41 protein-coding genes and 9 pseudogenes are annotated in these 50,490 nt (G+C 55.1%); 19 read left to right on the forward strand and 31 right to left on the reverse strand.

Annotation, left to right across the window (positions count from 1 at the left end):
* From AC1ECN_RS25565 to AC1ECN_RS25575, 3 genes and pseudogenes are all read right to left on the reverse strand, one after another.
* Positions 1 to 437, reverse strand: a pseudogene (locus AC1ECN_RS25565) (transcriptional regulator); the annotation flags it as partial.
* Positions 438 to 940: 503 nt separating this feature from the next.
* Complete coding sequence (locus AC1ECN_RS25570; protein ID WP_477954493.1) at positions 941 to 1,705, reverse strand: response regulator; 765 nt, start codon at positions 1,703 to 1,705, stop codon at positions 941 to 943.
* 265 nt (positions 1,706 to 1,970) lie between these two features.
* Entirely contained in the window at positions 1,971 to 2,555 is a 585-nt protein-coding gene (locus AC1ECN_RS25575) for an invasion associated locus B family protein (protein WP_245277069.1), read from the reverse strand.
* A 1,659-nt stretch (positions 2,556 to 4,214) separates the two neighbouring features.
* On the opposite strand from AC1ECN_RS25575, the gene AC1ECN_RS25580 reads away from it, so the two are divergent.
* The 6 genes and pseudogenes from AC1ECN_RS25580 to AC1ECN_RS25605 form a co-directional block, all read left to right on the forward strand.
* Entirely contained in the window at positions 4,215 to 5,501 is a 1,287-nt protein-coding gene (locus AC1ECN_RS25580; protein WP_477954461.1) for a DegT/DnrJ/EryC1/StrS family aminotransferase, read from the forward strand.
* A gap of 140 nt (positions 5,502 to 5,641) precedes the next feature.
* The gene (locus AC1ECN_RS25585) at positions 5,642 to 6,310 is read left to right on the forward strand and encodes an HAD-IA family hydrolase (RefSeq protein WP_131716258.1); all 669 of its coding nucleotides are present in this window, start codon (positions 5,642 to 5,644) and stop codon (positions 6,308 to 6,310) included.
* Positions 6,311 to 6,464: 154 nt separating this feature from the next.
* Positions 6,465 to 6,992 carry a GNAT family N-acetyltransferase gene (locus tag AC1ECN_RS25590; RefSeq protein WP_245278475.1) on the forward strand — a complete coding sequence of 176 codons (528 nt, stop codon included), beginning with the start codon at positions 6,465 to 6,467 and terminating at the stop codon, positions 6,990 to 6,992.
* A 262-nt stretch (positions 6,993 to 7,254) separates the two neighbouring features.
* Positions 7,255 to 8,463, forward strand: coding sequence for a glycerophosphodiester phosphodiesterase family protein (locus tag AC1ECN_RS25595; RefSeq protein WP_477954464.1), 1,209 nt, complete (start codon positions 7,255 to 7,257; stop codon positions 8,461 to 8,463).
* Positions 8,464 to 8,499: 36 nt separating this feature from the next.
* The gene (locus AC1ECN_RS25600) at positions 8,500 to 9,582 is read left to right on the forward strand and encodes a hypothetical protein (RefSeq protein WP_020397287.1); all 1,083 of its coding nucleotides are present in this window, start codon (positions 8,500 to 8,502) and stop codon (positions 9,580 to 9,582) included.
* A 34-nt stretch (positions 9,583 to 9,616) separates the two neighbouring features.
* A pseudogene (locus AC1ECN_RS25605) lies at positions 9,617 to 9,763 on the forward strand (IS6 family transposase); the annotation flags it as partial.
* Here the strand turns inward: AC1ECN_RS25605 and AC1ECN_RS25610 are convergent.
* The 6 genes and pseudogenes from AC1ECN_RS25610 to AC1ECN_RS25635 form a co-directional block, all read right to left on the reverse strand.
* A pseudogene (locus AC1ECN_RS25610) lies at positions 9,744 to 10,135 on the reverse strand (IS6 family transposase); the annotation flags it as partial. The pseudogenes AC1ECN_RS25605 and AC1ECN_RS25610 sit on opposite strands and share 20 nt — an antisense overlap.
* Before the next feature lie 104 nt (positions 10,136 to 10,239).
* Positions 10,240 to 10,953 carry a GntR family transcriptional regulator gene (locus tag AC1ECN_RS25615; RefSeq protein WP_131707215.1) on the reverse strand — a complete coding sequence of 238 codons (714 nt, stop codon included), beginning with the start codon at positions 10,951 to 10,953 and terminating at the stop codon, positions 10,240 to 10,242.
* Between the two features lie 180 nt (positions 10,954 to 11,133).
* A complete protein-coding gene (locus tag AC1ECN_RS25620) occupies positions 11,134 to 11,862 on the reverse strand; it encodes a hypothetical protein (RefSeq protein WP_477954466.1) in 729 nt (242 codons plus the stop codon).
* Between the two features lie 1,570 nt (positions 11,863 to 13,432).
* A complete protein-coding gene (locus tag AC1ECN_RS25625) occupies positions 13,433 to 14,419 on the reverse strand; it encodes a molybdopterin-dependent oxidoreductase (RefSeq protein WP_477954468.1) in 987 nt (328 codons plus the stop codon).
* A gap of 5 nt (positions 14,420 to 14,424) precedes the next feature.
* Positions 14,425 to 15,447, reverse strand: a complete 1,023-nt coding sequence (locus AC1ECN_RS25630; protein WP_477954469.1) for a carbon-nitrogen hydrolase family protein — start codon at positions 15,445 to 15,447, stop codon at positions 14,425 to 14,427.
* 63 nt (positions 15,448 to 15,510) lie between these two features.
* On the reverse strand, positions 15,511 to 15,894 hold the full coding sequence (locus AC1ECN_RS25635; RefSeq protein WP_018068054.1) for a RidA family protein: 384 nt from the start codon (positions 15,892 to 15,894) through the stop codon (positions 15,511 to 15,513).
* A gap of 180 nt (positions 15,895 to 16,074) precedes the next feature.
* On the opposite strand from AC1ECN_RS25635, the gene AC1ECN_RS25640 reads away from it, so the two are divergent.
* On the forward strand, positions 16,075 to 16,995 hold the full coding sequence (locus AC1ECN_RS25640) for a LysR family transcriptional regulator (protein ID WP_477954471.1): 921 nt from the start codon (positions 16,075 to 16,077) through the stop codon (positions 16,993 to 16,995).
* 163 nt (positions 16,996 to 17,158) lie between these two features.
* Entirely contained in the window at positions 17,159 to 18,364 is a 1,206-nt protein-coding gene (locus tag AC1ECN_RS25645) for an aminotransferase class V-fold PLP-dependent enzyme (RefSeq protein WP_477954473.1), read from the forward strand.
* 315 nt (positions 18,365 to 18,679) lie between these two features.
* Here the strand turns inward: AC1ECN_RS25645 and AC1ECN_RS25650 are convergent, their stop codons facing one another.
* The 3 genes from AC1ECN_RS25650 to AC1ECN_RS25660 all read right to left on the reverse strand — a co-directional run bounded on the left by AC1ECN_RS25650 (position 18,680) and on the right by AC1ECN_RS25660 (position 21,387).
* Positions 18,680 to 20,278, reverse strand: coding sequence for an asparagine synthase-related protein (locus tag AC1ECN_RS25650; RefSeq protein ID WP_477954475.1), 1,599 nt, complete (start codon positions 20,276 to 20,278; stop codon positions 18,680 to 18,682).
* Positions 20,279 to 20,351: 73 nt separating this feature from the next.
* The gene (locus AC1ECN_RS25655) at positions 20,352 to 20,510 is read right to left on the reverse strand and encodes a hypothetical protein (protein ID WP_017958612.1); all 159 of its coding nucleotides are present in this window, start codon (positions 20,508 to 20,510) and stop codon (positions 20,352 to 20,354) included.
* A 310-nt stretch (positions 20,511 to 20,820) separates the two neighbouring features.
* Positions 20,821 to 21,387 (reverse strand): acyl-homoserine-lactone synthase, encoded by a 567-nt coding sequence (locus tag AC1ECN_RS25660; RefSeq protein ID WP_477954477.1) that lies wholly within the window; start codon positions 21,385 to 21,387, stop codon positions 20,821 to 20,823.
* A gap of 568 nt (positions 21,388 to 21,955) precedes the next feature.
* On the opposite strand from AC1ECN_RS25660, the gene AC1ECN_RS25665 reads away from it, so the two are divergent.
* Together AC1ECN_RS25665 and AC1ECN_RS25670 are read left to right on the forward strand one after the other, a co-directional pair.
* Positions 21,956 to 22,651 (forward strand): hypothetical protein, encoded by a 696-nt coding sequence (locus AC1ECN_RS25665; RefSeq protein ID WP_018068336.1) that lies wholly within the window; start codon positions 21,956 to 21,958, stop codon positions 22,649 to 22,651.
* A gap of 122 nt (positions 22,652 to 22,773) precedes the next feature.
* Complete coding sequence (locus AC1ECN_RS25670) at positions 22,774 to 23,361, forward strand: tail fiber protein (protein ID WP_080647206.1); 588 nt, start codon at positions 22,774 to 22,776, stop codon at positions 23,359 to 23,361.
* Positions 23,362 to 24,116: 755 nt separating this feature from the next.
* On the opposite strand, the gene AC1ECN_RS25675 is transcribed toward AC1ECN_RS25670, so the two are convergent.
* Positions 24,117 to 24,860 (reverse strand): helix-turn-helix transcriptional regulator, encoded by a 744-nt coding sequence (locus AC1ECN_RS25675; RefSeq protein WP_477954480.1) that lies wholly within the window; start codon positions 24,858 to 24,860, stop codon positions 24,117 to 24,119.
* A 359-nt stretch (positions 24,861 to 25,219) separates the two neighbouring features.
* On the opposite strand from AC1ECN_RS25675, the pseudogene AC1ECN_RS25680 reads away from it, so the two are divergent.
* A pseudogene (locus AC1ECN_RS25680) lies at positions 25,220 to 25,330 on the forward strand (IS6 family transposase); the annotation flags it as partial.
* A 25-nt stretch (positions 25,331 to 25,355) separates the two neighbouring features.
* Here the strand turns inward: AC1ECN_RS25680 and AC1ECN_RS25685 are convergent.
* Positions 25,356 to 26,006 (reverse strand): outer membrane protein, encoded by a 651-nt coding sequence (locus tag AC1ECN_RS25685; protein WP_477954481.1) that lies wholly within the window; start codon positions 26,004 to 26,006, stop codon positions 25,356 to 25,358.
* Positions 26,007 to 26,924: 918 nt separating this feature from the next.
* Here AC1ECN_RS25685 and AC1ECN_RS25690 point away from each other — a divergent pair.
* Positions 26,925 to 27,118, forward strand: a pseudogene (locus AC1ECN_RS25690) (SfnB family sulfur acquisition oxidoreductase); the annotation flags it as partial.
* Positions 27,119 to 27,449: 331 nt separating this feature from the next.
* A complete protein-coding gene (locus AC1ECN_RS25695; RefSeq protein WP_477954483.1) occupies positions 27,450 to 28,283 on the forward strand; it encodes a calcium-binding protein in 834 nt (277 codons plus the stop codon).
* 740 nt (positions 28,284 to 29,023) lie between these two features.
* Here the strand turns inward: AC1ECN_RS25695 and AC1ECN_RS25700 are convergent.
* The 6 genes from AC1ECN_RS25700 to nodD1 all read right to left on the reverse strand — a co-directional run bounded on the left by AC1ECN_RS25700 (position 29,024) and on the right by nodD1 (position 36,049).
* Positions 29,024 to 29,509: a MaoC family dehydratase gene (locus AC1ECN_RS25700; RefSeq protein WP_018068343.1), complete on the reverse strand. Its 486-nt coding sequence runs from the start codon at positions 29,507 to 29,509 to the stop codon at positions 29,024 to 29,026.
* Positions 29,510 to 29,585: 76 nt separating this feature from the next.
* Positions 29,586 to 31,412: a glutamine--fructose-6-phosphate transaminase (isomerizing) gene (gene glmS / locus AC1ECN_RS25705; protein ID WP_477954485.1), complete on the reverse strand. Its 1,827-nt coding sequence runs from the start codon at positions 31,410 to 31,412 to the stop codon at positions 29,586 to 29,588.
* A 599-nt stretch (positions 31,413 to 32,011) separates the two neighbouring features.
* Positions 32,012 to 32,584, reverse strand: a complete 573-nt coding sequence (gene nodL, locus AC1ECN_RS25710; RefSeq protein WP_018068345.1) for a nodulation O-acetyltransferase NodL — start codon at positions 32,582 to 32,584, stop codon at positions 32,012 to 32,014.
* A gap of 382 nt (positions 32,585 to 32,966) precedes the next feature.
* Positions 32,967 to 34,178, reverse strand: a complete 1,212-nt coding sequence (locus AC1ECN_RS25715; RefSeq protein ID WP_018068346.1) for a beta-ketoacyl-[acyl-carrier-protein] synthase family protein — start codon at positions 34,176 to 34,178, stop codon at positions 32,967 to 32,969.
* Entirely contained in the window at positions 34,179 to 34,457 is a 279-nt protein-coding gene (locus AC1ECN_RS25720; protein ID WP_018068347.1) for an acyl carrier protein, read from the reverse strand.
* 659 nt (positions 34,458 to 35,116) lie between these two features.
* Entirely contained in the window at positions 35,117 to 36,049 is a 933-nt protein-coding gene (nodD1, locus tag AC1ECN_RS25725) for a transcriptional regulator NodD1 (protein ID WP_018068348.1), read from the reverse strand.
* A 257-nt stretch (positions 36,050 to 36,306) separates the two neighbouring features.
* Between nodD1 and AC1ECN_RS25730 the strand changes: the two genes are divergently transcribed.
* The 6 genes and pseudogenes from AC1ECN_RS25730 (at position 36,307) to AC1ECN_RS25755 (ending at position 40,983) form a co-directional block, all read left to right on the forward strand.
* A complete protein-coding gene (locus AC1ECN_RS25730; RefSeq protein ID WP_018068349.1) occupies positions 36,307 to 36,897 on the forward strand; it encodes a NodA family N-acyltransferase in 591 nt (196 codons plus the stop codon).
* Positions 36,894 to 37,544 (forward strand): chitooligosaccharide deacetylase NodB, encoded by a 651-nt coding sequence (nodB, locus tag AC1ECN_RS25735; protein WP_131599290.1) that lies wholly within the window; start codon positions 36,894 to 36,896, stop codon positions 37,542 to 37,544. The genes AC1ECN_RS25730 and nodB overlap by 4 nt, the downstream gene beginning before the upstream one ends.
* Before the next feature lie 22 nt (positions 37,545 to 37,566).
* Complete coding sequence (gene nodC, locus AC1ECN_RS25740; protein ID WP_075225990.1) at positions 37,567 to 38,844, forward strand: chitooligosaccharide synthase NodC; 1,278 nt, start codon at positions 37,567 to 37,569, stop codon at positions 38,842 to 38,844.
* Between the two features lie 37 nt (positions 38,845 to 38,881).
* Positions 38,882 to 39,916: a nodulation factor ABC transporter ATP-binding protein NodI gene (nodI, locus tag AC1ECN_RS25745; protein ID WP_168307540.1), complete on the forward strand. Its 1,035-nt coding sequence runs from the start codon at positions 38,882 to 38,884 to the stop codon at positions 39,914 to 39,916.
* A gap of 3 nt (positions 39,917 to 39,919) precedes the next feature.
* Positions 39,920 to 40,699: an ABC transporter permease gene (locus tag AC1ECN_RS25750; protein ID WP_477954488.1), complete on the forward strand. Its 780-nt coding sequence runs from the start codon at positions 39,920 to 39,922 to the stop codon at positions 40,697 to 40,699.
* Positions 40,700 to 40,748: 49 nt separating this feature from the next.
* A pseudogene (locus tag AC1ECN_RS25755) lies at positions 40,749 to 40,983 on the forward strand (DUF982 domain-containing protein).
* A gap of 123 nt (positions 40,984 to 41,106) precedes the next feature.
* On the opposite strand, the pseudogene AC1ECN_RS25760 reads toward AC1ECN_RS25755, so the two are convergent.
* The 11 genes and pseudogenes from AC1ECN_RS25760 to AC1ECN_RS25810 form a co-directional block, all read right to left on the reverse strand.
* Positions 41,107 to 41,235, reverse strand: a pseudogene (locus AC1ECN_RS25760) (SAM-dependent methyltransferase); the annotation flags it as partial.
* 133 nt (positions 41,236 to 41,368) lie between these two features.
* Complete coding sequence (gene nifT / locus AC1ECN_RS25765) at positions 41,369 to 41,575, reverse strand: putative nitrogen fixation protein NifT (RefSeq protein ID WP_075225989.1); 207 nt, start codon at positions 41,573 to 41,575, stop codon at positions 41,369 to 41,371.
* A 274-nt stretch (positions 41,576 to 41,849) separates the two neighbouring features.
* On the reverse strand, positions 41,850 to 42,044 hold the full coding sequence (locus tag AC1ECN_RS25770; RefSeq protein ID WP_003551816.1) for a 4Fe-4S binding protein: 195 nt from the start codon (positions 42,042 to 42,044) through the stop codon (positions 41,850 to 41,852).
* Positions 42,045 to 42,059: 15 nt separating this feature from the next.
* Entirely contained in the window at positions 42,060 to 43,550 is a 1,491-nt protein-coding gene (gene nifB / locus AC1ECN_RS25775; RefSeq protein ID WP_131718208.1) for a nitrogenase cofactor biosynthesis protein NifB, read from the reverse strand.
* A gap of 214 nt (positions 43,551 to 43,764) precedes the next feature.
* Positions 43,765 to 45,327: a nif-specific transcriptional activator NifA gene (nifA, locus tag AC1ECN_RS25780; protein ID WP_164569111.1), complete on the reverse strand. Its 1,563-nt coding sequence runs from the start codon at positions 45,325 to 45,327 to the stop codon at positions 43,765 to 43,767.
* 190 nt (positions 45,328 to 45,517) lie between these two features.
* Positions 45,518 to 45,814, reverse strand: coding sequence for a ferredoxin family protein (locus tag AC1ECN_RS25785; RefSeq protein WP_018068357.1), 297 nt, complete (start codon positions 45,812 to 45,814; stop codon positions 45,518 to 45,520).
* 11 nt (positions 45,815 to 45,825) lie between these two features.
* Positions 45,826 to 47,133 carry an FAD-dependent oxidoreductase gene (locus tag AC1ECN_RS25790; RefSeq protein WP_477954491.1) on the reverse strand — a complete coding sequence of 436 codons (1,308 nt, stop codon included), beginning with the start codon at positions 47,131 to 47,133 and terminating at the stop codon, positions 45,826 to 45,828.
* On the reverse strand, positions 47,120 to 48,256 hold the full coding sequence (locus AC1ECN_RS25795) for an electron transfer flavoprotein subunit alpha/FixB family protein (protein WP_018068359.1): 1,137 nt from the start codon (positions 48,254 to 48,256) through the stop codon (positions 47,120 to 47,122). Before AC1ECN_RS25795 ends, AC1ECN_RS25790 begins: the two co-directional genes overlap by 14 nt.
* A 17-nt stretch (positions 48,257 to 48,273) precedes the next feature.
* Entirely contained in the window at positions 48,274 to 49,125 is an 852-nt protein-coding gene (locus AC1ECN_RS25800; protein ID WP_018068360.1) for an electron transfer flavoprotein subunit beta/FixA family protein, read from the reverse strand.
* Between the two features lie 260 nt (positions 49,126 to 49,385).
* Positions 49,386 to 49,745 (reverse strand): annotated as a pseudogene (locus AC1ECN_RS25805) (IS30 family transposase); the annotation flags it as partial.
* 226 nt (positions 49,746 to 49,971) lie between these two features.
* Positions 49,972 to 50,490, reverse strand: a pseudogene (locus tag AC1ECN_RS25810) (ISNCY family transposase); the annotation flags it as partial.

Genomic DNA, 50,490 nt, shown 5'->3' on the forward strand with positions numbered 1-50,490 from the left:
TTCTTGGCGCGAGGTTTGCGCACCTTCTTCGGTACATTGGGCGTCGCGGCGGCTGGCGTGTCAGCATTGGTCGTCGTATTGTTTTCGTCGGCAGGTTTGCGCACCTTCTTCGGTACATTGGGCGTCGCGGCGGCTGGCGTGTCAGCATTGGTCGTCGTATTGTTTTCGTCGGCCATTATGGTCTCCTGTAAAGCCGGTGCATTTGTCTCCTGCTCGATCGGCAGTGTCAATAACGGCCCGGCCTGTTCTTCTCCGGATACAAGCATCTCGCTGCTTCTTGCCTGAGGAGTTAATGACATAAATGGCATTGCCTCGTCCTGCAGATCTCGAGCAACGGACTTGAGATCGGTGTCTCCCCAAATCGAATTCGGTTCAGAATTGAGTTTTCGCCGACCAGATCTGTACTCGACGGCAAAGCTGCGTTGTACTTTTTTCACTTTAAAAGAGCCTTGGGTGTCTGCGGTGATTTTTCAGCGACGTCTTCAGCATCGCAGCATGTGCTGCAAATAGCGACTATTGCGCCGGCGGTCCATCCCCCTGGCAATATCACCCGCGCGCGTTCGGCGCCGGGCAAACCTTGTTCCGCCGCCTATCGTCCTTGAGCGCAAAGCGGCCGCCGGCTGCGTCACCTATTGTCGATCGAGCTGTCGGTTAATGCGCAGGCCCCCGTATTTCGCCAAGAATGTAAGGTGTCTACGAAACTGCGGACTATTCAGTTTAAGCTGTAGCTGCCTCCGTTCTCGATAATGAATATCTTTCCGGATGCCGAAGCCAACGTCGAGCGCGTATGTAAGGTCAAGTAATCGATCCTGACCCGTCTGCCACCTAGCGGCAGCTGGACAACTGACCGGCGGTTAGCGCCTGCGATCTCAACGGTTGATAGACACCGCCGCCACCGGCAACTTCGTTGGCAAGCTGAAACGACAAAAGTCGCCAGCGCTCACAAGGAGCGAACGTTGCCGTTGCCGATGAGAGCCGCAATGCTAGCTGCCCCGTCAGGGATGCCTGCCTTGACCGGAACCGTGAACTGGTAACCGCCATTTCGGATCGTCCGGAAAAGGGGGCCACTTTGGGTTTCACCAAGCTTGCGTCGCAGCCTGCTCATCAAGACGTCTATTGATCGGTCCATAGGCTCGCTCTTGCGCCCCTGTGTCAAATCAAGCAGCCGGTCTCGTGACAACAGTCGGCCCGGTCTCTCAAGAAAGACCACCAAAAGGTCGAATTCGGCCCCGGTCAACTCGATTTCTGGGCCACGCAACTTGCAAACCCGCCGGGTGCTTGTGTCAGCGATGAATTCTGCGAAATTGAAGACCTTGACGTCGGTGTCGGCGTCCTCAGCGTCAGCGGCTCGTCGCAAGACTGCCCTGATCCTTGCTACGAGTTCTCGCGGATTGAACGGCTTACCAAGATAATCGTCCGCTCCGAATTCCAGGCCAATGATACGGTCCACCTCCTCCTTCAATGCGGTCAGCAGAATAACAGGAATTCGAGACCGGCGAGCGCGCAGGTTCCTGCAGATATCGAGGCCCGAACCATCCGGAAGCAGGACGTCGAGCACGATCAGGTCAGGCCCGCTGGTATCGATCCATCTCTCACAGTCCTGCCGACATGCAACAGCGGTGACACGAAAACCTTGATCGACAAGATAATGCGTCAGTAGCCGGCGGATTTCCGGATCGCCATCAACGACTAATATATGGTCCATATCGCCAACCTCGATGATTGATTTCTTCTTCCGTTGCCGGCTTCGAATTCTCGTTTTCGTCTGCGGGAAACCTCCAGAAACATCCCCACATCGAGCCGCTGCATTCGAGACTTTCACGAGCAGCGTTTGATTGCCGAATGATGGTGTGCCGTTGCCGCGGCCCCATGTCTCATGAGATCGGCGCTATCAGGGGCTATGGTTCGATGCGCGCAAGTCCGTCAGCTGTTGCGAGAGAGGAACGGCATCCGCCATGGGAGCGTCGCGATCATTGCAGTTCCTCCAGCCGCTCGAGGGAACGAGAAAACCCCTTCAGAGAGATCCGAAAGGTCAGCGTTCCACCTGAAGCAAACGAAGTGGCGCTGACGGTGAGCAGCTGCGCAGCTTTCATAATGTCTACGGTGCGGTCGGACATTATGAGAAGTACGACGCAACCTTCGGGCAGGCACGTCGCAACATCTGCATGTTGTTCCGAGGGTTGCGTATCGAGCGCGAGGCGCACGCCTTCCGACAACTTCAATCCGAGCGGCATCCTGATTAGGACTCTCGTACCCAGCTCTTCAGAAGGGTAGACCTGAATTGCGAACACAGCCACGCCGCTCTTCGGATCTTCATGAAACTGACCCGCGGCACATTGCTTTCCGACATCGACGATCGCGCACTCAACGCCCCAGTCGTCGTATTTCTCCTTTATGCCATCGGCGCCGACGAGGAGCTGTTCGATCGGCGCAGCAGCGCTCGGGGTCAACGATCCGGCGCGGTTGTATCCACTTTCCATTCTCCATGAGGCCTCATCGGAAATTTTTTGTTCGGCCGCTTCAGGCCCAACCAAACCCGACAGGAGCAGTGCCAAAACGCTCGCCAGTCTCAGCCGCAAACCCAAACCTCCCGAAGGCGTTCGCGCGCGACCTGCAACAATCCCATCCCCAGACCCTGGGTCCATCGTGTGTGATTTCGCCTCCGTTCTCGCAGCGCTGCAGGGCCGGAAGGACGGCGCCAGTAGATCGCCTCAAGGCCGGCTTGATCTTCGGCGGGACGGCAGGAGAAACAAAGGACGTCGCCGTCCAAGACCCGAGACCTCTGCCCGACAAACAGATTGCCGACAGAACCGGCATGACGGATATACGCGAACGAATAGTGTCCAGGCGCCGAATGAAGGGAACCGGCAGGGACCGACGTCGCGGGAAGGCAGTCGTTGCCGGCACCGGGAGAAGGTGCGACGCGATTTATGTCGCAAGACGCCGGCATCCTAGCCGACACCGTTGAGCCGAAGCGCTCAGAACCGAGCATGGCTGGGTTGCGGGGCGAGCAGATCATTGGTTGCAAGATATCGAGGGCTTATCTGCGCAATAGCATTTGTAGCTCAAGGTAGGACACGATCTGACCGCCAATGCGCCGTTCGAACAAGAGCATTCAATCCAATAGTCTTTGGAGCCGTGCTGCGGTCCACGAAACAGCGAGTATCCGGTTCCTGTCTCAGCGATGTTGGACCCGACCTGAAACAGCGACGTACTGGCGGTTGCGCTGTCGTCGGCAGATGTAGGCGTCGACAAACCGGAGGCGACCAGGCCCGCGATCAGGCAAAGCAACCGCGTCCTGAGCGGATGCTCTACCCCGCGGCACGGTAGGAGGGACTTTCGCGATTTACCGTCGATCAGTTCGATGTCCATGGACGGGTTCCTGGCTACGTCGCCAACCTAGGTAGCGGGTTCAATGTTAAGCAGCGTAAAGGATGCGTAAAATTGAGTAAAAACAGACGACCGTTCCGGGCTGCCACGACCGACCACAGATGGTGCCTGCTGGTGCGACCTCGGACGCCGGGCGCGCGAGCGAGATCAGTGGTTTGGAAAGGTGGCGAGCGTCAGCTTGATGCCGTCACGGCCGCTTCCAACAAGCAGTCCGCAACCCTTTTTGAGGTCAACCCGACAGTCAATCAAATGGATCAGGTAACACAGCAAAATGCAGCCATGGCCGAGGAATCCACGGCTGGGGCGAAAGACCACCTGATCCTTACACCAACATACAGCATCCTCGCGACGACGGTTTGTAATCCTTGTGACCTCAATCTCGTCCCGTCGATACGGGTAGTTCCCGCCGCCAGGAAAGGCGCAAACGCCTGGCGGACACACGAGGACAGTTCCGCTGAATTTCCAGCGGAGCCTGTTTATGGCAAAATGGAAGGACCATCCAAGGATGTCATGCATTCTCTGACTGTAAACCCGCAGCTTCTGAGGTCGGAACCCACGTAGCGGTCGGGGCATTTTGACCACTGCGGAGAGTTGATCATCAATGTTCTAAATGGCAGGCCCACTTTGCACGGCACTGGACGCCCAAGCGGCTGCCTGACCAACACAACAGAATCCAATATTATACTTACTTTATCTCGAGAATCTTAAATATACCTTAGAATATACTTTTTTATATACCTCATTTGAGCTATCATACCTGGGAAAGCGGTGCTAGCGTTCGTGTGAGCTGATCGGCATTTTAATGAGCATGATTGGAGAACGCGATGAACGGATTCGGTGCACTACGGCTCAAAACCCGCAACGCAACAGGTGCTTTCTCAGTCGAGAAGCTCGCCGTTTTCGGTGGGAGGCCTGTGGTCCCCCAGGGACGTGTTACACCTTGGCCCGCCGCGCAGAACAAGCACTTGGATGCCCTCCGTGGCGTTGTGGATGGTGGAAGGTATCACCGTGTTCACCATCCAATCGTGAGTGATTTGGAGCAAAATCTTGCGAGGTGGGCTGGGAAGTGGCAAGTGCGGGCTGTTGGCAGCGGAACGGCGGCCATTCACATCGAGCTCGACTACGTCAAAGAGCGAGGCGAGCAAGTTGTTACCGCGGCACTGAATTGGCCTGGAGCGGTAGGACCAATTACAATCAGTGGCCTCCAACCGGTCTTCGTTGATGTCGACATGGACCTAGCCGGGATTGATCAGTGGGCGGCCGCTGAAAGGTTCAACCCCAACGTCGCTGCAGTTTTAGTCACTCACCTTTTTGGGAACAATGTTCTCGTCCCCGACGGGAGGTCTGCAGCGCGTGCTCAAGGCATCAGTGTGATCGACGACATCTGCCAATCGATCGGAGCCGCGAAACCAATCGTCGGCGGTGCACATCTTGATGCAGACGCACTCGCTCTATCCGGAAGCGGCGCCAAGCACCTTGGGGCTGGCGAGTTAGGATTTGTCATTACGGAAGACGCCAACTTGATTGCACATGTTGATCGCGTATCGCTGTCCAGCTCGTCTCGGAGTGGAGCGCGAATATTCTCGCCCTATTCCCAAGGGTACAACTACAGGCCTAACGTATTCTCTTCATCTATAGCGAAGCTGCGGGTCACGGAGATGGATACGCAACTCCAAATCCGAAGAGACAATAGCAAGCTTTTATGGGAGATGATCAGCGAACTTGTGGGTATATTTCCTCTTTTCAACCCATCTGACTGCGACCATTCGATGCTCAACTTTCCCCTCCGGATCGAACCTGCGGCACTTGGCTTCGCGCCAGGCCCGGCTGCAAGGGATTTCGTGGTCAAATCGCTGCAGGCCGAAGGCGTGCCTATCTGTGTTTGGCTCACGAAGCCCGTATTCGAATATCTTCCGGACATTTGCGACAACTGGAAGGCCGCCGATTTTCCAAACACAATGAAACTCTTGGATACGATGTTTTGCGTCTCCGAGATTGCGCCGCCCAACGATGGCGAATTGATGGAGCTTTATGCAGAGGCGTTTCACAAGGTTTGGAATGCTCTTCATAAGCAAGGTCCGAAGGTCGCCGCAGGAGCAACTTCCGGCTGAGCACCGCGCGTCGCACCAATTTCCCAGTGCCGCAATGCTCAACATCCGATCGGTTTCACTCGTACTCTGCCCAATGCTCGGAAGATTGAAAGCTGCACCGGGACAAAACTCAGAGCGTTTCTACAACGAGGACTCCTTGTATGTCTTTTTCAAAAAGTCCGGAATTACTCATCTTCGCCTGCGACGGGGTTCTCGTTGATAGCGAGCTTGCAACCACGGTGCACACCGAAGCTTTGGCGAAATACGGCTATATCATATCCGCTGAAGATTATAACGATCGCTTCATAGGAATGACTGACCAGCAAAGTTATTCAGTCATAGAATCCGAGGGCGGCTTACGACTGCCGGAGGATCATCATGAACGTGTGATGGCCGAAGTTGCAAATCGATATACTCGTGATCTGCGTGCAACCAGCGGCGTTTGGCAAACCTTGGAAGCTATCGATTTAAGGAAGTGCGTGGCGTCGAACAGTGATGCTGCGCAGCTCTGCTTGGCACTTAAAATCACAGACCTACATGATTTCTTTTGGCCCCATGTCTTCAGCGCTTCGCAAGTTGCGCGTGGTAAGCCAGCGCCGGATCTCTTTCTGTTTGCAGCACAGAATATGAACACACCGGCTGGCAGTTGTCTCGTTATTGAAGAGAGTGTTGCTGGAACTCAGGCGGCGGTGGCAGCCGGCATGATGGTGATTGGCTTCGTAGGTGGCTCTCATTGCCTTGCTGGGCATGGAGACAGACTGATAGAGGCAGGTGCCACAAAGCTGTTTAGCCGCATGACGGCGTTGCCACAAATCTTAGCAGGTTTGTGATCACGCAGTTACGCGCTGGCGAACCGCCTTTAATCGCAGCGTCATTGTCCAGGATATGTCGTGGGATCCGATAGCATCAGTTGGTGCACGGGCCTCACCTCAAATTGACCGATCCTCGCTCGATTGCTCGGCCCGCCAGAAAAATGGAGATACTATGACCGCGAAACCAATGGTAGCTGGAACTCCGGTAACGATCGAGTACCTAGAAAGATTTCCGAATTTCACTTCCATTTGCGCAAGTTGGACTTTCGGACAATGGGGTTGTCAATCAAACGGCTCGTACGAACAAACGCGAGGCGAGTTTGAAGCAGCAACAAAAAATTCAATGCCGCTAACACTGATTGCCATTGAAAACGCATCGTCAGTTGGGATGGTCACGTCGGCTGATCGCGATTTCGACGGAAAACCTCATCTATCCCCTTGGCTTAAGTCACTTTTTGTCCATCCATTTTACCGCGAGAAAAGAATAGCCACGCTGTTGATCGAGCGGCTGGAGCATGAAGCATTGTGCCTTGGTTGCAAAAGCCTTTACTTGATAACAGAGGATGCGCGAGTTCTTTACGAAAAGAGCGGCTGGCAGGCAACTGACTACGTCCAAACACCGTATGGCGCAGCAGCTTTGATGGAGAAAGTCCTGCCAACACCTCCTCACCTGAGAACCGCTACTCCAGGACGAAAATAACTGAGTTGGAGCTCCAAGCTGCTTTCATCGAAATCCCCTTTATGGATCATATTGATGTCGGACAGCCTGTTATTGCAGCCGTAGCGCAAGGGGTGAACCAGGCGTCGGCTAACAAATCCCCTGGCGCTGCGAGGGCATATTCCCTGCTTTCGTTGCCACCCCGGGCCTTAGCCACTGCTGAGACGGTGTTGCAAAAAGCCGCAGGAACAAGCCGTACAACGTAGCGAGCTACCAAATTCTCATCGAAAGGTTCTGAATCCTTATGCACACCAGCAAAAACATAGCATCTGTGGTTCTAAATTTTTGCTCCTCGCGTTTCGGTTACCTCGGCGGCCGACGAGATCTGCGCGCATCGCTCACTTTAACTTCTCTTCTTGCTTTCGGTATTCCATCCTATGCCGCAGCAGAGGCGCTACTTCCGGTAAAGCCTTCACCATATCTTGTAAGTGCGATTACAAGAAACATGTTTAAACTGCCGAAACCCGACGATGACTTGGTCCTGCTATCTGCGCACCGCGGATCTTGGGAGATCTATCCCGAGAATTCAGCCTATGCCTTGCAAGACGCCTGGAATTCGCAGATTGAGAGCGTGGAGGTCGATGCCCGCTTCACCGCAGACAAAGAAGTCGTTCTATCTCACGACTACAGGATTGAGCGCGAGTCAACTGGAAGCGGCCTACTTTATAATCAGAGCTTTTCGCAACTACGGCAGGCCGATCTACGGGACCGACATGGCCGCGTTTTCACCGATTCGCAAGGACGAAAGGCGAAGTTCCTGACGTTCTCTGGCGCGCTCGATCTACTCGCCCAATATGTCTCCGATGATGGTCATGGCTACGTGATGATCGTCGATGTCAAGGCGGCGGTCGATGATCAGGACCCTGCTGATCCCATCGAGCTCATGCAACGTTGCCTTGACATTCTCGCAACCAAGGGAAATGCGAAGCTTAGCAAAGCCGTTGTATTCGAGCTCAAAGCAAAGGATGCGATGGATGTCGGCACGATCTTAAACCGGACAACCTATGACCCCAACCTCATTGGCGGGCTCATTATCGTCGAAAACCCGGATGACGAGAATGTGAGGGATTCCAGCTATGATCCCCACGAGGACTCAATCTACGATCAATGGAATGTGGCGCCGTTCTYCATTCAATTTGAGATGAACCAATTTTACAAAGGCGACGGTCTTCAGGCGTATTTCGACTATATCGACCAGACGCAGGGCTTCGCCACCTATCATGAAAGTAACTACTTTCCAGAGGGCGCTGCCAACAGCGCCGGAAAATGCTGCTTCGAGCACAATACGGATCCGAGATCGACCGCTCAACGAGGGATCGTGCCGGATTACCGAGGAGATCCGGAAATGGCGATCGTCAATCGCACCAATCTTATCACCACTGATTGGCCCGACGTAGTCGGCGATATGCTGCGCCAGACAGGGCGCCGGAACACCACCGAGCTCACTCGCTAGAGCAAGATCTACGCTTCCAAAAAAGGATTGTTTTCAATGAAAAATGGAATGAAAATCTTCCTATTGTTTTCCACGCTGGGCTGTCTTGTCGCTGGCGACGGCGAGGGGGCATCATGCACCAATGAAGCCAATTGTCTTGGAAGCGCGTCGGACAAAATGTCTCAGACGCTCACACCGAAGGTGGTGCCAATTTTCGGGGAATTTCCCAAGCTCTACATACACGACTCGGCGGCAGAAGCGGATTATCCGGTGCCCGAAGATACGAGGCAGGCATTCGACTTCTATACCAACAAGACCTCCTTCAACTTTCCGCCGCGCGCGTCAATCGAGACTAGTCAAGCGGCGTCGATCAGACCTGACACAGGGTTCACTGTCCTTTTGGTCGAAAAGACCCGTGATAATACCGTTCCTAATGGCGGTAGCGCCTTATCGCTTCTAAGTTCGAATTCGAACGATGCTTACCTATCATTCGCGCTGGGAGCCACGCCTAATCCGAATGGTCAAAAGTGGTCTTTTGCGAAAAGCCTGCTTCAAAGCGACATGGCGTATATTGCATGGTGGCAGAGGCCCTGGGATATGAACGTCGTGGGGCCAACAGGGGCATTCTCCGGCACAGAGTGGATTTATTATACCTTCACTCCAGACGGCAAAGTTCGCATCGACCGTTTTGCGCCATATACCTATTTTCTTGCGTTTACAGCTTATCAATGGGATGAGGCAGTACTCGACAGCGGGTTCCCGCATTCTCCTTTCAGCTCTGGTACRCCGACCGATCGTCCGAAATCCGTCATTTTCGGATCGGTTGGGCCATGGGTTATTGGTGCTGCAGCCGTGCCCGGTCAGACGTCGCCCATGATTGAGCCAATAGAGGCGTTGCCGGGATTTGAGGGAGCGACGATCTTCTCGACCCCGTTGTCGATAAAAGAAGTTGTAGCGTATCAGAACTCCCTGAAGAGGAGCGACTTTCTCGACGTCAACATGCTGCCCTGCAACAGCGGCCAGTTCCTTTCCGGCGAGATAAGGACTCCTTGCGGCACGGCTCGTCCTGGCAATCCTCCGTCGAATGTAAAATCGGTGGCTGGTGATAGGATCCGCACCAATATCGAACGTTATGACTAGCGATGCTGGACGACTCTCATTTGTTCCGACGGCCAAAATCCGTGGCTTCCAATCCTTCAACACACCGCGGCAAACCATCGCGGGTTTCGAGGCGATGCTGTGGTTGAGGAAAGGCTTCGGTTTTACCGGCGGCTGGACTGTCAACGACCGGAACAATCTACTTGCTTCTTCAACAGTCTGACCAGCAATCGCTTGGCAGCTTTGGTATCGCGGCGGGCTTGGACAAGCTCGTCGAGGACGTAACCGTCCTGGTCAACGGCAAGCCAAAGCCAATGTTTTCGGCCACCGATGGAAATCAAGACGCCAAATGCCAGATATCCTTTCGCGACGGCTTCCCTCTGCGCAACTGCTTGACATAAGCCGCCCCGAATTTGCGGTTCCATCGCCTTATCGTTTCGTAAGACATGACAATGCCGCGCTCCAATTTCCTCGACCACCCGCAGGCTCAAAGGGAACCGGAAATAAGCCAGATCGCACGGGTGATAATCTGGAGGGATGGCGGCAGCCTCTTTGATTTGGCAATATAATTAGATTGCTGGCAGGTGATCCCCATGTCGGCTTTTGGATTGCCCGCAGCAGCGGCAGATATGCGCGGTACTCGACAAAATTCCTCAGGTTCGTTGATCAGGATCATTCGTCGAGATGACGGTTGCGATGTCACAAACTTTTCGCGGGCCCCGGAAAACCTGTTAATCCACGTTCGTTCACCTCTTGGACAATCCTTGAGACGGCACCCTGTTCTAGATCAAGGTGGTTCATCAACGCGGACTCCACCAGGGTCGTTGCCGTGCCTAGTTCAGACATTGCGGCAATTAACTTCTCGAGGCTTTCGACAAACGCGAGCCGAAGTTCCGACGCAGTTATTTCCATTCGTAGAGGGTGAGTGCAAAAACAGAATCGGTGGACGATTTTGCAAGCCTCGCAATTCGATGCTTCTTGGGCGATTTTAGTGAATATCGCTTCTGCCCTTAAGGCAAGTTCGTCAGGGGACAATTTATCCGTCACGGTCCAGCTCTCTGGGACCTGCGGCAGCATTCGATTTAACGCCGAGATCAGGGTCTCACGTCCGACAACATAAAAATCTAACAGAGTTCTTTCCGACATCGGCCTCGTGAAAAAGCCTCTTTGAGGGATGTATTGGATCTTCCCTTCAGCTGCTAGCCGCTGAAGTGCTTCGCGAACTGGCGTTCGACCCAGATCGAGCTTGGACGCTAGATCCTGTTCCCTGAGATGTTGCCCCGGCACACGACCGTTACTGTGGAGAATTCGTCGAATAGCATCGTAGGCAATATCGGCCTTTGCAGGTTCTGGTTCAGGAGCAAAATTTGGGTCAACCCCACGACGTTGGGGCGCGTTCTTGCAACACCGCATTTGATAGTTTTCCTCTGTCGATATCCTTCAAGGACCCTACAGGAGCTTCTTGCATTGAGACCGGACGGTCGCTTCGAATTGAAGGTCGAATTAGTCGGCCCTTCCAATACCGGCACCGTGTTTCGGACCGAACCAGATTCGGCATCAACCACTTATTACAGCCGCGGCCGTAATTGGCAGCTATCGCATTCTGCCACTAATTTCAATGCCATAGGCGCAAGGCCGCGTCGGGATGGCGCGCTGGTCAATGTCTACCGCCTGTCGTATTTCGCGTAAGCGCCCGGCTTTAAGCGAACCGTGTCTCCAAGGCCTGCAAGTGCCATCAATGTAGTGGCAGTTTTCGAAATCAACATGTTCATGATAGCTCTTCGGTGGACGTGTGTCGGCCTCATCGTCAACGAGTAATTTTGCCGATCGGTTATTCCTATCAACCAGCCGATAATAGGCATCGGCGGTGTTGATGTATCCGCGGTTCGCGAGAGCCTCGACTTGTCCATCAGTAGCGATGGTTTCGCCGTTGTCAGAGTCACCTCCAGCGCAATCAAAGACACGTTCAGATATTGAAAGAGACCATGTGATCTGATCCATTCGTTCCGGTTCATGGTTGGCGGCGAGGAGTGCTTTGGTTGGGCCCAGGCCTATGCTTGCCTCGTGTTCGGCAGATGGTTGTTGCAATTTCGACATTTTTTCAAGGCTCGGCTCCATGCCGGTCACCACGGGACGGTTAACCCGATAATATCTTCCGCTATCTGCGACTTCGCAAAGCGCATCCAGATGCTCGTTCCGTGCGGCCGGCCAGCGTATAGCACGCCGTGGAGCAACCACACGTTCGCCATCGAGGAAGGCGAGCCCCATTTCCGGGCTATCCCACCTGGCTCTGTTTGGATGCATTTTGTCACGTCGGTTCATCTAAGCCTCCCGTCGCTGACCAGGGTAGTCCCCCTGCCGCGTGTTGAGCAGGTCTAGACGGCGCTCCGCCATAGATCAATATTTAACAATAATATATTTTTTGATATATTTGGCCAATCGCCATGGCGTACATTTATACTTTGGCCATCGAATACAGAACTCGAAACGATATAGTATTGAGCAAGCGCGCTGAAGGTTTGCTTGAGTCCGCGAATGTTCGAGTTGACAATCTCCGTTGGTGATGGCCAAAGCTCGAAGTGGTCATGTATGGCTGGGACTCCCTCTAGCAGCACGAAAAGTTCCCCTCTATCTGACAACTCCGAAATGTTGGTCGGATTGAGTATTTCGTCACCATCGGGACGATCGCCAGTGAGTTGAATTTATTGGCAGAATCGGAGTCTCGAAGGAGACACTTCCTTCGCTCTTGTATTGAAAGTCGAACACAGATCGCTGACAGGAGAACGCGTGGGAAGAACGCCGGTTACGCCGAAGTCGGTTTACTCGAGCCACCATTATATTCGGCCGGCACAAAAAGCGTTCTCGGCAGGTCGGAAAGAATGACATCTTGGCTCCCTTGCGGTGGATCCGACCAGCTTCGCTGGGCGAGCCACACACCTCAAAGCAAAAACGAACGGCATTCTTATCGCGCCAGTCACCGGCGCTCGCTCCCGGAATATTGATACTTTTATCCACGCGACACAGGCGGTCTCATAGCCACAACACGTGGCTGCCGTCGAAACAAGTTCGACGACAACCACGCTGCCTTGGGAGGCGAAAGGTTTTCCCGACAATCCGGTCTTCCGGATGAGGTAGCAGGGTCAGCTACTATTCGTGCACATTCGACGAACGATAATTGCCGCCGCGAGAATCGTTGGGCGCGCCACGCTAGACTATCGCGCCGCCGGTTACGCATTTACGGAGGTGAACAGCGCAGCAGATTCAGCAAAGCTCATACTCCCCTATGGTAGCCACGAGCCGACGCACATTCGCCGATGTCGAGAAAAATACCGGTCATCTTCTTAATTTCTTTGCGAGTGACAGAAATCGAGGCGTGTTCGTCGGGCCCGTATTGCCCACAATTGGCGTACGAATGAAGGTATTCAGATTGTAGGCAATCCGAGTACATCGGCGAGAGGTCGTGGCAGCGAGCCTCCCAGATTTGGCTGGAGTGAGGGCTCTTGYGCATGGTTTTCTCAATCGAGTCACAAACGAAATGCACCCAGTGATGACTAGGGGAAAGACGGGTGGCCATGATAACGATACCAGTCCGCATTTCAAAACAAGCGCCCTGGTGTCGCCAATGATCGGGTGACAAGCGCGGACAGGTGCTGCGACAACTGCCGATCTACAGCGCATGATCGCGATCATCGCCTCGGCCGTTCAATGGGCGGTGTTTGTCGTGCGTGGGCTGGTGTGAGGCCGGCTACCGCTTCGGTTCCACCCGATCGCACCTTTCGCAGGAAAGCCCTTGTCCTGTCGATGTGGCAGCCCGTACTGCCGCTGGCTCATCGAAAAATCTCGATTTTTTCGTGCGTCCGTGGATGCCCATCTCAGTGTCGCAGGCTCCGGTTCAAGGATTAACTTCAACTTGAACCGTGTGTACCGCGTTTCTCGCGTCAGTCAACGGCTGTCCCTCCCCAAGTTCGTCCGTGCACCGACATAGCAAGATATTCTGGCCTGATGAAGGGGTCCACGGCAACTCGAACCGCTGCCAACTTCTACCCTCGCGCGGCCCTACTGCGGCAGTCTGCCATGAGCCTCCCCCATCCACACTGACCTCGACGCTGGAGATCTGATGATCTCCCCAAGCCCAGCCCCATATTTTCGTTGGCATGTCCGCTGACAGCAGATCATCTGGGGACGGCGATACGATGACGGACTCCGGGGCCACGCCCCAAACCGGCTTCGTTCCCGACGCGGTGGGGTCATTATAGAAGCGCGTCGTATAGGCGCCGCTTGCGCGCCGATCCGCAGCCGTGATCGAACCAACCCATTTTACGGAGTTTGTGCCATACCAACCTGGCACGACCAATCGAACCGGTCCTCCGCGCTCTGGCGTGAGTGGCCGACCGTTGATCTCAAGCGCGAGGATAACTTCTTCTGCAAGTGCTTTGCCTATCGGCAGGTCTTTTTGATAGGCTTCTTCAACATCTGTGTATTCGCCCCACTCGAGGCCAGAAGTCCAGATGTAGGACGCATGGCTGCTGATCTTTGCGCGTTCCAGAACAAGCGACAGCGGCACACCTTTCCAAACCACATTTCCGATCCTGCGTTTAGCCACTGTCGGCGCAAGCGGACTTCCAGCGCATTCGTGAAACGACATGTACTCGCGCTGTGGCATTGCTTGGAGGTCAGACAGATGCAATCTCGTCGGGTTACCGACGAGGCCATCCACATCCAAATGCCAATGCTCGGGGTCGATCTCCAGGAACCCCATATGCGTCACCAGAAAAAGATCATCTTCAGGGGTGATCCACGATTTAAGGGCATGAACGCCGTCGGCAGGGCCCTGGAAGGAGAAACCCTTCTTGGTCATGTGCATACCCGTCCGCGCCATCACCTTTACTCCGGCATGGCCACGGCCTCGGGGCCCGTTAGAGCGTCCTCAGCGCGGCCTTCCAAAAATCTGATTGGGTTTCGACGCACCCGGTTCACGGTGACGTCGAAAATATCGAAGCGGTTGTAACCAGCAACGACGTCGTGAAATCGTTTCGGCTCAACACAGTCGTCGAGATCGATTTGGGCATAGCCGATACCTTCATCGATCATTTCGTCACCAGTTGCGGCGCCAGTCGGCCCTAGGAAAAAGCTAGTAGCCCGCGGACTGGCATCTATGATCGCTTCGATCGCAGGATCATCCAAAGCAATGGATTTGCGTGCGACTTCGTCCAGGTGCCCCGCCACGATGATCCCGAAGCACTTGGCCTCGAAGCAGTGCGCTGAGGCACGGATGCGGTTGGCTGCCCGGTTGTCGTAGTTGTCGCTTTCTGTGGGAACGCGAGTGGGCCAGATCGGCGGATAGCTACTTATATGAACTTGCTCGCCCTGCGTCATCAGGCTGTAGCGCGCGAGCGGATTTGTATTTTCCCCGCAAATTAGGCCGCCAATGCGACCGATTCTCGTGTTTGCGACGACCAATCCTGCGCCATCGCCCGGATCCCAAACTAGTTTTTCAAAGAAGGTTGCGACCAGTTTTCGATGGTGGACCAGGATTTGGCCGGTATCGGAAATCAGAACATTGCTATTCCACAAACCTCCGACACTTGCCGGGTTGCGCTCCGAAAAACCGATTGAAACGAAAACACCGTTATCGGAGGCGGCCTTTCGCACACGCTCAATTTCCGGGCCGTCAATGTACACCGAAGCTGTCAAGAAGCGTTTGAAATGTTCGTGCGATTGAATGGGCGGGTAAAGTGCTGCCCAGACAGGGAAACCGGGAAGAAAGCTCTCCGAAAATACCACGAGCGATGCGCCATTTCGGGCCGCCTCTGCTATCACCGAGCAAGCTTTTTCCGCGCTCGCCCCAGGATCGAGATAGACGGGGGCAATATGAGCAGCCGCGGCCCGGAATTTCATGTTTCCCATCTATATTCCCCTACTGATCAAGGCTCGCCATCAGCCATCTCGACTAGCTCGGCAAAGGCAGGCTCAAGATTGCCGTTTTGCTGTTAGACCGATTTCAATGCGTGCTCCAAGCGGCAGGCTGGCGCAGCCGATTGTGGTGCGGGCCGGGTAGGGCGATGAAAAACGCGTGGCGTAAATCTCATTCATCTGGCCAAAGTCACCCATGTCGGTGAGATAGACATTGACGGATACGACGTCATCCGACCCCAGGCCTGCTGCCTCAAGGACTTGAAACAGATTATCGAAACACTGGCGTGTCTGGTCGGCTACATTTCCGTCGACAAGTTTGCCAGTGCGGGGATCTAGCGGTGTCTGGCCGGAGCAGAACAGGAGGTCGCCGGCCCATGTCGCGTGCGAATACGGCCCCACTGCCGCAGCGTTCGAGGCACTCACAGTTCGTCTGGACATGCGTTCTCCCAAGGTAGGTTCAAGTAGTGCGGCCTGCTGGCGATCCGCGTTTCCGCAAGATATCTTGCTTCACTGCACACCACACATACAGCGGCATAGCACGTTTGAAACTATCAAAACGAATTTGCGAGCCAACCCGAATAGGATGCACTACCCTGTGCAAAAATAGACGGAGGTAGCATGGCGACTGCAATCGATCATCTTGATTGGGACGATCTCAAACTCTTCCTCATCGTCGTTCGGTGCAAGAGCGTGACCGGCGCCGCTCGCGAACTAAAAGTCAGCCACTCCACCGTATCTCGCCGACTTGCTCGTCTGGAATATACGGTTGGCGGTGCACTCGTCGAACGGACCAAGGACGGGCTTCTGCTGACACCGGCCGGCCTGGTTACAATGCGGCGAGCGGAGGAAATCGAGAACGGCGTGAATGCTCTTCGCAGCGACGTAAGCAATCGTGACGAAATACGCGGCACAGTCAGATTGGCCACCATGGAAGGCATCGCAACGCTTTATCTCTCCGAGCGCCTCGTTGAACTCAGTAGCCGGTACCCTGATCTAGACCTCGAGCTTGTAACATCGCCGCAAACCGTTCGGGTCGCGCGCCGGGAAGCTGATTTATTCCTAAGCTTCTTCAAGCCCCATGKAACTTCTCTCGACAGTCAGCTGATCGGACGTTTCAAGACTGGGTTGTTCGCTTCGCAGGCTTATCTTGAGCGAAATGGCGTTCCCTCTCAGGCGGCGGACCTTAGCGAGCACCGCTTTGTTGGCTATATCGAGGAGCTGATTCAGCTCGAAAGCGTGCTCTGGCTAGAGGAACTCGTACCCACCCCAAAAATTGCGTTCAGCTCAAATAGCATGATGTCGCAGATGTTCGCGGCGTCTGCGGGCGCAGGAATTGTAGCCCTTCCCGAATTCGCACTCAGTCTAAACCTGGGTCTCGTTCCAGTGCTCGACGAGCTGAGCGGCGAGCGCGAGATCTGGATGTCTGCACATCAAGACCTAGCCTATCTTCCAAGAGTGAGAGCCGTAAAGCAATTCGTGAAAGAGCTGGTTCGTCGAGACGAACAACGCCTTCTGAGAAACTCACCTTGGTCTTCGTGAAGTTTCGCAAATCGGACTGCGCGGAGCGCTCTGGCCGGCTGAATTGGCGGACGCTTACGCCCCGTCGCTCAATTCTGCACATCGGGTTGCGAAGTTGTCAGCTTCCGTGACAGCGCCGATTGCGTCAACAAGATTGACGCTCGATCAAAGGAAGGAATCCCTCATGTCGCAAATCAGCCGCGACGCTCGCAAGACTTTGGACCTTCTTCGCTTGCGTGCTGATACCCCCGGCACAAAAAACAGAAACCACCTTAACAATGCTGGTGCTGCGCTGATGCCGAGCCCTGTTATTGAAGCGGTGGTTGGGTACCTAAGCCGGGAAGGGGAGATCGGCGGATACGAAGCCGCAGCTGAGGCCAACTCTCTACTGGAGGGGACATACGACAGCTTGGCCACCTTCGTAAACTGCGCCCGTGACGAGATTGCGATAGCTGAAAATGCGACGATCGCTTGGCAACGCGCCTTCTATTCCCTCGCTTTCGGACCTGGAGACCGGATCCTGACGGCAAGTGCCGAATTTGCAGCCAACTACATCGCCTTTCTGCAGGTTGCCAGGCGCACCGGCGTATCGATCGAAGTCATTCCGAATGACGCTTCTGGGGTCCTTGATCCGGACGCACTGGCGAAAATGATCGATGATCGCGTTCGGTTGATAGCGGTTACCTGGATCCCGACCAACGGCGGGCTTATCAATCCAGCAGCAGCGATCGGCCGAATAGCGCGCGAAAATGGCATTCTCTATCTGCTCGACGCATGCCAAGCTGCGGGTCAAATCCCGATCGATGTCAACGCGCTCGGGTGCGACATCCTGACTGCTACCGGCAGGAAGTTTCTCCGGGCCCCACGGGGAACGGGATTCATGTACATGCGCAAATCACTCCTGGATAAGATCGAGCCAGCCATGATCGACCTATATGGCGCGCCCTGGACTGGTCCGGATCGATACGAATTGCGACCTGATGCCAGGCGTTTTGAAACATGGGAGAAGAACTATTCGGTTCGTCTCGGCCTGCGGGCAGCAGTGGACTACGCGCTCGACATTGGGCTCGAAAATATCGAAGAGCGCTGCAATCACCTTTCGTCAAAGCTTCGCGAAGGCCTGAGGGGGATGCGTGCCGTGTCCGTACATGATCTCGGGACGCCCCTTGCTTCCATCATCTCATTCACTGTCAACGACTGGGACTCGTCATCTGTCATGGCTTATCTGACTGGCAAGGGAATCAACGTCTCAGTTTCCCCTCCTTCCAGTACACCCGTCGACGCCTATACGCGACAACTCCCGCCCGTGGTGCGAGCGTCGCCACATTATTACAATACCGAGGAAGAGATCGATGCATTCCTGGAGGCGATTGCAGGTATTGCCTCATAGCTGATTTGCTCGCCTGACGAATGAGCGGATTTTTTCAAGAGGCAAAGCAGTTGATGCGACCTTACATCAAGTCGTGACTGCATGCTAAGACCAAGCCCTAACTGTCCGTACCTGTTAGGCAGATCATCGCAGGCGCATCTGCCAATCCCGCCCACGCAACGCCATTAAGCAATGGCAAATGTTCATATAAGTCTCGCTCCAGAAGCCCGACATTTTCAAAGTGCCGGCGAACCTATCGGCCTTGTTCCGTGGCGATGCACGGGTTACCAATTGCAGGCGTGTTGAAGTCCCCGCTGCGGTAGCGGGTGATCTCCTTCAAGTTCCATCAATTCGCCGAAGCATGTGTTCAACGTTAATCGCGTGGAAGATAAAGCCGAGCTCGCTAAGCGGAGAATCGTATCGGATGTCGTCTATTGTGGCGATCAGGCGGTCAGCATCGATCAGCCCCAGTTCATGCAGCAGGCAACGACGGGATAATTGACTAGTGATCTCGCTAGCACCGATAATCAGCGAGCCGGTCAGATAGTGTTCGAAATTTTCTCTTATAGAAACGCCGAAGAACCGTTTGGGATATCCAAGCCGTTCCAACATCCGGCGATGCAGCGCCTTTTCGTGCCTCCAGGCTAAAGGCAAACTCCGATAAAATCGTACGGCTTCTGGCTGGGCGAATGGGCTAATTGGCCATATGCCATGGCTCGCAAACAAAGGAGCACGCGCGGCGTGTGCCTCCAGTACCGAGATTGGCAGAATAGGGAAGGGTGCCCGATCGCAGCTTGCTGCATAGTCGGGCAATCGGTTTTTGAGCACCAGCGTCATGGCGGAGGGAAGGATTGCAGGAAGGAATGCATCGCTAATATTACGAGCGATTTGCTCGTGACTTTGCTCGAAAGCATGGGCCATTAGCAACTCATCACCGCCTGTACCAGTTGCGACCGCCCGCGGGGCTGAGGCAGTTGCGAGCGACTTCAATAGTTGATGGAGGGGCCGCTGCAGATCGGCATTGTAGGGAGCGGGGACGTAGTCGCTACTCACTTCGAACCCACACGGAACCATTGGTATCGTGTCAACGCGCAGCGTTTGGTCGTGGAAGCCAAAGTGCTCGATTGCTATGTCGCGCCGCGAAGTCTGTTGACTTCGAGCTGGCCCCTCGACCTCCAAGGCATAGGTTTGCAGGGCGTCAGGATGCTGCCCAGCCAAAATGGCGGCAACGACTGCCGAATCCAATCCTCCGCTGAATTCGCTAGCCGTGAGGGTGGGCGTGAGCGGCCAGCGACGCAGCAGGGTGTCGATCAAACGGCATGCTGCGGCTGCAACATCGGCCTCATCCACAAGCGGGGTCGGGATGAAATACGGTGCCGGAGGGGGATATTTCGTCTCGACGTCTCCTGTCCTGCTGATGCAAAGCGACGCGCGCTCCGTCAGCATGAAAACACCGCGAAACATCGTGGTTGTTGCATAGGGGAGCGTGCCGACAAGACGCAGGCCAGTTCGGTCCGTGTCGATGTCGGCGAGGGTCATGCCCGAATAAAAGTCCGCTATCGACCAGGAGAGATCAATGCGCTCGCCGCTGACCTTCAGATAAAGTGGCGCAACACCTCCATGTCCGGCGCTGAAGGTCACCGTGCCGGAATGGCGGTTGATCGAAATTGTCTGATAGTCCAATGGCCATTGCCCAAAGGCACAGAAATCCTGCGCTCGTTCTATCGGCCAATCCCTGAGTGCCACAAGCTGCCCATTCGCTTCGGCGGAACGCTCGCGGCAGATCAGGATGATTTGATCAGTGGTGTCCCACCGGAAGCTTTCGAGCAAAGGATGGTCTAGGATCTTGATCGAGATGTTGGGGTAGGGCGGCGGGTACATCGGGGGCTCAGCCACGCACTCGAGATGACCTCGGTCAATCGTTCCCTTGAACATGGGTGATCGCTTAGTTGATGAAAATCTAAAGGGGCAGTGACCGCCGCCTTGGCGACGGTCACACGGATGAAACTTAAACGTCCAGTTTGTCCATGTCGCCTGGCTTGCCCCCCTTGATCATGGCAGCAATTTCTGTGGTCGAAGGAGTCGGTCCGACGCGCGGCGCCTTGGCAAACACGCTCAACTCGCTACCGATGAGATTAACGGGCTTGCGGGTAGTTGTCGTTTCCATGTTATGACTCTCCGTTGGTTGCTTTCCTCGCCGTCCCCATAAAGGGATGCCAATGACGCGAGTGACTGAGGTACACTGACTGTCCCATGCCGTTCTAGGGTGGCATAGGCTGCGGAATCATTAGGCTGCAATCGATCCGGGCGGCTACGTGACTGGCTCTCTGACCTAAGCATTGATTGCGAAGTAGCACCGCTTGTGCAAAAGAATTCCAGGCGGGGACTTGTGTGCGCTTATGAGCCGGACTGGCGGCGAATTGGTGACCAAAACTTCCTGAGCCGTAAGGTTCAAACATCGAGCGGAATTTCCTATGCTAGCTAGTTGCCTTCAACGTCTGCGGGGCGGACGAGGGGATGACTTCGAGTGGCACGACTAATTCGTTTTCGAAAATGCTGGGCTCTGAGAGTATGTGTGTTTGCCACCCGTTGGCGCGCAAGGAGTTTATCAGCTTTGGGTGCGTCTCGCCGATAAGCGAGGTGATGCCGGCAACGCGGCAAAACTCCATCAACCCGATCATTAAAACCCGCGATACTCGAATCCCGTCAATCCTTTCGTCACCGCTTGCAACCGCCCACCGCGTCCATTCGAAAACGTCGTGCGACCTTGGCCACTTTTGGCCCCGCATGATTTGCGGGTAGACGCTTGAAAGAAGATGTGGCTGCACCGTAGGAAGGAGCCGAGAATACCCGATCACCGCATCGTTCTTGAGAACGCTAAAATGAATAGCGCAATCGTGATCAAACTGATCTATTTCCCGTCTGTCACTCTTGCGTAATGCCTGCCATCCACGTCGTTCCACAAATTGCTGGTGTCGAAATCGCCAGATTTTCTCCATGAGCACGGCGTTAGCCCGAGAGTCCCCAATGCAAATCTTCATCATCGCTCCCTGCCCCCGGAGATCACTATGCTCGATCTTTCTGTCCTTCAAAATGAGTAGAAATACTCATTTCTGAGTTAGGTCGCGGATGATTAACGTCGTTCGTCGCGCTACCATGGTTTGAAATCAAACAATCCGCGCGGCATGGGAAATGGCGGTAACGGAAAGATCGGCCAAAACGGGCTTAAGAATGCCATCATCCCGTACCGCTAGAGTAAATTTGCAGAGCATCCGGTGTGCGTCAAAGGCGCCTAAGGCTCGATCAAGCCGCCTCTCAGGCAGCTTTTCGTTGATGGGATCACGTTAGAAAACCATCTCGGCCGGTGCTTATCCGCTACCGACCAAATAGGCTTCGACCGCTCTTTCCGTCCCGGGTCTCGGGGGCATGCCTATGGGTTCGTGATGGTCTGTCAGGGAGTATATCTACTCATTTACGTCACCCAGAAATGATTATAGCTGAATTGGTGTCTCCAATAACACTCGCCTCAGTTGGAGCTGGGCCAAGGAGCAGTCCAAACGTTTGGATCGGTCCTGGCGTGAAGACAGAAAATCAGCGGAAAGGGAGAATCAAATGTCCTTGCATGTCAGCTACGTAGACAAGGAAATGACGGATCATGCCCGTGCATCACAGCCGGGAAGCGCGGCGCTTGCCCAAGGAACGCAATATTCGTTGCTGTTGAAGAATCAATCGGCGCAACCTTGGACCTTCTATGTCTATCAAAAGATGCCTCAACCTGTTGCCAATGTTTTCTCCTTGGCATGGTTCTGCTCTCCGTATCAAATTCGGGTTGGCAATCAAATCAAATTCACTTGGGAGCTCGCCTATAATTTCGTCTGGAGCGACACGGGACAACTGATTCCTGGCGTGGATTTTCTTGCCTCCGGGGTGCAGGACTGCAGCCCTAGCGGGAGAAACACCACTACTTTTTCATTAAATGATGGACCTGGCCTGACCGCGCCGATCAAGGGTGATCCTGCAGGATCACTGGTCATCAACGATGCTGGCAATGTGCCAAACAACCGGTTCTCCGTGGGCATCGGCATGTCCGGAACAGGAACTTATGTTGCACAAGCGGGCACCAATCTGCTCCACACGTTCACGCCGACTCCGAGCTATTGGATTGCCGCGGGAACGAATGTGACTATCGGCTCGGTGCTCAGTATCGACACGATCACCCAGACCAGGGAAGCCAAGTTTCCCTCTAACGTCTTCAATCTCGTAGGCGAGCTCAAAGAGGACAATACCTGGGACGTAAAATCGGCTTGATGGCAAGGTGAATTGGCTTCAGCTCCGCCCGTCAGGGCGGAACTGATGCACGGTGAGTGCCTACTGTTGCCGATAATTGGCACTCCTTCCCTCACACATCAATCTTGACCGAGGAACCAAAGATGTTTGCAGGGCCTCCAATCGGTGCGGTCTGTCCCTTTGCGGGGCAGGTTGCCCCTATCTCGAGCTCGGTCAATACAATCTGGAGCAACACACCCTGCGCAAGCTCTGGCGCGGCTGCGGGTACAAATGCGGAAGCTCCTATCAGCTACGTCGAAGCCCAGGGATGGATGCTTTGCGATGGACGCTATCTCAGGGCAGCCGCCTATCCAGAACTCTACGCCGTTCTCGGCGGACTCTATGGAGAGCGGAGTTCTACGGCCGATCTGGAATTTCGGATTCCAGACTACCGTGGGCTGTTCCTGCGCGGTTTCGATGCCGGTGCCGGTATGGACCCTGACGCGAAACGACGGCTAGATCCAACTGGCAATAATGTTGCGAATGTTGTTGGATCACTCCAATGCGATGCTCTGCAAGTTCACGCGCATCCCTATGAGATAACGACGCCGGCGGGAATTTCGCAACAAGGCAGTGCCGCCGGAACTTCCATTTCAAGCAAATCGACAGGTTCACCGGAAAATCCGGCACGCACAGCTCTTGAGACGCGTCCCAAGAACGTGGCCGTGAATTACCTGATCAAGTTTCGGTAACTTGAAAGGGGCGCAGGTCCTTTCATTCGATTCAGAGACATCGGTCCGGAAGCGACATCTTGCCGGCCGGCAAAAGAGGAGAAGCTTAATGACTGCTACTTTGAGAGCTTTCGGATGCCTAGCTGCTTTCGCTCTGACCTTCACCTTAACGCAGGGAGCCGCAGCTGAGGAGCACCAAAAAGGCAAGGTCGCAGCGAAGCCCGTAGAAACTGGCGTTGTGATCCGCGGCGTCACGCTTGCCGGCCCGGTTGGAAATCCGGGAACGTCAACCGGGAAGACATGCGACTTCAGCGGTGAGCCCGTGGATCCATCCGGACGTTTGGAGGGGGCAAGCGTCAACTGCAGGCCAAGTGGCAACCGGGCGAATACATTGCCAGGGCTCCCCGCACGCTTTAACGCGTATTGCGTGATAAATGCGCCGGTCAAAAGTGCGCGGCTAATCCAAGCTGCCCGACCAGACAATGCCAACCACTGCGATCTGTCGGGGATCACCCCGAAAGACGCGACTGGTCAATTCGGGGGGGCCGTCTGGCGGTAGGCGGCCATTGGACGACTTCTGAGGAAACAAATTCAAAGCACGTCCTCGCAGCCATCCAATGGATGCTCTCTGCTCGACCTACCGAAAACTGTGTTGCGCCTGTCTATCAATTCAGGCGCAGATTTAGCTCTGCATTTCAACGGGCTACCATCAGACCATGATGGCTGTCGTGATCCAACAGGCCCGATCCTTGAAGTGGCCGAAAACTCCATATATTTCAGCGAATGATTCTGAGACGAAAGCTTTCGGCAATCATCTGAGGTGTATTAACCACATTGAGTTTTCGCTGGATGTTCAAAATGACATTTTGAATGGTTCGATGGGATCGTCCGAGAATCGTTGCGATCTCTATTGCTGTTTTGCCTGCGGCACACCAATGGATGATTTCGCGCTCTCGCGTTGTGATCATGGGTAAGGCCTGAATCTTTCGACTGGCATCATTCCCAATTTGGGCGCGGAGCAGGCTGTGCGCGTAAGCCGCCATCAGATAGAGCGCGCTTCGGTCGCAGGTTGAGAGCTCTACCCTTTCCGCTCCAAAACTGACAATCGATTGAAACCCGGCGGCAGTGTGTAAAGGAACGCTAAAGCCGTCAATCAACTTGAATTCGCGTGCCTCATTCATGACCCGACAGCTCTGCCGAGCGAGTTTTTGATCTCGCAGAGCTTCCGACCAAACAAATGCGTGATCACATGTCTTGCTAAACTGCACTATGGGGTCGGCGTGGACATAGTTGTTTTCACGATAGCGATCAAACCACCCGGCTGACCAATTGCCCAAAACGAAATAGGGATCAATTCGCTCCGGAGGCGAGGGGATGCCGGATATCGCGAAATAACTAAACCCGAAATATTGTGAAATTTTTCCAAGTAAGAGTAACACATCGTCTTTGCTCTTTGCACTGGCTGACTCTGACAGGAAATCGAACACCAGATTCGAGACCGCTGAGGATTCTTCCTTCACGACAACCTCCCGGTTCGGCGCAAGATTAACTTCGTCACATCTAAGCAGTAAGTGCCCATTTCGGTGGGCGGCTAACTCTGAAAACCATATTAGATACCCTTGATATATACAACCCAAAAGCGCATCTTCCAGGCGGGATCGTCGTCGGCAACCGTTTGGCGCCGCTCGTCTGAAAAACAATTCGAGCCGTCAATTTTATCCGAGTGCGCCAGCCCGATCGCTATAGCTTGGCATTCACTCGGAACCGTACGGCAGACGACTGACAACTTCGAAGCAGGGCCTGTCGCAAATTTTGGCGCTTAACGGTATGTGGACCATGGGAAGAGAGATTGCCCCTCCGAAAGTTGTGGAGCGAGCCGATGATTCTGAATGCTATTACCGAAAAGCTGAAGCGGCAATCGATGGCTGATTTCAAGGGCCGGCATTTCGAGGCATGGCCGATCGTGCGGGCGGTTGCCTGGTATTTGCGTTTGCTCAAGGCTTCAGACGAGTTCGTCAGAAGCGAAAGTTAAGGCCCGCCTTAATTACATTATCGTTGAGGTTGGACTTCGAGCTGATGCCTGCGCTCGGGGTCGGGACGGCGTTGTTAATGACGTAGTTGTACTCGATCTTTGCCGACACGCCGCCCGAAAACGCGTGCTCGACGCCGCCACCGAAGAGGTAGCCCTGTTTCCAGCTATCCGGTCCGGATTTCCATTTGTCCGATCCGGATACGAGGCGGCGGCCCTCGAACTCGGTCGTTGTGACGCCCGCGGTGCCGTAGACGAAAGTGCGATCAAAGCCCAGGCCAGCCTTCGCTTTCGCGGCACCGCGGAAGCGGCTTTCCACGTTGCCGCCGGGCACACGCACTTCGTTATTCAAGTACGAGCCTTCCAGTTCTGCGCCGAAAACGCCCGATCCGGCCTGGAAATTGTAACCTACCTGAGCGCCCACCGCTGGGGCGCGACCATTGTTGAACGGGTTGAATTTGGAGGCCGCGACACCTCCGTGAAGACCGGCGTAAGCCCCGACCCACGAGAAGGTTCCCGGTGCGTCATAAGAGGGGACGCTCGGAACGCTGTGGTCAGCTAGATCGGCCGCCGACGCGCCGCATGCCATTAGGGTCGAGACGCCTAGGGCGAAGATTTTTCTTTTAATTAGCGACATATTAACTCCATAACGAGCGAACCTAACATCCGGTGCTGGGCTGGACGCCCAAAGGTCTGCAAACTCCGCCTGACCCGCGGAGAGGGCATCATGAGCTTCCATGAGAAAAGCCAGATCGCTCGACCGGATCAAGTTTCGCATCGCGTCCGTTGGGTCTTGTGTCGACCCGACGCTCTTTGGGACATAGGAGGCGTTGTCCCTGCCGTGCCGGAGCCTACCTCCTGGACCATAGCCCCCGACGTTCCTCCCTGCGACAGCCCTTCGCCTGTTGAATATTTCAGCATTGTCATACCTGCTTTCATAAGCAGACTCTCTACAATTACCCGATTTAAGACAAGAGACGCAGAGGATATATTTAATGGTATATTCGTTTATGTTATACCAAAGAACGGTAATGCATTGATAGTTCACCATTTAATGGAAAACTATACGAAAATATATTTCCAAATATATTATGGTTTATTTTCCAGCTGGTGGCACAAGCATTTGCCGCGCCAACAAACTTAGGCTCGCACAACGAAAGCGCGACTGTAGCTGAGCTTATGCCACGACAGAATTCACGACGCTCGTCCGGGCGGCCAGATCCGCAGAGCGTCCCTGCAACTCCTGGTCCAGGAGCCTGTAATCCGCAGTGATATGATCGTCGGTCAGCCAATGGGTGGGGCCAGGCGGCTGCCGACCTGCGGTGCGATGCCCGATCCCGAGGCCGGTTCAGCCGTCTGGGCAACTCGCGAGTGATGGGTGAGACGCCCGTCCGACTCCCACCCCGCCGTGTTGGGCTCACCGTTGGCGGAGAAGCTTGTCATAGGGACGCGTCGGGTCGGCTTGAGGATATTCACAACATTGACGGCGTCGTCGGGACCAGTATCTCGGCGCTGTTCCTGCTGGTGATCAGCATCGCCAATTTGTTCTTCCTGAACCGTTGCGGAAGCCCAGATCGTTACCGCCGAAGCGAAGATACTCTCCACGGAAATCGCGATTGCGGCCACCAACAAGTTGTTCGAGCTGGCAGGAACGCGCGCAACGCCCGCACCCATACTCTGCACGACCAGGTCCGCTGGAAGTACGCCATTCTGGGTAAGTATTTCCTGAATGGCGAGAAGCCACCGCTCCAGCCTGGAGCTGAGGTTTTCGATCTGCAAAGCACCCTGAGTAAGGTGCTCTGCGGATTATGTCTGCAGCGCATACGAGGGAGGAAAGCTTTCGCCTTCGTCAACGAGATGTCGCGGACATTGTTGCCACTGTTTGGCCGCCGATTGTCATAGCCCCAGGTCTTTTTCATATTCTGCCGGCCACCGCGAAGGGCGCACAGTGCCGCCGAGATAAACATTTTGGCATCCGTCATTCAAATCGTTCCTATCAAAACAATGGATTTCACTAATTCGCTCTTAGAAAACATAAGGGCTGCTGGCGGCGCAGGCTGCCTCATAAGGAGTATATGCGATGATGTTCAAAGGCACTGATAACAGCCCCTTTATTTACGGATCCGATGACAATGACATAATCGATGGAAGCAATTTCAATGACTGGATTAAAGCCGGCGGCGGCGATGATCTGATTCGGGCTCATGACGGCCACGACAGGATCGAGGCCGGTCGGGGCCATGACATTGTCCGAGCCGGTGATGGCTCCGACACAATCTTTGGTGGTGATGATGACGACCTGTTGTTTAGCGACACCACCTACGCGCCCCGCGCAATACCGCATAGCGGCGAGAGCGACGACCGGCTCGACGGCGGCCCCGGGAGGGATATCCTTGCGGCTGGTGACGGCGCAGACATTTTGAATGGCGGCGAAGACGGTGACGCCTTCGTGTTTCGGTTCCACGACCCTATGGTTGGCACAACGCACTGCTATACGACCGTGATGGATTTCGAGCCGAAGCAAGACCGTTTTGTCCTGGACGCCGGTGACTTTGGTAAAGGGGATCTGTTTGGCGCAAATTTCGTCAACCATTCGAAGGGTTTCCCAGGCGAATTTGTGGACACTTTCTACAATGGCGAGGCCGCGAACGCGCACGGTGAGCACGTTGTGGTAATCACTGATCGAGGGTTCACGTCTAGCTCTGCCGCCGCGACCGCTATTCACGGCGAAGCCCGCGGTGACATCATTGTCTACCATGATGAAAAAACTCTCGGTCAGGATGGCAAAACTCACGGTGCGACACTAGCCTATGTCGATTCTGCGAACCACGCGCATGCCTTCGCTCATGTCGACAATCTGCACGACATGTCGGATCTTACCTCGCTTACGGCGGAAAATTTCGGCTTCATTTAATTCGAAGATCCGAGGAGCGTTCCACCCGTGGGGCGCTTCTCTTTTCTAACGTGGCGCGGTACCTAAAATAGAAACGACGTAGTTTTTGATCGAATGCACCGGCACGTGAACAAGGTCCAATGGCCGGTCGCGTGCTGTCCAATGTCGGCGTTGTTCAACCGCAAAGACGTGACCCTGGTCGAGAGGATCGTGAGATGCTGGCGGAGTTGGCCCTGCTGCTGAAGACCGGCGTGGTATCAGGAGCGACGCCGGCGTAGCGTCCGTCTTCTGTACAGGCCCGCGAAGCAATTCCATCTTAGTGAAAGTCCGCGTTGAGGGCCTTAGCAGGATTATTTCCCGTTTGATGGCTGCGCATGGCGAGGGGCCCACGCGGTCACATCCTCTCGGTGGCGGTGCGTCTTCCGTCGAGGAAGGTTGGCATTGCCGTTACCAGTACTGTCGTCAACATACTGGCGTTGGCAACAGGCTTCGGTGATCTGCTCGGCCGGAAATGAGCAACCGCCGTTACTTCAACAATCATTTACGTTGAACGAGCCTAGTCATCTCGCTGACAACGCTTTCCAAGATGTTGCGCATCATGCAGTCTGCCGCTTTGCTTGCGGCGCAAGTCTAATCAACCTGCCGAAAGCAATAGGCGTTCGCAAGGCACGATCGTAAGGGAAAACAGACGCTTAATGCAAAACAGCGCGTAGGTCCATGGCGATGCTATCCGTAGACCAGGCAACTGGCGCGGGCTGGCGTCAAATCCCTTTAGGCCTGTCGTTCGGGTCAAACTGAATGATCGTGATCCAATTGGCAGTGAGTGCCGGTCGGTTCTCGTTCTCGATCTCGACCGTCACCTCGTAGGTGGTCACCAGCATGCTTGCGCCGCGAAATTGACATTCAGAGAGAACGAAGCGACCGCGCACACGACTGCCGGTCTTGACCGGTGACATGAAACGCACCCGGTCTAAGCCGTAGTTAAGGCCCATGGTCTGCTCGCGGATCCTTGGCATGCCGCTGAAGTTCATCGCCGACAGAAGCGAGAGTGTTAAGAAGCCATGAGCGATCGTGCCACCAAACGGGCTTTCGACTGCCGCGCGTTCCGGGTGCACGTGGATGAATTGATGATCGTGTGTCGCGTCGGCAAAGAGATCGATTGTAGTTTGATCAACGGTGATCCATTCGGATTTGCCGAGTTCCTGGCCAATTCGCGACGGCACGTCGGCGAGCGAAAGTTCGTGCATTCGACCTCACTTATTTGATGACTGATCAAGTCGTGGATTTTCTCGGAGCGAGTTGCGATTTAACCAATCGTCACAATCATTCGACTGTGACTGACTTAGCTAGATTCCGCGGCTGGTCCACATCTGCCCCCATGACCACTGCCGTGTGATACGCAAGAAGCTGTAGCGGCAGAGAAAAGATCATCGGCGCGATAATCTCCTCGACATTGGGTAATACGATAGTGTGCATGGTGGGGAGTTTCGACATCGAAGCTCCCGTCTCGTCGGTGATCAGAATGATGCGGCCGCCGCGGGCGGCCACTTCCTGCATATTGGAGACAGTCTTATCGAAGAACCGATCATGTGGCGCGATGACGATGACTGGCATATTTTCATCGATCAGGGCGATCGGACCGTGTTTTAATTCTCCTGCTRCATAACCTTCAGCATGGATATAGGAGACCTCCTTGAGCTTCAGCGCACCTTCCATGGCTAATGGGAAACTCGTACCGCGGCCGAGATAAATCACGTCGCGGTAATGCGACAATTCCCGTGACAAGAGCTCGATCTTCGGCTTGATGTCGTTCAGCACCTGTCGCATAACGCCCGGCAACGTCGCCAAACTTTGGACGAGCACTTGTTCCTCGTCATCCGTGATTGTGCCCCGCGCCTTGCCCGCGCCGATGGCTAGCGCAGCGAGAACAGCAAGCTGGCATGTGAATGCCTTGGTAGAAGCAACGCCGATCTCTGGCCCGGCGAGGATCGGAAAGATGGCATCTGCTTCGCGGGCAATAGTTGATTCTGGGGTATTGACGACAGCACCAATTCTCAGACCTTGTGCTTTGCAATACCGGAGCGATGCAAGCGTGTCAGCCGTCTCACCAGATTGAGAGATGAAGACCGCTGCCGACCGTGGCGACAATGGGATTTCTCGATAGCGGAATTCGGAGGCGACATCAATTTCTACCGTCAAGCGTGCGTAGCGCTCGAACCAATATTTTCCAATCAGTCCCGCAAGGTATGCGGTGCCGCAGGCAGAAATTGCGAGGCTCTCAACCTTGGCAAAACCGATGTCGGTTGAAATGGCTTTGACATGATTTTCGTTCACATTGATGTAGTGACCAAGAGCACCGGCGAGGACCTCGGGTTGCTCGTAGATTTCCTTCTCCATAAAGTGCCGGTGATTGCCCTTGCAGACCAGGTCGGCGGTAGCAATCGATCTGTGCCGCGGGCGCGTAACGACTTTGCCTTCGATATCGAAAACCTGGACACTCGTTTTGCCTACAACAGCCCAATCGCCATCGTTCAGATATGTGATGTCATTGGTGAACGGAGCAAGAGCGATCGCGTCGGAGCCTAGAAACATCTCACCATCGCCGTGGCCTATCACTAACGGTGGTCCATTGCGCGCCACCATAATGGTGGCGGGATCATCCTCAAACAGGATGGCAAGAGCGAAGGCGCCCTTGACGCACTTCAACATGGCATGCATTGCCTCAAGGCATCCCATGCCATCCCGACGGAATTTTGTCAGGAGATGTGCAATCACCTCGGTGTCCGTGTCGGTCGTAAACTTGACCCCTACTTCCGCCAATCCGTCCTTCAGTTCGGAAAAATTTTCGATGATGCCGTTATGAACAACGGCTACACCATCGGCAAAGTGCGGGTGAGCGTTGCATTCTGTCGGTGCGCCATGGGTCGCCCATCGTGTGTGCGCAATGCCGACGGTGCCGCTCAGGGGCTCTTTTTTCAATCTCGTTTTAAGGTTCACGAGCTTGCCTTCTGCACGGCGTCGGTGCAATTCTCCCTCGAAGATCGTAGCAACGCCGGCTGAATCATAGCCGCGATATTCCAGCCGCYCCAAGGCTTCGATCAGCCGCTCCGACACGGGCTTATGTCCCACTATGCCAACAATCCCACACATGCTCGTCACCCATGTCCCAATAGCCCCCGACCGGTAATCAGGAAGGCGGACGCCGCTCGGTGCGTGTCCTCCAGCGCGTGCTAATAAATCTAAACAGATTAGTAAAATTGATTGTTGCGATAGCTATCATCCACGTCATGGATGCGGCGTACTCATAGGTTCGATAAACGCTGCACGCAGCGAATGATGCCTTCTGCAAAGTGTCGACAGATAGGCTACGCCCTGATGATGGGCGTAGCCTCTGACAAAGATGTTCCAGTCAACAGGGATTGGGATTTGCCGACGACATGCCGCGCGCGCATGTCCATTCGACACGACGAATTGTCTTTCATCGTGCCCACGGACTGAAAAAACAATTCGTTTTTCTACAGGTGAAGCGGTCTGCGTCTACGGGTTGACCCTAAGTCGTAATTGCCCCTTTGCCTGCAAACGTGATCACGAACCGGTCAGCTCGACTGCCCAGCCGCATTTGCAAAGAGATTTGCGTCGGAGTGAAAGTGCCGACAGTTGGAACCGCAAGGGCCATGGCGGCCCAGAAGTTCCGTTCGCACAAGCAAAGAAACTACCCCTTACGGCCGGATTTACCCCAACGCCTGCTTTTATGATTGCGTCGGGCGTCCACCAGGCTTGACCCGAGCTGGATTTCCCATGGCCGTGCTTCCTGCAGGAACATCTCGCGTCACCACACTACCAGCGCCAATGACAGCGTGATCGCCAATCGTCACCCCCGGGAGAATGATTGCTCCACCGCCAATCCAGGCGTGCCTGCCAATGCTGACAGGTCGTCCCAACTGCAGTCCAGCCTGGCGCTGCTCTGGATCATGTGGATGGTCCGCGGTATAAATCTGCACAGCGGGGCCTATTGCGGTTCCGTCACCGATAGTCACCGCTGCCACGTCAAGAATGACGCAGTTGTAATTGATGTAAACCCAAGCTCCGATCCGGATGTTAAACCCGTAATCACAGTGGAACGGCGGACGAATAACAGCTCCAAGCCCGACCGCGCCCAATCGTTCTAAAAGGAGCGCATTCCACCGCTCGGCGGTGTCGCCCAGCGTGTCATTGTACCGCTTCAGCCAAGCCCCGGTGAGGAGCAGCTCGGCTTGGATCTCGGGGTCCGCTGCGTTGTACATTTCGCCTGCCAGCATTTTTTCTTTTTGGCTGCGTGTMATCGTCTCTTCTCAGATCTTGTTCGTGGGATGACGGTACTTGAGTGCGCCTACTTCGCGATCAAGCTAGCTAGCACCTGGCACGATGGCGGGCGCAGGCGGAGGTGGAATTGATAGTAACACTCCTTGTTCGTGGCAGAAAAGGATGAGGCATCAACTTTAGTCGACCGGCGAGCCGAGTGAGAGCTCCGGCGACGAAAATAGTCAGGCACCAGCTCCCCGCGACACGTGGTGAAAGCGGAGTAACGTGGCTGCGCGGAGGAACATCTTTCAGACGCGAGAGTATCTGGGGAATTGCAGCGAAACCTTGCTGACGGGAATCGGCGGCGCCTGCTTCAGGCATTTGAAGCTGGCCCTACAAGGGGTCAATCGTGACGATCCCACTTCATTGCACCTGCTTGAACGCAAGGACAGCATTCATGCCGCCCATCGCGAAGGCGTTGCTCATGGCCACGCGCACCCTACGCTCCCGGAGCACATTTGGCGTAATGTCCAGGTCACAATCGGGATCCGGCTCGCGATAGTTGGCGGTCGGCGGCACGACATCTTCTTGGATCGCCATCACGCAAGCAATCATTTCTAGCGCACTTGCTGCCCCGAGGCAGTGCGCGTGAGTGGATTTGGTAGAAGAGATGGACATCGATCGAGCATGGTCACCAAAGACGCGCTTGATCGCCGTCGTTTCGATCTGATCGTTGGCCTTGGTGCCTGTGCCATGGGCGTTGAGGTAGTCTACATCCTCGGCATTTAAACCCGCATCAACAAGGCAGGCGCGCATCGCCGCCTCCGGCCCATGCACAGCTGGTGCAGCGATGTGGTAGGCATCGGCGGAAAGGCCGATGCCGGCGACCTCGGCAAGCATCGTTGCACCGCGGGCGGCGGCATGCTCATAGCTTTCCAGCACGGCCATGCCCGCACCCTCGCCCAAAACCAGTCCTTTCCTGTCGGCGGAGAATGGCCGGCAAGTATCTGGAGCGAGTACGCGCATTGCTTCCCATGCCTTAAGCACGATCCACACGAGTGGCGCGTCGCTTCCTCCAGCTAGCATAACGTCCGCCCTACCGAGCTTGATCTGATCTACCGCTGAAGCGATCGCATGGTTGGCCGAGGCGCAGGCAGAGGTGGCACCGAAGACTGGCCCCCGCAGCCCGAGGTTCATGCTTACCTGACAGGCAGCCGCGCTAGGCATTGCCTTTACCCCAGTGAATAGCTCAGTGCGGGTCGCACCGCCCAATAGGAGGGTGCGGTAGGCCTTCTCGGTAGCGTCCCAGCCGCCAAAGCCAACGCCCACTGTCGCGCCGAAACGGTGGGCATTTCCTTCATTGCACGAAAGGCCGGCCTGTAGCATGGCTTCTTTAGCTGCAAGCACGGCAAGCAGGCTGAAGCGGTCCATGGAGATGAGCTGTTTGCGATCAATGTCGTGTTGAGGCAGCACCTTGATCTCGGTCCCGATCATCCCCTTCAGCTCATGAATCTCTGAGTTTGAGATCGGGCCGATGGCGGAGCGGCCTTCGCGCATCTCCGTCCAGATAGAGGAAGCATCGGTGCCTAGTCCGCACAGTCCGCCCAATCCGGTGATAACGACGCGCCTGTCCATTCAGACCTCCTTGGTGAGCAAGCCACGGACGGCTTCCACCACGTCGCCGATATTGTTGAGGTTCGACCAGGCATCGGCCGTATTCATCTCGATCTTAATGCCGTAGATTTGCTCCAGATCCCAAAGGACATCGGCCAAACCCAGCGAATCGATGCCAAGCGAAGTCAACTCAGTGTCAGTCGTTATTTCGCCGAGCGCTACGGTCGTTCTCTCGGCGTTTTCAGCTTTGACGAGCTTATTGATCGCACTGATAATTTCCAGTGTGAGTTGATCAGCCATTTGTATTCCTTTCCATCATGCCTAATTTCGACAAGCCGACGGCCTTGCGAGAAGGCTCGATCTAATTGCTGCTAACATCGGAAGATGTTCCGGCTCGTCTGCGAAGTGACGACAGAAACCGATAAACTACCGGAACGTCACCGCGCGGTTGCCCTGCTATGGATCATATGGAATAATTGGTAAAATTGATTGTGTGGATCAAAAGCATCCACGCTATGGATTGTGGCTCGGGCATTGCCGCAGCTGAATTCATGCGCCGGCGCAGTTGCAAACCCTCCAGGAAAAGCGTGATTACACGGTTCGAAAGTATTGAGCTTTGGCCGCTTTCCCGGGCCGGCGCGTTGTCAGTGCGGCGCCGGAAGCATGTGCGGGAGGTCGGTGAAGTCGCCGCGACGTGATGCTGGTTTTCAGCAATGAGCCGAACATAAGTGACAGGAATAAAGTTCTGATCACTTTTGCATTAAGCCAGGGAAAGCAAACAAATGGCACCTTTTCAGGTAGAAACGATGGCTCTCGGCACAATGGCTTCGATCGCTAGATGAGCTGAGGCAGCGGGGCCTGCCTGTAACGTGATGCCTCGTTTGGGGACCGAATGCATAGGTTCCAATGATCAGCGCCCGTCTAACTACTGCGGCTGTGAAATGACCCCGGGGGGTCGCTTAAGACGTACAACTTTCGGCCTCGGATTCCATGCGCGAAGCCTCTTGGATCATAATCTCGCGCATCCATATGTTTCCAGGATCAGAGTTGTGAAGAGCCGGCCATTGGACAGCCTCAGTGAACGAAAGAAGTGGCAAAGGATGCTCAATAATCCGCAGGGGGATAGTTTGTTCGTAATGTTTGACCAGCCGCAGAGGGATGGTTGCTATTCGATTAGTGCCTGACAGCAACGGCGGGATCAAGTTAAACCCCGGGACGACGAGTTCAATACGCCTCTTGAGGCCGTGCTGCAGCAATAACCATTGCTCAACGGAAGGCTTAAGACCACGTCCGAACTTAGCCGCAACATGTCCCATGGACATATATTGCTCCAGGGAGAGCTTCCCTTGCAACTGCTCGTTCGTGGAGCAGCCGACGCACACCAGTCTCTCTTCGAAAAGCCTTGCCTTCGGATGGGCGCCAGACATGAATAGATCGGGTAGGATCAGAAAATCAACATCCCCACGGCGGAGAAGCTCCTCGGGATCGTCGTCAAGTGGCAGCAACTCGAAGCTGACCCCTGGCGCCTCCCGAGCTAAGCGCACTATGATTTTTTCGAAGAAGACCAAGGCCATGAAATCTGAAAGGATAATTCTGAATCGGCGGTCGGACTCCGCAGGGTTTATTGGATCCCATGCGATGACGGAAAGCTGAATATGCAAGAGGGCCTCGCGAACAGCGGGGGCAAGTGCCTCTGCACGCGGGGTCGGAATTAGCTCCCGTCTCTGCATGATAAAAAGGTCGTCGCGGAAATAGTCGCGCAACCTAGAGATAGCAGCGCTCATCGCGGGTTGACTGAGGTTGATGCTGCGTGCCGCTGCTGTGAGCTTGCGCTCGGTCATTAGAGCGTCGAGCGCTACAAGAAGATTAAGATCTAGGCCTTTAAAACGCATAAGTTTATATCCATTCCATAGATGATTGCCATCCAAACAATCAATTTTACCAATCTTTCGGATCGCTTATAGAAAAGCCGGAACTTGATCAATATCAAGGCCGCGAACGAAAAAACGAAATGCCGGGCAGGGGCCCGATTTGAATTCTTAATTCTCTTAACCGCTCGATTGTCAAACCGGCAATCCAATAGTGATGCGCAACAATCACGCGCACCTTTGATCGTGGCTGGGTGAAGAAACAATGTGGAGCTTTTTGCATGTCTTCTGAAGTGCGATGGAAAATATGCTGGGAAAATGAGCTGGAAGCCTCAGACCACGCGGAACTCGCTGAGTTTTTTTGCAAGACCTATGGGCCGACGGGAGCTTTCAATGCCAAGCCGTTCGAGACTGGGCGAAGCTGGGGTGGTGCGAGGCCCGAACGCCGCGCAATCGCATACGACTCTCGCGGCGTAGCTAGCCACATGGGCGTGTTACGACGTTTCATAAAAGTCGGCACGACTGATTTGCTTGTGGCCGAGCTAGGTCTGTACGGAGTGCGGCCTGATCTAGAGGGATTAGGCATCGCCCACTCGGTCCGCGCTATGTTTCCGGTTCTGCGCGAGTTGAGCGTTCCATTTGCCTTTGGAACAGTTCGCCACGCCATGCGGAATCATATGGAAAGATACTGCCGAGACGGTACCGCCAATATGATGACCGGGCTACGTGTGCGCTCAACGCTTCCAGACGCGCATTCCGACCTGCCAGCCACGCGCACTGAAGATGTCCTCGTTTTGGTAGTTCCCCTCGACCGTCCAATGACGGAGTGGCCTGCGGGCTCGTTGATTGAACGAAACGGGTCGGAACTATGAAGCGGCCTGCCTATATGAGCGAAGTATTGGTCAATCACACAAGCGGCCAGGAAGATCGCTGCGTTTACTTGACGTTCGATGATGGTCCTAATCCATTCTGCACGCCGCAAATCCTGGATGTTCTAGCTGAGCACCGCGTCCCGGCGACATTTTTTGCCATCGGTTCATACGTGAAGGATCACCCAGAACTCATCCGACGTATTGTGGCGGAAGGTCACGATGTCGCCAATCATACCATGACGCATCCCGATCTTGCCACCTGCGGTCCCGAGGATGTTAAACGTGAAATAGACGAGGCGCATCAAGCCATTGTCTCGGCCTGTCCCCAAGCCTTGGTCCGGCACTTACGAGCGCCTTACGGGGTTTGGACTGAAGACGTTCTTTCAGCATCGTTGAGGGCTGGACTTGGAGCCGTGCACTGGTCGGCCGACCCTAGAGATTGGTCTTGCCCGGGCGTCGACGTGATCGTTGATGAGGTGCTTGATGCTGCTCGGCCTGGGGCAATCGTGCTTTTGCACGACGGGTGTCCTCCCGATGAGGTTGAGCAATGCTCGCTTGCCGGACTGCGGGACCAGACGCTGTTAGCACTCTCTCGAATTATTCCGGCACTGCATAGCCGCGGATTCGAAATTCGTTCACTTCCCTGAAACACTGGACAAACGAGAAACCATGACCCTGCTCGCAACAACCAGCATCGCCGCCGTTTCACTTTATGCAATGCTCTCCACCGTTTACAAGAGCGCGCAGGTCTTTCATGCTAGGCGGACAACGATCCCAACAACACCTGCGAAAGACGTCGAAACCACCCGTCTACCAAGCGTTGATGTCATTGTGCCGTGCTTCAATGAGGACCCAATCGTTCTCTCCGAATGCCTCGCGTCTCTCGCGGAACAGGATTACGCTGGAAAATTGCGTTTTTATGTAGTCGACGACGGTTCCAAAAATCGCGACGCGGTGGAGGCTCAGCGCGCTGCCTATGCAGACGATGAGAGATTCAACTTCACAATTCTCGCTAAAAATGTTGGAAAGCGCAAAGCGCAAATCGCCGCTATAACCCAGTCCTCTGGGGACCTCATCTTGAATGTGGACTCAGACACGACGATCGCCCCCGACGTCGTTTCGAAGCTCTCCCACAAGATGCGCGATCCAACGGTCGGTGCGGTGATGGGCCAAATGAAAGCCAGTAACCAGGCGGACACCTGGCTAACTCGCTTGATTGACATGGAGTACTGGCTTGCCTGTAACGAGGAGCGCGCGGCACAAGCTCGCTTCGGTGCAGTTATGTGTTGCTGCGGCCCATGTGCGATGTACCGTCGGTCTGCTATGCTTTCGCTGCTCGATCAGTACGAGACGCAGCTTTATCGCGGCAAGCCGAGTGACTTCGGTGAAGATCGCCATTTGACGATTCTCATGCTGAGCGCAGGCTTTCGAACTGAGTATGTTCCGAGCGCCATCGCGGCGACAGTCGTTCCTGACACAATGGGTGTTTATTTGCGTCAACAACTACGGTGGGCACGCAGCACCTTTCGGGATACTTTGCTTGCGCTCCCCATACTGCCTGGCCTCGATCGGTATCTCACTCTGGACGTAATCGGGCAAAATGGCGGCCTTCTGCTTCTTGCGCTGTCGGTATTGACGGGTATTGGCCAGTTTGCGCTGACCGCCACAGTACCATGGTGGACGATCCTGGTGATCGGATCCATGACTCTTGTACGGTGTAGCGTAGTTGCCTATCGCGCCCGCGAACTTAGGTTTCTGGGTTTTGCTCTCCACACGCTCGTGAACATCTTTCTCTTAATTCCCTTGAAGGCCTATGCCCTTTGTACCTTGTCCAATAGCGACTGGCTGTCGCGCGGATCAGTCGCTACTGCGCCCACTGTTGGTCAGCAGGGCGCCACCAAAATGCCAGGGCGGGCGACATCTGAAATTGCCTATAGTGGCGAGTGATGATCGCGCCGCCGCAGCTCAAAATTTGGGACAAGAAATGAACGGGCAATTAGCGAATTTGAAGACGACGATCGCTGATCCGCACCAGGATCATCTCATCCTATCGGAGCGGCAGGGCAGTTCGAAATTTAAGGCTATAGACTCGCCTTCTGGCTCATTGTCCACAGTCGCAATCGACCTGGCCGGCGTTTCGAAATCATATGGTGGTAAAGTCGTCGTCAATGACTTGTCGTTTACTATCGCCGCAGGAGAATGTTTTGGTCTTTTAGGACCGAACGGCGCAGGTAAAAGTACGATCACCCGTATGATCCTAGGAATGACGTCGCCAAGTGCAGGCAAGATCACTGTACTCGGAGCGCAGGAGCCGGGCCAGGTTCGCTTGGCACGCGCGAAAATCGGGATCGTGTCTCAGTTCGATAATCTCGACCTGGAATTCACGGTCCGCGAGAACCTTTTGGTATACGGCCGCTACTTCCGCATGAGCACCCGGGAAATCGAAACGGTCATCCCGTCGCTGCTTGAATTTGCGAGACTTGAGAGCAAGACGAATACGCGTGTGGCAGACCTATCGGGAGGGATGAAGCGGCGCCTCACTTTGGCGCGTGCGCTCATTAATGACCCGCAGCTACTCATTTTGGACGAGCCGACTACTGGTCTCGACCCACACGCGCGCCACTTGATCTGGGAGCGACTTCGATCGCTGTTGGCACGCGGAAAGACAATTCTTCTGACGACCCATATCATGGAAGAGGCTGAGCGGTTGTGCGACCGGCTGTGCGTGCTTGAAGCTGGGCGAAAGATCGCCGAAGGCCGACCGCATGCCCTGATCGAGGAGCAGATTGGCTGTCCCGTGATCGAAATTTATGGTGGCGATCCGCAGGAGCTTAGTCTTTTGATCAGGCCGAATGCTAGGCGACTGGAGATCAGCGGAGAGACCCTGTTCTGCTACACGCCTGATCCAGAGCAGGTGCGCGCGCAACTGCGTGGATATTCGGGCCTGCGCTTGCTGGAGCGTCCACCAAATCTAGAGGATGTCTTCTTGCGGTTAACCGGACGCGAGATGGAGAAGTAGACGATGAGCGTAGCAACATTACCCGCTGGCGGTTTGAACTGGCTCGCAGTTTGGCGCAGAAACTATCTGGCTTGGAAAAAAGCGGCGCTGGCATCCATTCTCGGAAATCTAGCCGATCCCATAATATACCTATTCGGGCTCGGCGCTGGATTGGGAGTGATGGTAGGGCACGTTGACGGCGTATCGTACACCGCATTTTTGGCGGCTGGAATGATCGCGACAAGCGCGATGACTGCTGCAACTTTCGAGACTATCTATGCGGCCTTTGGCCGAATGCAGGGCCAGCGCACCTGGGAAGCAATGTTGTACACACAGCTCAGGCTAGGGGATATCGTCGTTGGGGAAATGGCATGGGCGGCAACTAAGGCGTCGCTCGCAGGCACCGGCATTGGTATCGTCGCCGCCATGTTGGGATACACTCACTGGCTGTCTCTTCTCTATGCTCTTCCGGTCATTGCCCTTACTGGCTTTGCCTTTGCGAGCCTTGGTATGGTGGTCACGGCCCTCGCGCCCAGCTACGATTATTTCATATTTTATCAAACGCTTGTCATCACACCGATGTTGTTCTTATCAGGCGCAGTCTTTCCCATCGACCAATTGCCTGTAGCATTCCAGCAGCTTGCGGCCTTCTTGCCCTTGGCCCATTCGATAGATGTTATCCGCCCGACGATGCTGGGCCAACCAATCCCCAATGTCTGCCTGCATATCGGCGTTCTCGGCATCTACATAGTCGTACCATTCCTCGTGTCGACCGCATTGCTTCGGCGGCGACTGATGCGGTGATGAATGCCACTTCACATCATCATCAGCATTCACGCCGGTTGGGTTTGCTTTGCGAGGCCCGGCGTCTCGCAAGATCGTATGGACGCTGGGCGACGCGGCGCGTCTCCTGATCAACGCATGGCCTTGCGATGACGGCGAGGAATATGTGGCTGCCGTCAAAGCCTGCGTCGACGCGTTGAGCGGGAAGATTGCCCCGGAACAGTTCCCGGAAGCGCTTCTGCGTGCGGCCGATGAGGCGGGTATCGCCCGCTCTTTCGCTCGTCCAGCAGGGAGTTGGAGAGTGACGCCCGGATCTGCCTCAAGCATGCAAAGATAGTCCGAATTTCAAGGGCTATCCGCTTTTCGGCGTCATGTTTGCACCGAGAGCCTGCCTATCTGGCTGGACCCCGGTGCGCCACTCCTTCTCATCAGGTCGCATCGAGAACCATGTTGAGGGGCGCCTGGGCTGCGCGCCGGGCATGAGTGAAACCGCCCGACCGGATCACCTCGGCCAATCGCCTCTCTCCCGCTTGCGCATCAAGCGCGAGCGCGGTATCCGATTCCTCCTGATTTACAGGCGGCCTCTTGCCGATGGCCGCCTTCAAGGGATCGGGAACTCAATGCCCTCTATTTGGGGTGTATGCCCGCTTGCGCTTGGCATCGACGCTCATCTATCGACCCGCGCACACGCTACCTGGATAGCCTCCTCGCGTCGACAGTAACGGGCAGGCGCCTGTTCTGCGATAGGTCGGGGAGGGCTATCCGCCATCCATTTTTCAGCAAAATAAAGCCGCCCCAGAGGTTTTTGTGCTCAACCGAAATGATCGGTTCCTCAAGGTCTTTCTTGTGAATATAGACCGATAAGCCGACGTCAGTTCTGCTGATTGTCACTCTCATGCATGTCCCTTCTCGCTGCGGCGGCTTTGGAGCTCCGGAAGTCGAGCGTTATCAAAGCCTGTTATTTTAGTACGACATATGCCCAGGCCGATATCTCCGTTATGGTTCTGTGTGAGATTTGGACGGCATCCGTTCCGGGGCCTACGTCGGCTACTCAGGTTGCGTGCATCGCTCACTGGATGGGATATTGGTGGTACGTGAATTTTTAACCTCATGTTCGCCTATGAGACCACTGACCGCTCGTCCCATTCTTTGCGCTTTAGTCCGGTGGCGATCAGGCAGGGACGCAGGTCTTCGGCATCGGACACACCGAAGCGCATTGTTGCGTGTCAAACTCACCCCTGCACTCGGTACATTTTTTTGGATCCACAACATATCCCTCACCTTTGAAACTGATCGCATCTGAGGGACATTCAAATTCGCAAGCGCCGCACTGGGTGCATTGGGATACAATGATCTTGAAGGCCATGTTTTAGCTCCTGATTCAATTAGAGGGGCCTAAAGCCGTCGGCATCGCCGGTTTGCCGCCAAACTCGGCGGCGTATAGCGCGCCAATCGCAGTCTCGATGTAATCATAGGCAAATGCGTCAGTAGCTAGCACGCCAGTTTCTGCCAACCGCTTCTTTGGGCAATCGCCGATTTTGGAAGAAAGCAAAATGTCGATGCCGTCGAGTGCAACGATAATGTGATCGAGAGTGGCCTTCTCGCCTATACCACCGAGGCAATACTGCTCAACCTTGCGGTGCCCCACCAAGTTGATCCCCTTTCGTGAGACTGCATACACTTGGAATTCTCTTGCCTGCCCGAAATGTTCGTTGATCCGGCCGGCACCTTTGGTCGCCACGGCAACAGAATGGGTTCCCGAAGAACCCAGTGACTTAACCGCTTTGCTCGCGTCCAATTTTGCTGCCAGCTGATCCCCTCGCTCATGCTGGACCAGCTTGCGATAGGCCTCGCGCTTGCTGGTGTCGAATTCAACTTTGGTGGAGATCTGGTCGAGGGCAAACTCTCGCTCGCGATCATCGCCCAGCAAACCGATGGCGTCGGCCCGGCATTGTTGGCAGTGGCGCATAAGCTTAACGTTGCCATCGAGACAGTCTTGAAGTGCCTTCAGTTCGAACGGCTCCGGGCAACGCTGACCCGTAAGACCGTAATAAGTACCATGCGAAGGCTTGGAAATCAGGGGCACCACATTGTGCATGAATGCGCCGCGGTCTCTGATCCATCGGTTAACTTCGACGAGGTGCGTGTCATTGACACCTGGAATCATAACCGAATTGATTTTGGTGACGATGCCGCGCTTGGTCAGCAATTCCAAACCCAACATTTGGCGCTTGTGAAGGATCCTGGCGGCTTCTATGCCAGTGTATCGACGATGTCCGTGAAGTATCCATGGATAGATCTTCGCCCCTACCTCCGGATCCACCATGTTGATAGTGATCGTCACGTGATCGATATTCATGTCAGCTAGCTCATCGACATGATCCGGAAGCGCCAATCCATTGGTGGAGATACATAGTTTGATGTCAGGTATTTCTCTCGCAACTCCTTCAAACGTCGCGACTGTTTTCCTCCAGTCGTAACAAGCGTCGCCCGGTCCGGCCACGCCGATTACGGAAAGCTCCGGCACTTTGCTGGCGACGGCAAGCACCTTGCGTAGTGCCTGGTCGGGAGTTAACTTTACTGATGTGACCCCGGGACGGCTTTCGTTGGTGCAATCATATTTGCGATTGCAGTAGTTGCACTGGATGTTGCAGGCAGGTGCGACCGCGACATGCATGCGAGCGAAATAGTGATGCGCTTGCTCGGAAAAGCAGGGATGATCTTTAATTCTCTCCCAGATCCGCGCATCTTTGTCATCCGTCACCGAAAGGCCATAGGACGAAGATGCGCGGCCACCGAGTATAGCGGGAGCCATCGCCCGGTGGGAGGGGGCACCGCTGGTCGTCCCGACCTTTATTTCCGGTTCCGACATCGCACTGTTCCACTGGTGAGGAAAGGTTACAGCTCCAAAAGCAAGAGAGATTCCGGTCGACGCGACATTGTTGTTTCAGCGCTTATGTCGCCTTTACCGCCCCTTTTTCCGCTTGCTGCCGGAGATGTTTAGTAGAAATCAAGACAGGATCGCGCCCGAAGTCGTTAGGCCGACTATCAACCAAAGCTTACGACGTTCTTGATATCGTCCTCCGCTAGTCTTTCTTCACATCGATACGATGCCGGCGTAGCGCATAGCCGACCTGCCGCGGCGTTTTACCCAAGATACGAGCCGCTTTGGCCTGTACCCAACCAGCCTTCACCATTGCCTTGATCAGCAGATCACGCTCAGTGAGACCCGGCGCCTCGATTGTGGCTGCGGAACCGCTGGGAGTACCTGGGTTGGCCCCCAGTCCGCCTAACATTGTATCTCGCGGGTTGAGACTATGCACCGGGTAGTCGCCTCCAAGACCGTCGCAGCCGTCTTTCCAGAGGAGCGCTGAAGAACACTGGTCTTGCTGACAGGCAAAATCTGATGAAGCGATGGTATTTGAACTGGCGAGAGTAGCGGTCCTTTGTACGCAGTTGTCCAGCTCGCGAACATTGCCGGGGAAGGCGCATTTCGACAAAATGTCTATTGCCGACGGCGCGAAGTCGAAATTTCGATCATTTGCCTTGTTGAACTGCTCGAGGAACACTTGCGCTAGAAGCGAAATGTCACCGTCGCGCTGCCGAAGTGGCGGCAAAATGATGGGCACCACACTGATCCGGTAATAGAGGTCGGCTCTGAACTCCCCTCGAAGGACGGCCCCTTCAAGGTCTTTGTTGGTGGCGCATATAACTCGAACGTCTACTTTCAATGTCTTCGTTCCGCCGAGACGTTCGAATTCGCCTTCCTGCAAGACGCGCAATAACTTCGCCTGGAATTGTGGTGATACATCGCCTATTTCATCAAGCAACAGCGTTCCGCCGTTGGCCAGTTCGAAACGTCCAGCTCGTTGAAGGAGAGCGCCAGTGAAAGCGCCCTTCTCATGGCCAAACAATTCGGATTCCAGAACGGTTTCCGACAGTGCGGCGCAATTCAACTTAATAAACGCCTTGCTTTTCCGTATCGATAACGCGTGTATGGCTCTTGCAAAGCATTCCTTGCCCGTGCCGCTCTCTCCTCTCAAGAGCACCGCGGAGTTCGTCGCGGCCACGATCTTGGTGGTCGCTAATACCCTCTTGAGCGCGGGGCTCTCCCCAACGATCCAGTCGATTTTATCGAGTTGGGTGGGATGAGGCTTCGGCTTGATTTTCGGAATCTGTCCCGCTTGTTGTTCCTCGGCGACTGAGCCGCCATCGCTGCACAATTCGCGATAGCGCTGGCAGGTTAAGCCGATCAGGACGGCAATCATTGCCAGAAGGCTTTCGTCCTGAGCTGCGCTTTTCTGCGCGAAATCAATCCACAACGCGCCGATTGCTTTCCGGCTTACTTTAACGGGGAGAACGACAGAATTTTTCCCAAAGTGCTTGTCACCGCTAGCGATGACACCATTTATTGCGTCCGCCTGTTCAATCGTAAGAGAACGTGAGCGAACGTCGTGCCCAATGGGAGCCCGTACGTTTATCCAGGGCTCTCCTCCGGAGCCGTGAATCACGATTCCACCATCGCGCAATCGCAGATGCTCGACGAGGGCATTCATGGCAGCCTTCAGCACGTTGTCTAGAGGAAAAGAAGAGATAAGCTCTTTGGATACGTCGTAGAGTATATGGAGCCGCGCCTCTGGTTTAATCATGCCTACAAACAGGGGAGGGTGCACTGCTTTTTACCCTGGTGCGCGAAATATGCTAACGCATATTCCTAAGTTAAAGATACGTGTTCCCGACGGCATAGCCTCTCGAAAGGTGATGAGTGGATGCACATTCAATCGCCGCCGTTAATGCAACTGGATCGGTCGCTGCCATCCCTTCGGAGGTAGGGACTCCTCATCCGAATTTGAAGAGGACCCCGAACCCGCCCCGGGGATAATTCCACTTGATGTCGCCACTCGCCTCGCATAACACTCTGCATGTGCCGCATTCCAAGCAGCCATCGGAAACAATCGCCACCTGACCAATTTCGTTCACCTCGTAGCATTTGGCCGGACAGATTTGCGTCAAGGCGAGGAGGTTTGGGCTTGGCGACAGATGCGGTCGCACCGTAATGTGCGGACGTCCAGTATCGACGAGATATCGGTTTTGGTACAGCTTATCCTCAATGCGCTCAATGATGGTCGCCTTCATCGAATTTTCCTTTAACGCCAAGATACGGCGGAGCGGACCGCGTCGCTAATCAACCCCCAACGGGATCGTGCGTTGATAAAGGAGGCAGCTGTGGCCTTCTCCCTATTGATTTTAGGTGCACCGTCGACGCGCACAAAATTTTGCGCCGCCTGAGATATAAGCGTTGGATACGTCATGAAAAAATTGTGACTGTCGGTGTGGAGGAGGCTCGGAAGATCTTTGTGTTTGATCAGGTCTTTCATGACGAACGACTTGTCCAGTATGCCCTTATAGAGAGAGAGATTGCGTTTCGTCATCAAACCGCCACGGCTCTTTATCTGGAAGATCGCTTCACCCGCCATGAGGCCGGATGTCATCGCAAGGTTTGATCCCTCCCTATGCACGGCATTGTTTAGTTGCGCCGCGTCGCCCACGACGATCCACCCGTTGCCAAAGAGCTCCGGGATTGCCTTGAAGCCCCCCTCAGGAATAAGATGCGCGGCGTATTCTTTGATCTCTGATCCGGCCAGTAATGGTCGGATCGAGGGATGTTGCTTGAAGGCGTCAAGAAGGCGGTACGGATTTTCCATGCTTTCCGCTAAACCGGAGACGAGGCAGCCGATCCCCACCGAGATCGACTCCTTGTTGGTATAAAGGAAGCCCAGTCCGGCCATTCCGCGTGAGATCGTGCCGCCGGCTTCGATCACACAGCCTTCGCTACCGGTGAGGCCGAAGCGCTCTGCGATGACCTCTTCCGGCATGAAATGCATTTCCTTGACGGCCAGGGCCACATTTTCTGGCTTCGGCATATCGCGTAAGCCGGCTCGTGTTCCAAGCAGTCCGTTCACGCCCTCAGCGAGGACAACTACGTCCGCGAGGATCACACCGCCCTCTCGGTCCGTGTAAACGCCTATTACACTACCGCTCCGATCTCGAGCGAGTTTCGTCGCTGTCGTTTCACAAAGGACTGTGCCGCCCGCCTCGCGCACCTTGGATGAGAACCATTTGTCAAACTGGGCACGGATGATCGTATACCGGTTTGGCTTCAATTCATTGAAGTCATCAGAGCGATAGTGCACGCCCGTGTGCGACGAGTCATCCATTAGCCAGAATCGTTGCTCGACCAGATGCCGTTCCAGGGGAGCGTCATCTCGGAAGTTTGGGATAATCGCCTCCAACATGTTCGCATATAATATAGCCCCCTGAACATTCTTAGAGCCCGAATGTTCTCCGCGCTCCAGCTGCAGCACTTTTAGACCGCGACGAGCAATCGAATACGCTGCGGCGTTGCCGGACATGCCGGCACCAATGACGATCGCGTCGAACTTACTCTTGGTCATCTAGCCTTCCTCGGTCCATACCCTTGATAGAGTTGTGCGGTGGCGTTCGCCTGGCGAAAGCTTCTGTCAACGCCGGCAAGAACTCCAGCGCGCAAGCGACAACGCCGATGTGGGCGAAGTCAAAGATCGGAGCGTTCTGGTCGAGGTTGATAGCGACAATCAGATCGGCTCCTTCGACGCCAACGCGATGCTGGACCGCGCCAGAAATTCCCGCAGCGATGTAGAGCTTGGGTCTAATGGTATGGCCGGACTGGCCAATTTGTCGATCAGCAGGCATCCAGCCTTTTTGGACCAGTGGGCGCGAGCACCCGACTCCCGCGCCGATCGTCGTTGCCAGGTTTCTCAAGTATTGCAGGTTTCCTGCAGCGCCGAGGCCGAGTCCGCCCCCAACCACGATGTCGGAGTTGGCCAGATCGGATTGCTCAGACCCGCTGTTACAAAGGAACGCGAGGACTTTGGTGACGATCTCCTCCTCAACCATCAGGAGTTGATGTTGAATCACGCGTCCAATTGGCTTGTCCGCACGTTGCGGCGTCGCCATGACCCTGGACCGCACCGTTGCCATTTGCGGCCTGCTGTTCAGCGTGTAGATTGTGCACAACAAGGACCCACCGAAAGTTGGCCGCGTCGCTGCGAGTGAACCATCTCCATCAACATCCAGCTCGGTGCAATCAGCCGTAAGCCCCGTTTGTAAGGTCGTTGCTACAGCACCGGCGAGGTCGCGGCCGAGCGTGGTCGCGCCGAGAAGGAGAATTTCTGGTTTGTGAGTAGTGACCAGATCCGTCAAAGCCTTGGTGAAGGGTTCGTTTCGATAGTTGGCGAGGAGCGGCGACTCTACCAGATAGGCGATATCAGCTCCGTAGGCGAAGGCCTCTTCAATGGCCGGCTTGGTCCCCACGCCTTCAGACGAACCGAGGATCACCCCGGCAAGTTGGACACCCAGTTTGTCAGCTAGTCTGCGGCCTTCGCCGAGGAGTTCAATCGATACGGGATGAACCTTGCCGCGCTCAAGTTCCATGAAGACCCAGACGTGCCGGTGATCTTCGAAACACTTAAGCAGCTTTTTCCCTGAGCTGGCGCGGCCGACCGCGTTTGCCGGCGTTTCATTTTTTCTAGCGACCAAAATCTACTCCTCGCTGCTCACCCATTGCCATGGGACGTGAGCTTGCGTTCCAAAACAGGCTGGCGGGCAAAAATTGCAGCGACCGTGTCCGCGGCGACCTCGGCCAACGTTTTGTCGTTAACGTCCATTTGCATAGCTTTTTCGGCGCGCGGACCAGGAGCGAATACTCGCTTCACGACCGTCGGCGATCCCCTTAGGCCGCATTTGGTCAACTCCCCAATGCCGGCGTCAGCGGCCCCCCATTTAAGAACCGTGCTTCGCGCGGCACGGAAGGCGTCATCGAGAGAGCCCCGGCGGATAGCATTGACACCTTCCAGCACGGTGATGAGACTTGGCAACGTGCTCTTCAGCATCTGCGTGCCGCTCTCCGCGCGCCGTTCAACCATGATCTCGCGCGAAGTGGAATCAATGGAGACAATCTTCGTTACGTAAGTCAGTTGCTGGAGGTCTAGCCTCTTTGCAATTCCGGGTCCGACCTGGGCCGTGTCGCCGTCAATTGTCTGCTTTCCGGTAAAGACGATATCAGGCGCCCCATAGCTCTCGCCGATCTTTGCTACTGCTTGAGAAAGAGCATACGAGGTCGCCAGCGTGTCAGATCCAGCAAAGTGGCGGTCGGTCAGAAGCACTGCGCGGTCTGCGCCGTGGGTGAGGGCTTTGCGTAGCGCTTGCTCAGCCATGGGCGGTCCCATCGTGAGAACAGTCACCTCGCCCCCATAGCGGTCACGAACTTGGAGTGCCTCTTCGAGAGCAAATAGGTCGTAAGGGTTAATGATGGTCGGTACGCCTTGGCGCATGATCGTATTTGTCACCGGGTGGACGCGTATCTGCGCAGAGTCCGGCACCTGTTTTATACAGACCACTATGTGCATAGTCGTTTAAGCTCCCAATCGGACTTGGGCTTTAGGGACCCGGCCTACTCTGAGCACTACTCGTGCCAATCAGGTTGCGCCGGTAAGCCTCCGAGATTGCACATGTTTCTTTGTCGCTATACGGAGGGTTTTGTAGGGTTGCCGACATGTCGTGTCGCAATCCGCCCCGATCACTACCGCGATGGAGAGGGCGGTCCGATATGCTTCAAGTCGGACAACTCATGTCGGCTGCGCCAGGAGCCGCAGATTAGCAGCTGGGCGAGCAGTTTCTTGCGGAAGACTTCAGCCGGTGTTCGGTAGCCGAGGCATTTCCGCAGTGTTGAGTTCAGCCGGTTGCAGACCGCAAGAAGGTCTGCGTCCGTCACCGACAAGGGATCGACCTCCCTCGAAAGCCATTTGCGAACTCGCCCATTGGTGTTTTCGACGGTGCCTTTCTGCCAAGGTGATTGCGGATCGCAGAACCAGGTCTGGGTGCCGATGTTTGCTTGCAGATACGGCCAGTCGGTGAACTCGGTGCCGCGATCGAAGGTGATCGAGCGGCGGGCAAGATGAGGCAGGGATTGCAGCGCGCGGATCAGTCCGTCCATGACAGGCCGGGATTGCCGATCGTTGTTGCGAAGGGCATCTTTCGCAGGTCGCACTTCAAACTTGAACCTACCCGGCTACAACAACTGTGGCGGGGAAGTTGGAATGTCCGTTTGTGTGCAAAGTAGAAGTGTCACTTTCGGCTGCTGCACGGCACGCCGACCAGCCCCGATCTGAGCGGCTGGTCCGGGTTGCAAGATCAGATCGGGGCGGGTGAGGGGCACCTTTCGGCTTTAGCTTTGAGACTATTCAATCGACGCCTCACTCCGCAGCGTCGAGCCTTGCGAGTGCCGCGTTGCGGCGTTCAATCACCGCCGGATCGTTCATGAAATCTCTGCCTCGTCCCGGCTTGCGGCCCCGCGGCGTGTAGCCGTTCTTCTCGCTGTTGTTCTTCACCTTCGGCGTCGGCAATTGCTCCTGGCGCTCCTTGATGTAGGCCAGCACATCGGACAGCCTTTTGTTCTCGGTGATCGCCGCATGCGTCACCCGCTGGTCCTTATCGAACGTCTTGTAGGGCAGGGAATACCCCTTCCACCGCACATCCAATCGACCATCCGCAAAGGCATAGGTCTCGACATAACGGCCAACCAGGCCACGCGTCACCTCGGTCTCTTCCAGCATGATCCGCTGGCGCTCAAACGAAAACGTCAACTGCGATCCGACATAGCGCTGCTCGCGTTTGCACAGAATCTCGTTGAGCCGGTCCGGCGCCAGATTTATCGGCCGGTGCAGGTCATCGGACCGGGCAGGGACAATCGCAAACCGGGCATTGTAGTCCTC

The sequence above is a fragment of the Rhizobium sp. 01N447_2 genome (assembly GCF_056399245.1).

Coding starts and splice junctions, on each gene's coding strand:
- AC1ECN_RS25655 (WP_017958612.1), bottom strand. CDS start 20,510: ATGGAAACGACAACTACCCGCAAGCCCGTTAATCTCATCGGTAGCGAG.
- nodI (WP_168307540.1), top strand. CDS start 38,882: ATGAACGGGCAATTAGCGAATTTGAAGACGACGATCGCTGATCCGCAC.
- AC1ECN_RS25570 (WP_477954493.1), bottom strand. CDS start 1,705: ATGGACCATATATTAGTCGTTGATGGCGATCCGGAAATCCGCCGGCTA.
- nifT (WP_075225989.1), bottom strand. CDS start 41,575: ATGAGAGTGACAATCAGCAGAACTGACGTCGGCTTATCGGTCTATATT.
- AC1ECN_RS25770 (WP_003551816.1), bottom strand. CDS start 42,044: ATGGCCTTCAAGATCATTGTATCCCAATGCACCCAGTGCGGCGCTTGC.
- AC1ECN_RS25615 (WP_131707215.1), bottom strand. CDS start 10,953: ATGCGGTGTTGCAAGAACGCGCCCCAACGTCGTGGGGTTGACCCAAAT.
- AC1ECN_RS25580 (WP_477954461.1), top strand. CDS start 4,215: ATGAACGGATTCGGTGCACTACGGCTCAAAACCCGCAACGCAACAGGT.
- nodC (WP_075225990.1), top strand. CDS start 37,567: ATGACCCTGCTCGCAACAACCAGCATCGCCGCCGTTTCACTTTATGCA.
- nifB (WP_131718208.1), bottom strand. CDS start 43,550: ATGTCGGAACCGGAAATAAAGGTCGGGACGACCAGCGGTGCCCCCTCC.
- AC1ECN_RS25620 (WP_477954466.1), bottom strand. CDS start 11,862: ATGAACCGACGTGACAAAATGCATCCAAACAGAGCCAGGTGGGATAGC.
- AC1ECN_RS25685 (WP_477954481.1), bottom strand. CDS start 26,006: ATGTCGCTAATTAAAAGAAAAATCTTCGCCCTAGGCGTCTCGACCCTA.
- AC1ECN_RS25590 (WP_245278475.1), top strand. CDS start 6,465: ATGACCGCGAAACCAATGGTAGCTGGAACTCCGGTAACGATCGAGTAC.
- AC1ECN_RS25585 (WP_131716258.1), top strand. CDS start 5,642: ATGTCTTTTTCAAAAAGTCCGGAATTACTCATCTTCGCCTGCGACGGG.
- AC1ECN_RS25750 (WP_477954488.1), top strand. CDS start 39,920: ATGAGCGTAGCAACATTACCCGCTGGCGGTTTGAACTGGCTCGCAGTT.
- AC1ECN_RS25700 (WP_018068343.1), bottom strand. CDS start 29,509: ATGCACGAACTTTCGCTCGCCGACGTGCCGTCGCGAATTGGCCAGGAA.
- nodD1 (WP_018068348.1), bottom strand. CDS start 36,049: ATGCGTTTTAAAGGCCTAGATCTTAATCTTCTTGTAGCGCTCGACGCT.
- AC1ECN_RS25715 (WP_018068346.1), bottom strand. CDS start 34,178: ATGGACAGGCGCGTCGTTATCACCGGATTGGGCGGACTGTGCGGACTA.
- AC1ECN_RS25665 (WP_018068336.1), top strand. CDS start 21,956: ATGTCCTTGCATGTCAGCTACGTAGACAAGGAAATGACGGATCATGCC.
- AC1ECN_RS25630 (WP_477954469.1), bottom strand. CDS start 15,447: ATGGGAAACATGAAATTCCGGGCCGCGGCTGCTCATATTGCCCCCGTC.
- AC1ECN_RS25660 (WP_477954477.1), bottom strand. CDS start 21,387: ATGATGAAGATTTGCATTGGGGACTCTCGGGCTAACGCCGTGCTCATG.
- AC1ECN_RS25790 (WP_477954491.1), bottom strand. CDS start 47,133: ATGACCAAGAGTAAGTTCGACGCGATCGTCATTGGTGCCGGCATGTCC.
- AC1ECN_RS25730 (WP_018068349.1), top strand. CDS start 36,307: ATGTCTTCTGAAGTGCGATGGAAAATATGCTGGGAAAATGAGCTGGAA.
- AC1ECN_RS25785 (WP_018068357.1), bottom strand. CDS start 45,814: ATGAAGGCGACCATCATTGAGCGCATTGAGGATAAGCTGTACCAAAAC.
- AC1ECN_RS25635 (WP_018068054.1), bottom strand. CDS start 15,894: ATGTCCAGACGAACTGTGAGTGCCTCGAACGCTGCGGCAGTGGGGCCG.
- AC1ECN_RS25670 (WP_080647206.1), top strand. CDS start 22,774: ATGTTTGCAGGGCCTCCAATCGGTGCGGTCTGTCCCTTTGCGGGGCAG.
- AC1ECN_RS25720 (WP_018068347.1), bottom strand. CDS start 34,457: ATGGCTGATCAACTCACACTGGAAATTATCAGTGCGATCAATAAGCTC.
- AC1ECN_RS25645 (WP_477954473.1), top strand. CDS start 17,159: ATGTCGCAAATCAGCCGCGACGCTCGCAAGACTTTGGACCTTCTTCGC.
- AC1ECN_RS25625 (WP_477954468.1), bottom strand. CDS start 14,419: ATGGCGCGGACGGGTATGCACATGACCAAGAAGGGTTTCTCCTTCCAG.
- nifA (WP_164569111.1), bottom strand. CDS start 45,327: ATGATTAAACCAGAGGCGCGGCTCCATATACTCTACGACGTATCCAAA.
- nodB (WP_131599290.1), top strand. CDS start 36,894: ATGAAGCGGCCTGCCTATATGAGCGAAGTATTGGTCAATCACACAAGC.
- AC1ECN_RS25650 (WP_477954475.1), bottom strand. CDS start 20,278: ATGTTCAAGGGAACGATTGACCGAGGTCATCTCGAGTGCGTGGCTGAG.
- AC1ECN_RS25800 (WP_018068360.1), bottom strand. CDS start 49,125: ATGCACATAGTGGTCTGTATAAAACAGGTGCCGGACTCTGCGCAGATA.
- AC1ECN_RS25695 (WP_477954483.1), top strand. CDS start 27,450: ATGATGTTCAAAGGCACTGATAACAGCCCCTTTATTTACGGATCCGAT.